Genomic DNA, 53,556 nt, shown 5'->3' on the forward strand with positions numbered 1-53,556 from the left:
ACGGTCGATATCCCCCCGCTCACCGGCAGCAGCACCCCCGTCACCCACGCCCCCGCGCGCGACGACAGGTAAATCACCGCACCCGCGATATCGTCCATCTCGCCCGCGCGCGCGCCGAGCGGCGAGACGAAGGCCTTGGGCACTTTGTCCTTCTCCCCCATGCCGAGGAACTGCTCGGTGAGCCGCGAGGGAAAAAGCCCCGGCGCGATCGCGTTGCAGCTGATGTTGCGCTTGGCGAGATGGCGCCCGAGGTGGCGCGACATCATCGCGACCCCCGACTTGCTCGACGCATAGGCGAAATTTTCGAGATGCCCGGGATTGAGCGCGGCGATCGACGCGATGTTGATCACCCGCGCCGGATCGCCCGCACTCGCGGTACGCTCGAGCTGCGGCAGCAACGCGCGCGTCAGCAGGAAGGGCGCGGTGAGGTTGAGCCCGAGCACCGCGTCGAAATCCTCGCGCCCCTCGGCATCGAGCGGCGTCGGGCGGTCGGTCCCCGCATTGTTGACCAGGATATGCAGCGGGCGCACGCCCAGCGCCGCGGCGATGCGCGCGATCCCCTCCTCGGTCGCGACGTCGGCCGCGACGCCCTGCGCACTGCCGCCGAGTTCGGCGACGATCGCCGCGACGTCATCCGCGCCGCGCGCGACGGCCCAGACCTCGACCCCGGCCTGCGCCAGCCCGCGCGCGATCATCCGGCCGATGCCCGAGGTCGCGCCGGTGACCAGCGCGCGCTTGCCCGCGACGTCGAACAGGCCGGCGGTGTAGGCGGCGCTCATGCGAGCGCGCCGGGCGCCTGCGGCAGGAAGACGGTCTTCACTTCGGTGAAAGGCTCGATCCCCTCGGGTCCGCCCTCGCGGCCGACGCCCGATTTCTTGAAGCCGCCGAAGGGATTGGTCAGGTCGAAATCGCGGCCGTTCTGGGTGAAATGGCCGGTCCGGATGCGCCGTGCGACGCCATAGGCGCGGTCGGTGTCGTGGGTGTAGACGCCGCCCGACAGGCCGAACGGACTGTCGTTGGCGATCGCGATCGCTTCCTCGACGCTGTCATAGGGAATGACCGCGGTCACCGGGCCGAAGATTTCCTCCTGCGCGATGCTCATGTCGTTGGTCGCATCGGCGAACACCGTCGGCTCGACATAATAGCCGCTGTTCAGCGCCGGCGGGCGGCGGCCGCCGGTCGCGATGCGCGCGCCCTCTGCGAGGCCCTTGTCGAAATAGCTCGACACCTTCGCATGGTGCCGCGCCATCGCGAGCGGACCCATCATCGTCGCCTGATCGAGCGGGTCGCCGATGCTGGTCGCCGCCATCGCCGCGGCGAGGCTTTCGACATAGGCGTCCTTGCGCGCGCGCGGGACGAGGACGCGGCTGAAATTGATGCACACCTGGCCGCAAAGCAAAGTGATCATCGGCGCGAGCGCGGGGCCCATCGCCTCGGGTTCGAAGTCGTCGAGCACGATCGCCGCCGACTTGCCGCCGAGTTCCATGGTGAAGCGCGCCATGCGTCCGGCGCACACCTGCGCGATGTGCAGCCCGACCTCGGTCGAGCCGGTGAAGGCGACCTTGTCGACGCCGGGGTGGCGGACGAGCAGGTCCGACGCCTCGCGGTCGGCGGGCAGCAGGTTGATCACGCCTTCGGGGAATCCCGCTTCCTCGGCGGCCTCGGCGAGCATGAACGCCTCGAGCGGGGTCTCGGGCGCGGGCTTCAGGATCACCGTGCAGCCCGTCGCGAGCGCGGGCGCCAGCTTGATCAGCAGCGAAGCGAGCGGCCCGTTCCACGGCGCGATCGCCGCGACGACGCCGACGGGTTCGCGCACCACCACCGCGACCTTCGACATCATGCCGTTCGACGGCCGGACATCCTCGAACGGATAGGATTCGGCGAGCCCGGCATAATAGTCGAGCAGCCCCGCGGTGCCCGCACCCGATCCCTGCGCCATCCAGATCGGCACCCCGACCTGCGAAATCCACGCGCTGTCGAGCGCCGCGCCGCGGCGTTGCAGCGCCTGCGACAAGGCACGCATATAGGTCGCGCGTTCGGCAGCCGGCATGCGCGGCCACGGCCCCTCGTCGAACGCCTTGCGCGCCGCGGCGACCGCACGCCCGACCTCGGGTGCGCCCGCCGCGACGACCTCGCCGAACGCCTCTTCGGTCGCGGGGTTGGTGACCGTGAAGCGCCCGCTGCCCTCGACGGGAATCCAGCGCCCGCCGATGAACAATTTGTCGGGATGCGCCACCTGCGCCTGGGCTTGGCCGATCATGTCTGTCTCCTGATTCTGATAGTCAGCGTTTGTGGTGGTCGTGGTCCGACAGGAATTTGCCGAAGGTCTCGTCGCCGCCGGGGGCGCCCACCATGCTCGCGATCATCCAGTCATATTCGGCCTGCCAGCCCTCGACCGGCGAGCGCGTCAGACTGCCGTCGACGAGCGTCTTGATGCCCTTGATCCCCTGCGGCGGATGCGCCGCGATGGCCGAGGCGAGCGCGACGGCGCGCGCGTCGAGCTCCGACGCTTCGACGATGGCGTTGACCAGCCCGATGCGCTCGGCCTCCTCCGCTTCGACGACCTGCCCGGTCATCAGGATCGCCTTGGCGCGCGGCGCACCGACGGCGCGCGGCAGCGACCAGGTCGCATTGGCGCACCCATAGCCCACCGCGGTGACCTTGAAGCGAAAGCCCGGGGTCGCGATGCGCATGTCGCAGGCGAGCGCGAGCAAGGCGCCGGCGCCAAAGCAAATGCCGTCGATCGCGGCGATGATCGGCAAGGGATGCGCGGCGACGCGCCCGAACACCGGATCGCGCGTCTCGAACGCGCGGCGCATCGTGTCGGCGTCGAAGCCCGCCATTTCGTGGATGTCGAACCCCGCGCTGAACGCCCTGCCCCCGCGCGCGCTGATCACGATCGCGCGGATGTCGGGGTCGGTCGCGGCGCGGTCGAGCTGCTCGGCAAAGGCCGCAAAGGTCGGCACGTCATAGGCATTGTGTACGTCGGGCCGGTTGAAGATCAGGTGCAGCACCCCCGGCGCGGGGGTCGCGACGATCAGCGTCGGTTCGGTGGTCATCGGCATATCCTCAGCTCTTGGACGGCATATGGGCGGTCTGATCGGGGTCGAAGGCGGTCACCATCTCGTAACCGAGCGACGCCTCGAAAATCGGCATGGCGGTGCGGAACCAATGGTTGAGCGCGCGCTTGCTGAGTTCGACCGCGAGCGGCGAGCGCTCGGCCAGCGTCGCGGCATAGCGCAGCGCAAGCGGCAGCACCTCGGCAGGGGGCACGGCATCGGAGACGAGCCCGATGCGCTCGGCTTCGCGCCCGCCGAGCTTGTCGCCGGTGAGCAGGTAGCGCTTCGCCTTCGCCATCGAGCAGAGCAAGGGCCACACCATCGCGGCATGATCGCCCGCGGCGAGCCCGATGCGCAGATGCCCGTCGGAGAGGTTCGCGTCCTCGTTCACCACCGAAATATCGGCGAGCAGCCCGAGCGCGAGCCCGATGCCCGCGGCCGGGCCGTTGATCGCCGAGACGAGCGGTTTGCGCATCTCGACCAGCGCGGTCAGGATCTGCGACGTCTCGCGCATCATCCGGATCTTGTTGGCATGGTCATTGCCGTCGCTCGCGATATCGGCCCAGTCGCCGCCGACGCAAAAGGCCCGCCCCGCCCCCGTGACCACCGCCGCACGCGCCTCGGGATCGGCATCGATCAGCGCGGGCAGCCGCACCAATTCGTAATGGAGCCTATCATTCGTCGCGTTCATCCGCTCGGGCCGGTTCAGCGTCAGCAGCACGATGCCGGGGGCCGGCCGCTCGACCGCTATATGCTCGAAGTCATAGGCCGCGGCGCTGCTCATGCGGTGGTGCGGATCATCTCGGCCGCCTTCTCGCCGATCATGATTGTCGCGGCATTGGTGTTGCCGCTGGTGATCTGCGGCATGATCGACGCGTCGGCGACGCGCAGCCGCCCGACCCCGCGCACGCGGCACTGCGGATCGACCACCGACGCCGCATCGGACCCCATGCGGCAGCTGCCGACCGGATGGTATGTGATCATCGTCTTGGCGCGGACATACGCCTCCCAGCCCGCATCGTCGGTCGGCACCGGGTCGGGCGAGCGGTCGCCGAGCGTGATCGCGTTCAGCGCCGGCATCGCGAACAGCCGGTCGACCAGCTTCATCGCGCCGATCAGCGTGTCGACGTCGGCGCGCTCGCCGAGCAATTGGTGGTTGATCACCGGCTCCAATGCATCGCCCAGCTCGATCCGCCCGCGCGACTTGGGGCGGGTGAGCGAGACGTTGATGCTGATGCACGGCTCCTTGGGCATCACCGCCTCGGCCGACGACACCGTCTCGGGCTCGACATTGTAAGCGAGCGGCATGAAGTGGAGCTGCACATCGGGTTCGTCGAGCCCGTCGCGCGTCCGCGCGAGCCCCATCGCCTGCACCGCAGGCGCGCCCATCGGCCCGCGCTTGTTCCAGAAGAATTTGGTCAGATGCCGGATCATGTCCAGCGGACCGACCTGACTGTTGAGCGTCGGCACGCTGACGAACTTGTTCTGCGTGATGCCCGGATGCTCTTGCAGATTATGACCGACCTCGGCCCGGTCGGCGTGCACCGCGATGCCGCGCGATTGCAGATAGGCGCCGGCGCCGATCCCCGAGCGCAGCAGCAGCGCGGGCGAGCCCATCGATCCCGACGCGACGATCACCTCGCGCCGCGCGCGCAGGATCTTGGCGTCGCCGCCCTGGCGATAACGGATGCCGACCGCCTCGCCCTGTTCGATCAGGATCGTTTCGACATGCGCGTCGGTGATCGTCATCAAATTGGGCCGCTTCCGCGCATCGCGCAGATAGGCCTTTTCGGTGCTGCACCGCCAACCGTCGCGCTGCGTCGCCTGCGTGAGGTAGGCGCCCTCCATCTGCCCGCCGTTATAATCGTCGAGCCGCGCGAGCCCATATTGCTCGCACGCGCGCAGGAACAGGTCGCACAAGGGATGCGGGTCGCGCATCGGCGACACCGACAGCGGCCCCTGCGACCCGTGATTCTGGTTCGGCGCCCCCGCCCAGCTTTCGCTGCGCAAAAAATAAGGAAAGACCCCGTCGAAATTCCACCCCGTCGCGCCGAGCCGCTCCCAGGCGTCGAAATCGGCGCGCGTGCCGCGGATATAGACCTGGCCGTTGATCGAACTGCCGCCGCCGAGCATACGCCCGCCCGACCAGATGAAGCGCCGCCCGTTGATCGATGGATCGGGCAGCTGCCAATATTTCCAGTCGTAGCGGTCGTCGACGAGCATCTTGGCGAAGCCGACGGGCATCTGGACCATCAGCCCGGTCGATTCGCCGCCCGCCTCGACCAGCGCGACGCGGACCGACGGATCCTCGCTCAGCCGCGCCGCGAGGACGCAGCCCGCGCTGCCGCCGCCCACGACGATATAGTCCGCTTCCTCGCCCGCCATGACCTCTCCATCAATCGACTAATTAATTTTGCGCTGCATAACCGCCTTCGTTGACACCGTCACCATGGAATATTAATTGATCGATTGAAAGTGGATTGAACCACGGTGGCCGGGACAGGGAAAAACATATGCCGAGCGTCAATTTCCATGCAGCCGACGGCAGCGTCGAGACGATCGAGGTCGCGGTCGGCGATTCGGTGATGCGCGGCGCGCGCGACAATATGGTCGACGGGATCGAGGCCGATTGCGGCGGCGTCTGCGCCTGCGCGACCTGCCACATCTATGTCGCCCCCGAATGGGTCGAGCGCGTCGGACCCGCCGGCGCCGACGAAAGCGAGATGCTCGACTGCGCCAACGACCCGCGCCCGAACAGCCGCCTGTCGTGCCAGATCGCGATGACCGCGGAACTGGAGGGCTTGACAGTCTTCCTGCCCGAGTCCCAACGATAGGCGGGGCGAAGATAACGGACATCGACATGGACCAGGAAAGCGGCTCGACGATCAAGGCAGCCCGGCGCGAGGAACGATCGGCGTCGGCCGAAGCGCTTTTGAACGCGACCGCGCAGCTTCTGTCCGAGGCGACGACGATCGACGTGTCGCTCAACGAGATTTCGCAGCGCGCGTCGGTGAACAGCGCGATGATCAAATATTATTTCGGCAACAAGGAAGGGCTGCTGCTCGCGGTGCTCGAACGCGATGCCGAGACCGCGATGACCGCGCTCAAGGCGCTGAGCGAAATGGATATTCCCGCGCAGAAGAAGCTGAAGATCCACATCAACGGCATCATCAACGCCTATTATCGCTCGCCCTACATCAACCGGCTGATCCACTATATGGTCGAATCGGGCAGCCCCGCGGCGAGCAAGCGCGTTGCGCAGATCTTCATCGAGCCGATGATCGACGTCTATCGCGACATCGTCGCGCAGGGGGTGCGCGAGGGCGTGCTCAAGGACGTCGACCCCGGACTGCTCTATTATTGCCTCGTCGGCGCCGCCGACCACATCTTCCACGCGGGCTATTCGGTGCCCTCGACTTTGGGCGTCGCGAAGCTCGACGACGGCATCAAGCAGAAATATGCCGAAATGGTCTGCGACATCTACCTGCGCGGCCTCGCCCCCTGACCCTGCCCTGCTCACGCCGGTTGTAGCGCGGTCACCTCGACCGCGATCCCGTCCATCAGCGTCGTCCCCGACACCGCCTCGACGACATCGGGGCCATGGCCGAGCAGGATGTTGACGTTCGCGCCGCCCGCCCGGTTGGCGCGCTGCCAGCCGCCGGTGCTGTGCCCGAAGCAGTGCGGATAGGACACCGTCCCGCGCCGGTGATCGTCGTTCAATTCGACCTCGACCTCTATCGCACCGAAGCGGTTCGACAGCGTCGCGCGGTCGCCATCGGCCAGCCTGCGCTCGGCGGCATCGTCGGGGTGGATGTGCAGCGTCGGCTTCTGCGAGCGGATCAGCCGGTCGACATTGTGGAGCCAGCCGTTGTGCGAGCGCATGTCGCGCCGCGAGAGCAGTTTCAGCCCCTCGACGGGCGCCGCCGCGAACAGCCGGTCGAGTTCGGCGGCGACCATATCGTCCCACAGGTGGATTTTGCCGTCGGCGTGCGCGATCTTTTCCTGATTGCCCCAGGGGATCGGGATGTCGAGCATCACCCCGTGCGGATGCTGACGCAATTTGTCGATCGACCAGTCGCCGTGCTGACCCGCAGGCCCCTGCCGGATCGCGCCGTCGAGCACTTCGAGCGGGCGCATCTGCCTGCCCGCCGCCTGCGCCGCGACCTCATCGGGCGACGAGGCCGGCATACGCAACCCCATCCGCGCCAATATCTCGCAGAAGGTGTCGAACTCGCTGCGCGCCTCGCCGACGGGCGGGATCACCGGCTCGGCATATTGCAGGAACGGCTGCACCATGCTCATGAAGGGCACCATCGGCAGGTCGGCGCGCTCGTAGAAGGTCAGCCCGGGCAGCACATAATCGGCGTAGGAGCCCGCCTCGTTGATATAGAGGTCGAACGACACCGACAGCTCGAGCTGTTCGAGCCCGCGCCGCAGCCGATCGCCGCCTGGCGCCGCGAGCAGCACATTGCCGCCGAGCGACAGCAGCGCGCGGACCTTGCCCGGCCCGGGTTCGAGGATGTCGTCGGGCATCACCGCCGAGGGCAGGAATTGCGTCACGCTGGGGAAATTGCCGACGCGGCTGCGCACCTCGTCATAACCGCCCGTGGTCGCGCGGTCGCTACCCGCCAAAACCGGGGTCGCGAAGGTGCTGCCGCCCTCGTGCCCGAAAGTCCCGCCGACCATGTTGAGCGCCGAGAGCAGGAAATTCGCAAGCGTCGCATGCGGCCCGCGGCAGATACCGACGCGGCCATAGCACACCGACTTGGGACTCGCGGTCAGGCGGCGCGCAAGCCCCTTGATCGTCGCGACGTCGATCCCGGTGCGCCGCGCCGCATCGTCATGATCGATGCCCGCGAGCGCCGCTCGCAATTCGGGCCAACCCGCGCACCGCTCCGCCAGGAACGCCTCATCGGCCAGCCCTTCGTCGGCGAGCGTCTTGAGCATCGCGAGCATCAGCCAGCAGTCCGAATTGGGCTCGATCGCGACATGCTCGTAGCGCGCCGCGGTCTCGCTGCGCCGCGGATCGACGACGACGACCCCGCCGCGCGCCGCAACCGCGTCGAGCTGGTGCCGCACGCGCGGCGTGAAGATCAGCGAGCCGTGCGAGATCAGCGGATTGGCGCCGAAGATCAGCATGAAATCAGCATTGTTGACGTCGGGCACGTCGATCGTCAGCGGGCTGCCATAGAGGATCCAGTTGGCGGTGAAGCGCGCATTGGTGTCCTGCGACCCCGCGCCGTAAATCTTCGTCGTGCCCAGCGCCTTCAGGAACATGCGGAACCCCGTCATGCCGTCGGTCGCATAGGCGGGCGGATTGCCCTGGTAGCTCGCCACCGCATCGGGGCCGTGCTCGGCGATGATCGCCGACAGCCGCGCCGCGATATCGTCCAGCGCCTCGTCCCAGCTCACCGGCTCGAAGCGGCCGGGCGCAACGCGCTTCATCGGCCGCGTCACCCGGTCGGGGTCGTGCGTCACGCCGTGATAGGCGATGCCCTTGACGCAGGCATGGCCCTGCGACGACGGATTGTCGGGATCGGGCCGCGCGCGCACGACCTTGCCGTCCTCGACCGTCGCCACCAGCCCGCACACCGCCGTGCAGATGCGGCAGAAGGTGACATGATCGCCGTCCTCACCCGTGGCTGGTCGCATTGGAGTCGCTCCAGTTAGTCGTTCGATTGGAACCTTTCATCTTTTCCACCGACTGTCCAGATTCTTCAAAATGTAAAGTCGGTTTTCGATGCCACAAATCGCCGAAAAGCGCCTATTTCCCGACGATCGGCGCACAAAACAATTAATCGATTGGTTGACACGGCTTGTCATTTGATCGAAATTGCATCGCGAAGTGGCCCGAAGGCGGCCCAGCGAGAGGATCGAGCGATGGCGGACGTCAAAGACTATGCGGTGGAAGAGTTCAGCCAGCACGACCGCACGCTGATGCAGCGTCCCTACGACTTCTACGACAAGGTCCGCGACACCGGCTGCCCCGTCGCCCGCTCGGAACAGCTCGGCGGCTTCTGGTACACGACCAACTACGCCGCGACGCGACGCGTCTACGACGATTTCCGCACCTTCAGCTCGGCCGACGGCACCGCCCTGCCCAAGCAGCCGCTGCCGCTCTATCCGATCGACCTCGACCCGCCGCAGCAGACGCGGATGCGCAAATTGCTCAACCCGATCTTCCTGCCCGACGCGATCCAGAAATATCGCCCGCGCTTCGAGGCGATCATCACCGAATTGCTCGACGCGATCGCCCCCACGGGCGGGGCCGAGTTGCAGGAACAGCTCGTCCGCCCGACGCTCGCAACGGTGATCATGCCCTTCCTCGGCGTGCCGCGCGCCGATTGGGACACGCTGGCACACAAGATCGACTTCCTGACCCGCATGCGCGTCGAGGACCCCGAAACCTGCGGCCAGTACGGCCTCGAGCTCAGCCAATATCTCTACGACTTCGCCGCGCGCCGCCGCCAGTCGCCGCCCGAGGACGATCTGATGCAGACGCTGATCGACGCCCGGATCAACGGCGAGGCGCTGACCGACGACGAAATCGTCGGCATCGCGACGCTCGTGCTGTTCGGCGGGCTCGACACGACGAGCGCGGTCGCGGGCATGTCGCTCTGGTATCTGATCGAGCACCCCGACGAGCGCGCGAAGCTGCTCGGCGGCGAGATCGATTTCCCGACCGCGCTGCAGGAATTCGTGCGCTACGCCTCGCCGATCCAGGGGCTGCGCCGCACGGTCACGCGCGACACCGAGCTCGAGGGCTGTCCGCTCAAGGCCGGCGATTACATCATGGCGATGAACGGCGCCGCGAACCACGACCCCGGCCATTTCGTCGATCCGAACGAGGTCCGCTTCGACCGCGCGGTGCGCACCGAGCACGACCATCTGGGTTTCGGCGGCGGCGCGCATATCTGCATCGGCCAGCATTTCGCCAAGGCGCTGCTCGAAATGATGATCCGCTCGATCTTCGAGCGCCTGCCCGACCTCCGGATCCGCGCCGATTTCAAGCCCGACTTCGCCGTCGGGGAATCGCGGGTGCTCAAGACGCTGCCGGTCACCTTCCGCGCATCCTGACCATGGTCTAGGGTCGGGCTCCCACCCTGCCGACGGGATCAAGATGTGCTGAAACTGACCGCCGACGAAGCCGCTTTCCAGGACGAGGTGCGGGCATTTTTCGCCCGCGACTATCCCGCGCACGTCGTCGCCAAGAACAAGGCGGGGCAGCGACTCACCAAGGCGGACCATATCGACGCGCAGCGAGCGCTGAACGCGCGCGGCTGGCTCGGCGTCGGCTGGCCGCGCGAGGTCGGCGGCACCGGCTGGACCCCGATCGAGCGCTATATCTTCGACCAGGAACTCGAATATGCGCACGCCGCGGGGGTCATCCCGATGGCGGTCATCTATATCGGGCCGATCATCGCGGCCTTCGGGTCCGACGCGCAAAAGGCCGAATGGCTCCCCGCCATCCTCGAATCGCGCGCCTTCTGGGCGCAGGGCTATTCGGAGCCCGAAGCGGGTTCCGACCTCGCCTCGCTGCGCTTTTCCGCCGTGCGCGACGGCGACGACTATATCCTGAACGGCACCAAGATCTGGACCTCGGGCGCGCGCTGGGCGGACTGGATCTTCTGCCTCGCGCGCACCAGCCGCGAGGAGCGCAAGCAGCAGGGCATTTCGCTGATCTGCGCGCCGCTGGGCCTGCCGGGCATCCGCGTCCACCCGATCCGCCTGATCGACGGGTCGGACGAACTCGCCCGCATCGAATTCGACGATGTCCGCGTGCCCGTCACCAACCGCATCGGCGACGAAGGGCAGGCCTGGCACTATGCCAATGTCCTGCTCAAGACCGAGCGGCTGTCCTACGCGCATATCGGCTCGAAGAAGCGCGACCTTGCCGCATTGCTCGAACAAGCCGCAAAGCTGCCCGCACGCGGCGGCGGCACGATGGACCGAGACCCGGTCTTCCGCCTCGCCCATGCCCGCGTCGAAGCCCGGCTCGCGGCGATCGAAGCGTCGATCCTGCGCGCGCTGCGCGGCGAGATTTCGATGGCCACCGCGGCGGCGCTCAAGATCGCCTGCACCGAATGCGCGCAGGCGATCACCGAGCTCGCCATCGACCTCGCGGGGCGCAACCGCCTGCCGATGCTCGACCGGACCGGCGCCGACTGGGCCGATGCCGCGCCGGCGGCCGCGCCCTTCGGCCCGGTCGCAGTCCAGTCCTATCTCTTCGAGCGCGCGCAGACGATCTACGGCGGATCGACCGAGGTGCAGAAGAACATCATCTGGCGCGCGCTCGCGGGGATGGCGCGATGAGCGGCGCGCTGGCCGACGCCGAGCAGGCGATGCTGCGCGATACGGTCCGCGCGTATCTGGCCAAGGGCGGCGCGCCTCGCTGGTCCGACTTCGCCGATCGGCTGGGTCTTGGCACCACGCTGCTCGACGTGCAGCCGGGCGTCATCATTGCCGAAGAGATCGGCCGCGCGCGGGCGCGCCTGCCCTTCGCCGAGGTCGCAACCACGGCGTGGCTGCTCGATCGCTGCCACGCCCCTGCCCTGCCACCTACGGCCATCGCGACCGTCGCCTGGGCCGAGCCGGGTGTGCGCTTCGACTTTGCGGACATCGCGGCGCAGGCACGGCGCGAAGGTGACGGCTGGCGCCTCGACGGAACCAAGGCGGTCGTCGGCTGGGCCGCCGAGGCCGAGGCCATCATCGTCGCCGCGCACGCCGACGGCGACGGACTGTCGCTCTTCCGGATCGACCCCGCCCGGACCGACGGCCTCCGCCTGTCGCCCTACCCGACGATCGACGGCCACCCCGCCGCCGACCTGGTCTTCGAGAACCACGCGCTCCCCGCCGATGCGCTGATCGGCCGCGAAGGCGGCGCGCTCGCCCTGCTCGAGCAAGCCCGCGACCGCGCGCTCGCGCTGCTCGCCGCCGAGGCGGTGGGCCTGCTCGACAGCCTGCTCGAACAGACGATCGCCTACACCGGCCAGCGCCGCCAGTTCGGTCAGCCGATCGCCGCGTTCCAGGCGCTCCAGCACCGCATGGTCGACATGTATCTCGAATGCGAACTCGCGCACTCGTCGGCGTGGCTCGCGGTCGAGGCGATGTCCGAGGCGCCAGCGACGCGCGCCCGCGCGGTGTCGAGCGCGATGGTCAATATCGCCCGCGCCAGCCGTTTCGTCGGGCAGCAGGCGATCCAGCTCCACGGCGGCATGGGCATGACCGACGAACTGCCGGTCGGCCATTATGTCAAACGTGCGATGGCGATCGAGGTGCTGTGGGCCGACAGCGACTGGCATCTCGCCCGGATCGCCGGGCTCTAGGATCGAGGACGCGATGGCCGAGTCCCCCGCAGCAAGGCTCCAACCGGGCGAGGACGGGGTGCATGTCACCTTCTGCCGGCTGTGCGAGGCCCATTGCGGGCTTACGGCGAAGGTCGAAGACGGGCGGATCGCCGACGTCCAACCCGACAGGGAAAATCCGCATTCCTTGGGCCATGTCTGCCTGAAGGGCATCACCTTCCACAATGTCACCTACGACCCCGACCGCATCCTGATCCCGATGAAGCGCGTCGGCGGGCCGGGCGAGTTCGCGCCCGTCGGCTGGGACGAAGCGCTCGACGACATCGCCGACCGGATGGGCCGCGTGATCGACACGCATGGCCCCGACGCGGTCGCCTCGTACAAGGGCAATCCGATCGCCTTCGGCATCGACGTGTCGTTCAGCCTCAAGGCTTTCCTCAAGACGCTGGGCATCACCAAATATTATGGCGCGGGGTCGCAGGATACCAATGCGCGGCTGACCGCCTGCTACCTCGCCTTCGGGTCTGCGGTGACCTACGAGATTCCGGATCTGCCGCATAACGACATGCTGCTCATGTTCGGCGCCAACCCGCTGGTTTCGAACGGATCGATGGTCTGGTCGCCGCGCGTGCGCCACGACCTCGACGCGATCGCCGAACGCGGGCGCGTCGTCGTCGTCGACCCGCGGCGCACCGAGACCGCGCGCCGCTACCAGCATGTCGCGGTCCGCGCCAATGGCGATATCTGGCTGCTGCTCGGGCTGCTCGGCGTGCTGATCGACGAACGGCTCTACGACGCCGACTATGTCGCCGCGCATACCGAAGGTTTCACCGACCTCGCGACCGCCATCGAGCAATATGAACTGACAGACTGCGCCGAGCGGGCAGGCGTCGATACCGACACGATCCGCGATCTCGCGCGCAGCTTCGCCGCTACCCCGCGCGCGGTCGCCTATGGCCGGCTCGGCGTGTGCCGCGGCCCGCATGCGACGCTCGAGAATTTCCTGCTGATCGCGCTCAACCTGCTCTGCGGCAAGCTGGGGCGGCGGGGCGGCGCGATCTTCAGCCGCACGATCCTCGGCGGATCGCAGAAGGTGCTGACCGGCGGCTATGGCGATACGCGCAGCCGTGTCGGCGATTTCCCCAGCGTCGCACAATTCCTCGCCTCGGCGATGCTGCCCGCCGACATATTGGAGCCCGGCGAGGGACGGGTGCGCGCGATGATCCTGACCGGCGGCAATATGGTGATGTCGGCGCCCGGCGGGCAGGCGCTGGTCGACGCGCTCCAGCAGCTCGACCTGATCGTCGCGCTCGACCTCTACCAGACCGAGAGCAATCGCTACGCCGATTATATCCTGCCCGTGCCGACCTTTTTCGAGCGCGACGATTATCCGATGGCGGGGCTCGGATCGATGATCCGGCCCTTCGTGCAGGTCACCGACGCGGTGATCCCGCCGGTCGGCGAGACCCGCTCCGAATGGGAAATCTTCAACGGCCTGCTGGCGCGCATGGGCAAGCCCACGCACGGCCGGCCGATGGACGATCTCGACAAGGCCTTCCGCCTCGGCCCCGCCGGCGACGACATGGGCGCGCGCGAGGGGTGGAGTTTCGACAAGCTCCGCGACGTGCCGCACGGCGTGATGGTCGACCTGCCCGACCCCTATGATCCCTGGCCGCGCATCGCCGATGGGCGCGCCAGGCTCTGGCACGCCATGATCGCCGACGAGTTCGCCCGCCTGACGCCCGCCCCGGCCGACACGCTGCGCCTGATTACCCACCGCGACATCCGCTCGCTCAACAGCTGGCTGCACAATGTCCCGCGCCTCGTCCGCAGCCAGCATCCCGAACTGCTGATGCATCCCGAAGACGCCGCGCGGCTCGATCTGGCCGATGGCGAGACCGTCGACCTGTCGACCGGTGCCGCGACCGTCACCGTCTGCATCGCGGTGACCCAGGATATGCGCCCCGGCACCGTCAGCTATCCGCACGGCTGGGGCCATCATGGCGGCTGGCAGCACGCCAATGCGCAGGGCGGCAGCAACATCAACTGGCTGCTGCCGGTGGGCTCAGAGGCGGTCGAGGCGATCTCGGGCACGACGATCATGGACGGGCTGGAAGTATCGATCCGCAAGATCGCCGCTGCGGCGTGAGAAATTTGCGACTTGTTCGCGATACCGGCCTTGCTAACGACGGTGCGATACAGCATTCCCCGTGCGGGGCAGGAGAATAGTTCATGGACAGCGGCCCGGCGGCAGCCCGGACGGACGATAATTCGACGCAGGAGCGCATCCTGCGCGCCGCCTATGATTGTTTCGAACAATATGGGATCGGCAAGACGACGATCGAGAATATCGCGAGCCGCGCCAAGGTGTCGCGCCCGACCGTCTATAAATATTATCCGAGCAAGGACGCCATCCTCGACGAGATTTCGGTGCGCGAGACCTGGCGCGTCAACAGCGAGGTGCGGCGGCGGCTCGTCCGCTCGGACGACTTCGCCGATTTCCTGTCGGACACCTTGCTGCTCGTCATCCGGCTGGCGAACGAGAATGTCTATATCCGCCGCATGGTCGAGAGCATCGAATATCAGGAATCGGTGATTTCGCCGGGCAGCCTGATGCAGCAGTTGCAGCGAACCTGGTGGTCGAACCTGTTCGAACAGGCGCGCGCGCGCGGCGAGATCGCCGCCGACCTCGAGAATGACGAGATCATCTATTGGCTGGGCCGCGCGCAGTCGATGCTGATGCTCCAGGTCGCGTCGCCCGCGATCGACGACGCCGAAAAGCGCCGCTTCATCCGGCGCTTCATCGTCCAGCCCCTGCTCGCGGGCAGCGAAATCCGCTGACGCCGCCACAGGCGGCTTGACGCCCCTCCCACAAGCTGACACAGATATTTAATCAATCGATTAAGTAGCCGTGTTCGCGGCGACGGAGCATGGGAGGCCCGATCGAGCGATGACCGACGATCCGGCGCTCCTGAGGCCCGCCAACCCCGCCTATGGCGACGGCTATTTCGTCCGCACGACGCGCTTCCGCCGGCTGGGGCCCGAGCGCGTCGAGGCGATCATGGAAGACGCCTTTCACGCGCTCGCGCTGATGATCCGTCATGACGAGCACAGGCTGACCGAGGTCGAGGCGCGCTGGGAGCGCCATCCGTTGACCAGCTGTGCCGGCGCGGGCGGTGCCCTGCCGGTTCTCGCGGGCCTGCCGCTGATCGACGATTTGCGGACGCGCTGGCTGCAGGCCGAGGCCACGCTGCATTGCACGCATATGTTCGATACGCTGCGCCTCGCCGCGCTTCACATCGCGGATGTGCGCAACGATCGACAATATGAGGTCGTCCTGCCCGATGCCGACGAGAATGCGCAGCCGGTGCAGCTGTTCCAAGATAGTGCGCTCATACTCGAAATCCAGATCGACGCCGATTTCTTTATCACCGCGCCGCGCGCCTATGCCGGCGCGCCGCTCCTCAATGGCTTCGCGCGCTGGGCGACCGAGCGGCTTTCGGCCGAGGAGTTCGAACGCCTGTTCCTGATCCAGCGCGGTACCTTCGTCGGGCGTGGCCAGCGCATGGACATCACCCAATATTATGGCCGCGACGGCGCGCTGTCGGGTCCGCTGCCCGCGACCTGCTTCGGCTCGCAGCCCGAACGCTACGCCACCTCGCTCCGCCTCGCCAACGCGCGCCCCGGCCTCCGCCGCGAGGATGCTGCAAATTTCCCCTTCGCCCGTGCAGAACAGGAATGACGCCGATGTCCGAGATGCCCTTCCCCACTCCCGAACAGGCCGTCACCCGCTACCTGCTCGAACGTCAGGCGCGCGAGCATCCGGACGATCTCTACATGCGCTTCCAGGACGGCAGCGAATGGAGTTTCGCCGAAGCGCTCGATCAGGCGCACCGCGCGGCGGCGGCGCTGAAGAAGCTCGGCGTGCAGCAGGGCGACCATGTCTTCAACTGGCTCCCCAACGGCAAGGCCGCGGTGCGCGCCTGGCTCGGCACGCATATGCTGGGTGCGGTCTTCGTCCCCGCGAACCTCGCCTATCGCGGCAGCCTGCTCCGTCACGTGCTGTGGCTTGCCGACGCCAAGGTCGGGCTGGTCCATCGCGACCTGCTGCCGCGCCTCGCCGAGGTCGAGCGCTTCCTGCTCGAAAAGGTCATCGTCGTCGGCGGCGATGCCGAGCCTCTCGACGGCCTCGAACTCCATGGCGAGGCGATGCTCGAGGAGGCCGGCACGGCCGGCGACCTCGCTCGCCCGCTCGCGCCGTGGGACAATATGACGATCATCTTCACCTCGGGCACCACCGGCCCGTCGAAGGCGGTGATGTGTTCCTATGCCCATATGTGGACCTTCTACCACGCCGCGATGCCCGCGCTGATCGGGCGCGAGTTTCGCACCCTCGCGCATCTGCCGATCTTCCATTCGGGCGGCTTCGGCTGCCTCTATGGCCAGCTCTCGAACGCGGGCGCGGTGGTGCTGGTCGAATCCTTCAAGACCGACCAGTTCTGGCAGATCGTGCGCGAGCATGGCGTCAGCACCACGACGCTGATCGGCGCGATGATCCCCTTCCTGATGAGCGCGCCGCCGTCGGACGACGACCGTAATCACAGCCTCATATCGGTGAGCGCGGTGCCTTATACCGCCGATGTGAAGGCCTTTTCGGCCCGCTTCGGGGTCGGCGCCTTCGCCGCCTACAGCATGACCGAACTCGCCAATCCGGTGCAGAGCCCGCTCAATCCCGAGAAGATCGGTGTCGCGGGGCGGCTGCGCGCCGGGCAGCATCTGCGGCTGGTCGACGAACATGACATGGAGGTGCCCGAGGGCGCGGTCGGCGAGGCGATCCTGCGCTGCGACCAGCCCTGGACGATGTTCACCGAATATTACAAGAACCCCGAAGCGACCGCCGAGACCTGGCGCAACGGCTGGCTGCACACCGGCGACCTGCTGCGCCGCGACGCCGACGGCGATTATTTCTTCGTCGACCGCCGCAAGGACGCGATCCGCCGCCGCGGCGAGAATATCTCGGCCTATGAAGTCGAGCAGGAAATCCGCGCCTTCGACGGGGTGCGCGAAGCCGCGGTGATCGGGGTCGCGAGCGACAAGACCGAGGACGAGGTGATGGCGTGCATCATGCCGTCCGAAGGCGCCGACATCGACCTGCTCGCCCTCACCGGCTTCCTCGCGACGCGGCTTCCGCATTATATGGTGCCGCGCTATTTCCGCCTGATGCCCGACCTGCCGCGCACTCCCACGCAGAAGATCCAGAAATATGCGCTGCGCGACGACGGCGTGACCGCCGACACCTGGGACCGCGAGGCGGCAGGGATCAGGTTGCGGCGGGAACGGATCGGCTGAGCCGGTCCCAGGTCGCGGCGTTGACCGGCGCCTCGCGCAGCCCCGCTTTGCGGATCTTGCCCGTCGGCGTGCGCGGCAGCTCGGCGACGAATTCGACGAAGCGCGGCACCATATAGCGCGGCAACCGCTCGGCGAGATAGTCGACGAGGTCGCCTTCGCCGAGCGGCGCCGAGCCGTTCAGCTGCACCGCAATCTTGATCTCGTCCTCGCTCGCGCGCGCATTGCCGGGCAGCGCCGGAACGTCGGCGGCCTTGACCGCGATCGCCGCGGCTTCGGCGACCGCCGGATGCGCGCGCACCTCGCCCTCGAGCTCGAGCGACGAGACATTGTTGCCGCGCACGCGCAGATAATCATTGGCGCGGTCGAGGAAGTAGAAATAGCCGTCGGGATCGCGGCGCAGGATATCGCCCGTGGCATACCAACCGCTGCGCCACGCCTTGGCATTCGCCTCGGGCTTGTTGAGATAGCCCTGCGTGATCAGGAAGGGCGCCTTGCCGCGGATCCACAACTCGCCCGCTTCCCCGTCGGGCAGGTCGCGGCCCTCACTGTCGACGATGCGCACCTCATAGAGCGGCGACAATTTGCCGCAGGTTTGGGCGTTGGGCAGGTTCGACGCGTTGAGCGGAAAGCCGATCTCGGTCATCCCCCAGCCCGTGCAGATCTGCACCCCGAAACGTGCCTCGAATTCGCGATAGTCAGGCAGCACCGGGTTCATCAGCACCCATTGCAACGGATTGTCGGCGTCTTCGGCCCGCGGCTCGACGTTCATCAGGAAACCCGCGATGCCCATCAGCTGCGTATGCGTGCAGCCATGCGTCCGCACATCGTCCCAATAGTGGGCTCACCGAAAAACGGCTGCGGAACACCATATGCCCGCCGCGCACCGCCGCGAAGACGAAGCCGACGCGCCCCGACGAATGAAAGGTCGGCCAGGGCGAATAATAGATGGGTACCTGATCGGGATCGATGACCTCGCCGCTGAAATTATGCTGGATCTGCTGGATCGAACCCCACGCCTGCAACACGCCTTTCGACGGCCCGGTGGTGCCCGAGGTGTAGATGACGGCATTGGTATCGGCGAGCGTGGGCTCGGCATGATCGATCGGCGGCGCCCCCATCTCGACCGACGCGAGCGTCGCGACGGGAATGGCGCTGCGGCACACCGCATCGTCGATCGTGACGATGCGCTCGAGCGTCTCCAGCCGATCGCGGATTGCGTTGACCTGATCGACGCAGGCATTGCTGGTGACCAGCACCCGCGCGCGGCAGTCGTTCAGCGCATAGGCGAGCAGATTGCCCTTATATTCGGGGTTGATCGGCACTTCGAGCGCGCCGCGCCAGCTGAGCCCGATCCACGCCGCATAGGCCGTCAGGCACGGGTCGAGCATCGTCGCAACACAGTCGCCCGGCGCCACTCCGATCGCCGCCATCGCATCGGCAACACGCAGCGCGGCGGTGTGAAATTCGCCGCCGCTCATCGTCCCGCCCGCGACGTCGGTGAGGAATGGCGCATCGGGATCGAGTGCCGCACGCGTGCGGATCAACACCGGGACCGAGGGCATCTTCAGCGTATCGACCATATCTCTCCCCGCGCTTCGCCTTGCCGTTTGACGGCTGCGTAAAGTCGCATTTTTCTGCAAAGCCCTTTTTATATAGGTTTTTGCCATTTACAATGCTACATATGTGTAAAGGAAACTGCTCGCGTCGCGTGCGCCTACGGAGAGACGAATGTATCTGAGCCCCGAACATAACCGGCAGGTCGCGGAAAAACTGTTCCGCCATATCCGCGACAACAGCACCGACATGATCGAGGAAAGCTACGAATATCCGCTGTCGGTCTATTCGGATCCCGACATCGCGGTCGCCGAGCGCGCGAAGATCTTCGAACATTATCCGATGATGGCGCTGCACGGCAGCCAGCTTCCCGAATCGGGGAGCTATGTCACCGTAAAACTCAACCGCAGCGAAGCGCTCGTCACGCGCGGCAAGGACGGGCAGGTCCGTGCCTTCCTCAACATGTGCCGCCACCGCGGCGCGACCTTGGTGACGCAGGCCGAGGGCAAGCAGGGGCGCTTCTCCTGCCCCTATCACGGCTGGACCTACACCAATGAGGGCGAGTTGATCGGGCTGACCTTCAAGCAGACGCTGGGGATCAGCCTGCCGTGCCGCGAGCGCAATCTGATCGCGCTACCCTGCGAGGAGCGCCACGGCTTTATCTGGATCGTCGAGAACCCCGAAGGATCGATCGACGTCGCCGCGCATCTCGGCCCGGTGATGGACGGCGTGCTCGCCAATTACGGGCTCGACCGCCAACATTTCTATCGCGAGGCCTTTTTCACCTTCGACCAGAATTGGAAGATCATGGTCGACGGGCTGACCGACGGCTATCATGTCCAGTGGGTCCACGGTCCGACGATCCGCCCCTATTTCTACATGAACATGATGGCGCGCGTCGAAGGCACCGGCGACCATGCGGTGACCACGACGCCGCGGCGCAAGATCGACGAGATTTTGGGCAGCAAGCCGGGCGAGCACGACCTCGATCCCTATGTCGTCTACGGCAATATGGTCTTCCCGAACGTCAGCATCCAGCTGCATCCGCACCATGCCGAATTCTGGACCATGTACCAGGACGTCGACAGTCCGGGCCGCTCGCGCGTCCACCTGCGCTTCCTGACCCCCAAGGCGCCCGCCGACTATGACGAAAAGGGGCAGAGCATCCTCGCCAAGAATTGGGACATCGCCGAGGCGGCGATCCTCAACGAGGATGTCCCGATCGGCGACAGCATCCAGCGCTCGGCGAACATGCCGAACACCGGCACCATGCTGCTCGCGCACAATGAGGTCATCAACCAGCAGTTCCACCGCAGCTACGACCGGGTGATGGCGGGCCCCAGCGTGGTGCCGATGCAGGCCCGCGCCGCGCGGGGCTGAGACGTCAGCCCCCGCCCAACCCGAATTCGGCGCGGATCGCGGCGTCGTCCTCGCCGACTTCGGGCGCCAGCGGCATGCCGAAATGCTGTCCCGCGACATGGATCGCGGTCGAGGTCAAAGTCAGCTTGCGCCCGTCGGGCAGCGACGCTTGGTACGTGTTGTCGCGCGCGCGGAAATGCGGGTCGGCGATCACGTCCTCGAAGCTGTTCACCGGCATCGCTGCGACATTGTCGCGCTCGAAATCGGCGAGCCAGTCTGCGCGCGGGCGCGAGGCGAAGATCGGGATCAGCGCGGCATTGACCTCGGCGTCCTCGGTCCCCGTCTGCGGCTCGCGCGTATAGATCGCGTCGAGATCGGGGCGCCCGACGAGCCCCAGCAACGCCTGCCAGCTCTTCGGCGTGAAGGTCATCAGGAAGATCAGCTTGCCGTCGGCGCAGCGGTAATTTTCCATCCGAGCCCAGAAACGCATCTTGCCGCTCGCGTCGAGGAAACCCGGCCGTGCAAAGGTCGTATCGGGATTGAGCAGCGGATCGAGCGCCTCGGGCAGCCAATGCGCCGAGCAATCGGCCGCAGCGACCTCGATCGCCGCCCCCTCGCCCGTCCGCCGCGCGCGGTGCACCGCCGCGACGACCGCGAAGGCCGCCTCCAGCCCATAGGCATACATACCGATCGACGGCGCCTGCGGCCCGTCGTAGCGCGAAATGCTCTCCCCCACCGGCGTGCCGAGCCCGCCATAGGCGTCGAACGACGGCCCGTGCGAGGCGAGCTTGGCATAGGGCCCGGTCTCCCCCAGCCCCGACAGCGAGCAGAAGATGATCGCGGGGTTGACCCCCTTGAGCACCTCGTAGCCGAGCCCCAGCCGCGCCATCACGCCCGCGCGCATGCCCTCGATCACGACATCGGCCTTCGCCGCCAGCACCAGGAAATCGGCGCGGCCCGCCTCGGTCGCAAGGTCGATGATCACGCTCTCCTTGCCGCGGTTCCAGCGCAGATGCATGTAGGAAAAACCCGTCTCGTCGCCCACCGACCAGGGGCCGGCACGGCGCAGCGGATCGCCGCCTTCGGGATCCTCGACCTTGATCACCCGCGCCCCCATGTCGGCGAGGCGACCGCCGAGCGCGTCGGGGCCGAAATGCGAAACTTCGAGCACCAGCAGATCGGTCAGGAAATCATAGGGCATCGCTGAAAGTCTCCATCGCCGCCACGGCATCGGCGGCGGTTACGATCTCGGCGAGATAATTGCCGATCAGCCGTTCGGCATCCTCCTGGTCGCGCGCCGACAAGGTGCCGGTGCAATCGGCAACCAGATATTGCCGGTATCCAAGGTCGAACCCCGCGGCAATGCTGAGCAACACGCAAGCGGTGGTCACCACCCCGGCATAGAGGATCGTGTCGACGCCTTCGCGCCGCAGCAGGAAGTCGAGTTCGGTCCCGCCGAACGCTCCCGCCCCCGATTTGACCACCGACAGGTCGCCGGGTGCGTCGCCGACCTCGGCGATCGGCGCCGCGGCAGGCGACCCGTCGAGGGCCGCCGCCGCCTTCACATAGGGCCGCAGCGCCGGGACGATATCGGCATAGTCCGGATGCCGGCTCGCGAGCCGCGCATGGACGATACGCACCCCGGCGCGGCGCGCAGCCGGCAGCAGCAGTTTGAGATTGGGCGCGATGATATCGGCGAAGCGCCCCAGCAGATAATCGGCCCGCTCGTCATGCCCAGCCGCGCGCATCGCGGCGATCGACGGACCGTCGGGATCGACCTGCCAGTTGATGAGGTCGACGAGGACGAGCGCGGCGCGAGTGGCGTTGAAATCGCGCCACGGATCGCCGGGCGCGAAGTCGGCGGCATTATACCAATGCGCGGAAAGGTCGGGCGGCAGCATGTCGCCGGCGGCGCCTGCGGAGCTCGTCACATCGCTCTCCTGCCGAAAAATGCGGCCGCCGGCCGTGCCCGGGCCGGCGGCCGACCCCCTTTTAGCGCTGCGATCCGAACTTCGTCCCGATCGTCACGCCGCCGGTGATCCCGCGCGACAGCACCGAATAATAGCCGAAGGAGGTGGTCGACACATTGCGGAAGACATCGTTCTGGTTGAACAGATCCTTGCCCCACACCGACACATAGAAGCGATTGTCAGGGGCGCGGAAGGTCGCCGACAGGTTCAGCGTTTCGGTCGCCTTCTGCACCGGCGCGCGGCCGATGCCCTCGGGATAGGCGCCGGCGCCCGTCCCGCCCGCGGGATAATAGCCGTAGGTCGCATGGTCGAACGAGTCGACATAGCTGAACAGGCCGCTCAGCTCGAACGTCCCGCCGTTGGCCAGCGGGATGTCGTAATTGGCCTGGAGGCTGACGGTGACATCGGGCGTCGCGGGCAGGTCGAAGCCCGAGCAATCGGCGTTCGGCGGGATCGCCAGACCCGAGGCGCGGCGGCGATAGATGACGCAATTCTTGAACTCGTCATATTCCGACTTGAAGAAGGTCGAGAAGCCCGCCGACAGCGAGAAGCGGTCGTTGGGGCGATAGCTGGTCTCGATTTCGAGACCCGAGATCGTCGCCTTCGCCGCATTGATCGACTGCTGCGTGTTGGTCACCGGGTTGACCACCGGCACCTGCAGATTGTCGTATTTATAATAATAAGCCGCGGCGTTGAAGGTCACCTTGCGGTCGAACAGGCTGGTCTTCAGGCCGACCTCGAACGCGTCGATCGTCTCGGGCTCGGTCGGGATGACGTTCGGGATCGACGAGATATTATAGACGCCGCTCTTGAAGCCGCGGTTGTAGCTCAGATAGCCGAGGACATCGTCGCTGAACTTGTAATCGAACACCGCGCGATAGGTCAGCTCCGAGAAGGGCGCGCTGAGGCCATCGCAATCGGGGTTGGCCGCACAGATCGCCGCCGAGTTGCTGGCGATCGCAATAACCCCGCCGGTGCCGTTGGGCACATAGGTCGTGCCGGCATTGTCCTTGTCCAGCGTGTGCTTCTCGTCGGTATAGCGCAGGCCGAGCGTCAGCTTGGCGGCGTCGCTGAACTCGTAGGAGACTTCGCCGAAGATGCCGAGCGACTTGACCGTCACGAAAGCACTCTGGTCGATATAGGCGAGGCCCGAGGCCGGACCCGCGCCCGCCGCCGAGCGATCGAGCAGCGCCTGCGGAATCGTGTTCGGCGTCAAGGTCGCCGGAACCGGCAGCCCGACATATTGATCGAGCCCCGCATAGCCATCGCGATAGTTCAGATAAAAGCCGCCGAGAATCCACTGGAACGGCCCGTCGTTCATCGACGTGATGTCGATTTCCTGCTGATAGCTGCGCCCCTTGAGCGCGGTATCGAACCAGAAGACGTTCGCGGGCGAGCCATCGAGGTCATATTCGACCCCCGAGGTGCTGTGGCTGTACGCCGAGATCGACTTGATATTGACCGGCCCGACATCGGCATCGAGCGTCAGCGAGGCGCCATAGCCCTGGAAGCGGACTTCGGGATCGATCTGGCCATAATAGGAGCGTTCGGGCCGCGAGATGTCGATCCCCGACGCGACCTGGCCGGTGGTCGTGGTTTCGCCCAGGACCGGCTGCAGCGCGACGACGGCGTTGGTCTCGCCCTTCGAATAATAACCCGCGAGCGTCGCGGTGAAATCGGGCGTCGCCTCCCATAGCAGCGCACCGCGGAAGCCGAAGCTCTTGTCGCCGCCGACATATTTGCCCGCGCCGTTCAGCGACTGCGTCAGGTTGCGCACATAAGGCCGCTCGTTGCGATAGAAGCCGCTGACGCTGAGCGCCAGCGTGTCCGAGAACCCGCCGGTCACGAAGCCGCGCGCGCCCTCTTCGTCGGTGCCATAGGTGCCCTCGAGCATCGCGCCGAATTCGGTGTCGGGCTTCTGCGTGGTGACGAGGATCGCGCCCGAAGTCGCGTTGCGCCCGAACAGCGTCCCCTGCGGCCCGCGCAGCACCTGAACCGACTGCACGTCGGGGAAGCCCTGAAGCAGGATGCCGGTCTTGTCGGTCTGATAGACGCCGTCGACATAGACCGCGGTCGTCGCTTCGTTGCCCGGGGTGATGTTGCGCCCGCCGACGCCGCGAATATAGGGCTGCGCCGCGCTCGACCCTTCTGTGATCAGCAGCGACGGCGTGACCGCCGCGAGTTCGAGCACGTCGGAGATACCACTTTGCGTCAGCTGGTCGGGGGTGAAGGCGGTCACCGCGATCGGCACGTCCTGCAGCCGCTCGTCGCGCTTCTGCGCGGTCACCACGATTTCATTGGCGCCCGAATTGTCGTCGACGGCATCCCCGGCATCCTGCGCCAGCGCCGCCGTCGAGATCGTCGAAACCGCGATCGCCAGCGTGCAGGTAGCGAGCTTGTAAGAAAAGCGCATAGCATCCTCCCATATACGGCGCCCGCCCGTCGTTGGGGCAGTGCCGCGCAGTCCATAACTGTGGGAGGCGCGCTGCTCGCACGATCAGGGCAGATCGTGTCGGCCGGTCCTGTTGCCGTGCATCACTCCCGCAAGTTACAGACAACAGATTCGATAAAATGTCAACTCTGTTGCCGGGCGCAAGCCCCCTGTTGCGGTGCACAATCTATACTGTGTAGTTTAATGCGCAGAAATGCTTGGGATTCTTTGCATCCGCTAAGCTTCGACGCCGAATTTTTCGGCGAAGAACCTGCTTGGGATTCGCGCGTGCAAGTCGCGAATCGCGCGAAACGCGCGGCAACCGTTCAGCTTGACGGACCGGACCGATTGGCAAGCAGGGGCTCGACCACGAAGCGGCGGACCATATGGCGCAGCTTGGCCTCGTCGCCGCCGAACTGGTCGAGCACGCGGAGCAGCATCACCTGGTTGCGCGACAGCCAGCTGACGACGTCGGCTGGGTCAAGGTCGGCGGCGAGTTCGCCGCTCGCCTGCGCGCGCTGCATCACCGATTCCCAGCGATGCCGCGCCTGCTCCTGATAGGGGCTGGTCGGCAGCTGGCTCTGCGCCGACACTTCGAGGTCCTCGACGAAACGGCGGATATAGGGATTGCCGCTCGCCACCTGCACCGACGCGACGATCGCCTCGGTCGTGGTATCGGCGAAACCCTGGTGCCGCTGCACGCGCGCGCGCACGACCTCCTGGATCTTGTCGAGTTCGGCGAAGCCGATGCAGTCGACGATATCCATCTTGCCGCCGAAAAATTTATAGACGGTCGGACGCGACACGCCCGCGGCGCGCGCGATATCCTCGATCGTCGTCTTCTCGATCCCGTAACGTTCGAAACAACGTCGCGCCCCGTCGACGATCCTTGCGCCGGTCTTGCCGATATCGGGCATCGCCTTCTGTGCCGGATCGTCCAATGCCTGTTCCACCCTTCCCCGGCCGGCTTCGCACCGGACCTTGTAACCGCCGGCGGCCGGTAAAACCGGCTAGCCGACTCCGCAGCATCGCGTCACCATAGCAGCAATATTTACATTTTCCATTTTTTGTTATTTGATGCCTTACCGGATTCGCGGATCCGGCAAAATCACAATGGGTGGAGGACAGACCGATGCGGTATCGCGCGGCATTGATGTTAGCCGGCATGATCTGGGCCACGCCGACCATAGCGGCGCAGGGCGATCGCCCTGTCGCGATCCCCGGCACCGCACCCGCCGCCTGTGTGCGCGATGCGATCGCGTGGGCCGGCAAGGATGTTGAAATCCGCTCGGTCCAATGGCTATCCGACCCCGCGCCCTATTGCCGCATCGACGGCATCGTCCGCACCGACAATCCCGGTCCGAACAGCGTCGGCTTCATGATTGCACTGCCGCAGAGCTGGAACGGCCGCTACCTGATGGTCATCCCCGGCGGATCGGCGGGCTATATCGTCGACCCGTCGCGCGAGCATATCACCGCGGGCTATGCCGTGGCGTCGACCGACAAGGGGTCGCATTCGGCGGGCGCGCTCGACATGTCGTTCCGCGCCGACCCTGGCAAGTCGGAGGATTATGCCCATCGCGGCGCGCATGTCGCGGCGCTCGCCACGCAGGCGATCGCACGCGGCTTCTACGACCGCCCGCGCATGCCGCGCTATATCATGGGCTGCTCGGGCGGCGGGGTCAGCGCGCTGATGGAGGCCGAGCGCTACCCGGACGATGCCGACGGCTTCATCGTCGGCGGCGCGCCGACCAGCGCCTATGTCCAGACCTTTTGGGTCTATATTGCGCAGCATGTCGCGCGCGACCCGAAGCGATGGATCTCGCCCGCCGAGATGGCGCGCGTCGGCCAGGTCATCATGGCGCGTTTCGACGACAGCGACGGCGCGCGCGACGGCCTCATCTGGGACCCGACGCGGATCAAGCTTGCGCGAGGCCTCTTCCCCTTCCTCAGCGACGCGCAATATTCGACGCTCGGACTGCTCGCCGGCGGGCTCCCCGCGATCAAGGGGTCGGAGCTGTCGGCGCCCGGCTATTGGCTCGCCAACCCGGCGCTGCTCGGCCCGATCGGGCTCGGCACGGCCGCGCCGCCCTGGACCGACGCGACGCGGCCGCCGCTGTTCGGCTCGACCGTGCTCAGCATGAAGGCGCTGCGCGGCGACAATTTCGACGCGCTGACCCAGATGGATTTCGCCGACGCGCGCCAGCGCAATGCCGAGGCCGCGATCTGGGACAGGGTCGGCGGCTATGGTTATGCGCCCGAAAGGCTCGAAGGCATGACCCGCACGGGCGGCAAGATGATCATGTGGACCGGCGCCTCCGACGAGGCGGTGCCGCCCGCCTACACCGCCCATTACAGCGCCGGCGTCCGCGAGCGCTACGGCGCCGCGAGCGAGGATTTTTTCCAGGGCTTCTTCGTCCCCGGCATGTACCATTGCCGCGGCGGCGAAGGTACGCCGACCGACAGCTCGCGCGCCTTGCTCGAGGCGATGCAGCGCTGGGTCGAAGGCGGCGAGCGCCCCACCGAAATCCTGATGACCAACGCGCCGCGCGAGCTCGAGCTCAACTCGACATCGAACACCGCGATGTATGTGTCGGGGATGAGCAAGGAAAAGGCGGTGATGACCGAGGCCCCGCCCGAGCGCACCTACCGCATCTGCGCCTTTCCGAAGGTGGCGCGGTTTACGGGCGCAGCGGGCAGCGACATCAACGATGCGCGCAACTGGAGCTGTACGGCGACGATGGCGCCGTAGAACGTCTACCACGGCGCAGCGAATGCCGGCTTTGGGCCGGGGAACGGCAAGGTTCACCCGAAACCCGCCCCCTATTTCCCGAACAATGCCGTCGCCCCCTCGGGCACCGCCGGGAACAACCCCCGCAACGTCGGCTTCGAGATCTTCCCCGACAGCGTCCGCGGCAGCGGTTCGTCGATGAACACCACGCGGCGCGGGCGCTTGAACGGCGCGAGTTGCGCCGATCCGTCGCTTTCGATTGCCGACACCGCCGCGCTTTCGTCCTTCACCCCGCTCGCGACGATCATCGGCACTTCACCCCAGTCGCGGTCGGGGACGCCGATCACCGCCAGTTCGGCGATATGCGGGTTCGCCGAAAGAATCTTCTCGATCTCGGCGGGATAGACGTTGATGCCGCCCGAAATGATCATGTCCTTCGAGCGGTCGACGACCTTCACGAAGCCTTCGTCGTTCATCATCCCCGTATCGCCGGTGCGCAGCCAGTCGCCGGCAAAGGTCGCCGCGGTCGCCTCGGGGTTGCGCCAATATTCGCGCATCACATGCGGGCCCCGCACCATGATCTCGCCCACCTCGCCATTGGCGAGCGCGTTGCCGTCGGCGTCGCCGATCTTCATCTCGCTGCCGACGATCGGGCGCCCCGCCCAGCCGATATGCTTGATCGCATCCTCACCATGCATCGTCGCGGCGAGCCCCGATGCCTCGGTCAGGCCATAGGACTGGATCAGCGAAATGCCCTTGGCGCGGTACGCCTCGATCAGGTCGACGCTCACCGGCGCGCCGCCCGCAGCGGCCGAAATCATGCTCGACAGATCGGCCTTTTCGAACCCCGGCGAGCGCATCAGCCGTTCCCACACGACCGGCACCGTCGTCGCGGCGCTCACCCGGTGGCGCTGGATCACATCGAGGTAGCGGTCGATGTCGAAATCGGATTCGAGCACCATCGTGCCCCCCGCGTTGACCGCGAACTGGATGAAGCAGGAGACGATCGCGCCGGTGAAGACGAAGGGCACCGCGACCATGATCGAATCGCGCCAGGTCAGCCCCTCGGCGATATTCTTGGCAAGCCCCGGATACATGGCGCTGCCGTGCGTCAGCAGCGCGCCCTTCTGCCGCCCCGTGGTGCCCGAGGTGTAGCAGAGGAACCCGGCATCGTTGAGCCCGATCGCCTCGACCGGCGCCGGACCGCTGTCGATCAGCAGCGAGGAAAAGCGGGGCACATCGCTGCCGTCGAGGCTATAGATCTTGAACGACAGCTTCGCCGCCGCCCGTTCGAGCCGGTCGAGATGCTTGGCCTGCGTGACGACCAGCTTGCAGTCGGCATCCTCGAGCAGCGGCAATATCTCGCTCGCCGTCAGCTTGAAATTGAGCGGCACGATCATCGCGCCGAGCTTGAGGCTTGCGACGGTGAGCAGCGGTGCCTCGATCCGGTTGTCGAGGTGCATGCCGACGCGGTCGCCCTTGACCACCCCCGCGGCGCGCAAGCCCCGCGCGATCGCGTCGCTGCGCGCGTCGAACTCGGCCCAGCTGGTGCGGACGTCGTCGGCGATCACCGCGCTGTGATCCGGCCTCCAGCGCGCCCAGTAACGAACGAGTTCGGCGATATTCATGCAGTCTCTCCCGAGGGGGTTTTCGCGGGGTCCGGCTCTGCGTCCGGTAGTCTCTTATGTCAGGCCAGCGCCTCGAACTCGCGCGCCATCTGCAGGTGCAGATGCTGCGTCGGCACTTCGTTGGCGCCATAGAGGAAATCGGTCGTCGGCAGCGCCGCGGCATTGGCCTGGATCATTTCCTCCATCGGGAAATCCTCCTCAGTCGCCGCCTGGCGCAGGATATCCCAGCTGCGGTTGATCCGCGCCGCGACCTCGTCGGTCAGCTTGGCGGGGTCGGTCAGGAAGCGGATATGGACATGGCATTTTCCGGGGTCGGTGAGGTGCGGCCACACCGTCCAATGCTCGATATGGTCGGGGGTCGGGATCACGCTCATGTTGGGGAAGATCATGAGGTTGCCGGTCAGGTAGCGCCAGCCGCCCTCGATCGGCTCGCCGGCCTTCAGCTTGCGCGCGAGCCGCTTGCGCGCCGAATAGGATTGGCCGTGCCGCCCGAGATCGAGCCACACTGCGGCGCCGGTCTGGATCAGCTTGCCGACGCCTTCGGCGTGCAGGAATTGCGGGTGCAGCACGTCGATCGCACCGTCCATCACCAGCTTCCAGTTGATATCGAGGTCGATCTTCTGGTCCATGAACACGACAAGCTGGTCGATGTCATAGGCCGCGAGCCGCTCGTCGGCCTCGTCCAGATAATCGCCGATGCTGAGGTCCTGCGGCGCCTGCGGCAGCTTGATCCAGATCAGGCCGTGGCGTTCCTCGGCCGCAACCGAGAAGAGGTTGCGGCAGCCCTTGTCGAGCGTGCCATATTGCTCCTCGAACGGCACGCCGCGCAGGCTCCCGTCGCCCTTGAAGCTCCAGCCATGATAGGCGCAGACGAAGAAGGGCTTTTTGCCCTTCTCGCTCTGTTCGACCTTGCCGCCGCGGTGGCGGCACATGTTGCGGAACACGGCGACGCTGCCGTCCTTCTGGCGCACGATCAGCAGCGGCACGCCCAGGATGTCGCGCGTCACGAAACTGCCCGGCTCGGGGATCTCCATGCTCGTTGCGGCGGCGAGCGGCTGGCGGCGAAACACCTCCAGCTCGCGCGCCAGATGGTCGGCATCGGTGAAATGCGCGGCGGGGACCTCGATCGAATCCTCGGCCATGTCGGTCGTGCCATTTTCCAGATGGTCGACGATACGGCGATAGATCGTATCCAGCTCGATTTTCATACCCTGTCCCTCGCCAATCTCGATGTTTACACTTTACGAAGAATGTAATTCATCTATAGTGCGTCGTCAAGCATCCGGCGATCGACAGGCACGAGGTGTATGGGAATGAGGAACTACCGCTTTTTCAACGTCGCGGCTGCCTGCCTGGGCGCCGCGGCGCTGGCGGGTCCGGCGTCGGCGGCCCCCGGCGACCAGCCGAAGATCGGCAAGACCTTCGCCGATTCGGCGCCCGGCAAGATCCAGCGCACGACCGCCCCCGCTGGTGCGCCGAATGTCCTCGTGTGGGTGATCGACGACATGGGCTTCGGCCAGCTCGGCAGCTATGGCGGCCTCGTCGAAACCCCGAACATCGACCGCGTCGCGCAGCAGGGCCTGCGCTACACCAATTACCACACCACCCCGATCTGCTCGGCGAGCCGCGCGGCGTTGCTCACCGGCCGCAATTCGCACCGCGTCCATATCGGCGGCCATTCGGCGATCGCCGTCGGCTTCCCCGGGCAGGACGCGCTCGTCCCGCGCAATGCCGGCACCGTTGCCGAGAACCTCCGCCAGTCGGGCTATCTCACTTTTGCGATCGGCAAATGGGACCATCTGCCGCAGGCCGACGCCTCGGCCGCGGGGCCCTTCACCTATTGGCCGAGCGGCCAGGGCTTCGACCGCTATTATGGGTTCCTCGCCTTCGACGCCGACAACTTCGACCCGACGCTCTGGTCCGACCACAATCCCGTCGCACTGTCGCCGCGCCCCGACTATCACCTGAGCGCCGACATGGCCGACAGGGCGATCGGCTGGATCGGTGCGCGCGATGCGACCGACCCGAAGCGGCCCTTCATGATGTACTGGGCGACCGGTGCGGTCCATGCGCCGCACCACGCGCCGCAGCGCTGGCTCGACCACTATAAGGGCCGCTTCGACGCGGGCTGGGACGTCGCGATGCAGCAGGTGCTCGACCGGCAGAAGAAGCTCGGCCTCGTCCCCGCCGACATGGCGCTGCCGCCGCTGCCCGCCGGGGTGAAGCCTTGGGCCGGGCTCAGCCGCGACGAACAGCGCATGTTCGCGCGCCAGATGGAGGCGTTCGCCGCCCAGCTCAGCCACGCCGACGAGCAGTTCGGGCGTATCCTCGATGCGCTCGAAACCCGCGGCGAGCTGGACAACACGGTCATCCTGATCACCGCCGACAATGGCGCCAGCGCCGAGGGCGCACCGCAGGGCACCTTCAGCGAGCATTATTTCGCCAACGCCTATTTCGCGACGCTCGCGGAAAATCTACGTCATTACGACGATTGGGGCGGCCCCTCGACCTATCCGCATTACGCCAATGGCTGGGCGGTCGCGGGCAACACGCCGTTCCGCTATTACAAGCAGACCGCCTATGAAGGCGGCACGCGCGTGCCGCTGATCCTGTCCTGGCCCGGCGGCATCGCCGCGCGCGGCGAGCTGCGCGACCAGTATCAGCATGTCACCGACATCACCCCGACGATCCTCGACGCGGCGGGCATCGCCCCCGCGGCGTCGGTCAACGGCCAGCGCCAGATGGCGTTCGACGGCGTCAGCATGAAATACAGCTTCGCCGCGCCGGCTGCGGCGACGCGGCACCCGACCCAATATTATGAGATGTACGGCAATCGCGCCATCTACGCGGGCGGCTGGAAAGCCGTCGTCCCGCACCGGCTCGACGTCTGGGATTTCATGAACCGGCCGGTGTTCAGCGACGACCAATGGGAACTCTACAACCTCGCGACGGACCCCGGCGAACAGCGCAATGTCGCCGCGTCGAACCCGCGCAAGCTCGCCGAGATGAAGGCGCTGTTCGACCGCGAGGCGAAGGCGAACAATGTCTATCCGCTGACCAACGCCAGCGACGCCTGGGGTTTCGTGCGCCAGACCGCCGCCGCCGCCATGGCGCGGCGCGGCTATCTCTGGACCTACGCCGGCGCCACGTCGCGCATCCCGGAGGCGCTCGCCCCGCCCCTCCCCTCGACCAGCTTCGCGATCGAGGCGAATGTCGACCTCGACGCCGACGCCAATGGCACCATCGCTGCGATCGGCGGGCGCCATGGCGGCTTCGCGCTGTACCTGCGCAAGGGCCGCCCGATGTTCAGCTACCGCAGTCTCGACCTGAAACTCAGCGAGATCGCCGCCGACCGCACCCTCCGCCGCGGCCCCGCGACGATCATGCTCCGCTTCGAGCGGCGCGGCGAGAGCGAGGCGGTCGTCCATATCCTCGCCGACGGCAGCGAGATCGCCAGCGGCCCGATCAAGGGCGCCCTGCCCCGCCTGTCCTTCTCGCCGACCGAGACCTTCGACCTCGGCCAGGACAACGGATCGGGCCCGCTCGAGGGCGGCAAGAGTGCGGGCGCGCTCGACGGCCGCATCCGCACCGTGAACGTCCGCATCACCCCGCCCGCGCGCTGACACAGGAAGGAAGTCGATCATGGCCTTCACCACCATCCCCGGCGCCGACGGCGACCACATCACCTATTGTCGCGTCTGCGAGGCTTTGTGCGGCATGGTCGCGACCGTCGCCGACGGCAAGATCGTCAAGGTCCGCCCCGACCGCGACAATCCGCATTCGCGCGGCCATATCTGCGTCAAGGGACCCGCGCTCGCCGAGGTCACCTACGATCTCGACCGCGTCACCACCCCACTCAAGCGCGTCGGCGGCCCGGGCGAGTTCGCACCCGTCGGCTGGGACGAGGCGCTGGACGACATCGCCGCGCGCCTGTCGGCCTCGATCGACAAGCACGGCAGCCAGAGCTTCGCGATGAACACCGGCAACCCGCCGAGCATGGGCTGGCCGAGCTCGATGGGCAATTACCTGTTCAGCCGTGCGATGGACTGCACCAAGCTGTTCACCCCGTCGTCGGAGGACATCACCTCGGTCGTGCTCGCGACCGAATTGATCTTCGGCACCCACGGTTTTGTCTTCCCCGACCTCGCAGCGTGCGACCATCTGCTGATCTTCGGCTCGAACCCGCTGGTCAGCCATGGCTCGCTGCTCATCGCGCCGCGCTTCAAGGAGGATCTGGCCGAGATCGCCGAGCGCGGCCGCGTCATCGTCGTCGACCCGCGCCGCACCGAAACCGCGCGCAAGTTCGAACATGTCTCGATCATCCCCGCCGGCGACGTCTGGCTGCTCGGCGCGATGGTGCGGACCGTCATCGCCGAGGGGCTGAGCGACACGGATTTCGTCGAGCGCCACTGCACCGGCTTTGCCGAACTGGCGGCGGCGGTCGACGGGATCACCCCCGAACTGGCCGCGCCGCGTTGCGGTATCGAGGCCGACGAAATCCGCACCCTCGCGCGCGATTTCGTCGCCGCACCGCGCGCCGCCGCGATGGGTCGCATCGGCATCTGCCGCGCGAGCTATTCGACGCTCACAAACTATTTCCTCCACCTGCTCAACCTGCTCGGCGGCAAGTTCCACCAGCCGGGCGGCGTCGGCTGGGGCCACGGCGGCACCGCGACCGAGGCGCAGTCGACCGGCCCCGGCCAGGCGCGCCACAAACGCCACAGCTCGCGCGTCAGCGGCCAGGCCTCGGTCTGGGGCACCCAGTCGAGCCTGACCTTCCTCGAGGAAATGACGACGCCCGGCGAGGGCCAGATCAGGACGCTGCTCACCGTCGGCGCCAATCCGGTGCTGTCGATGCCCGGCGGCCCGCGCCTGCCCGAGGGTTTCGCCTTGCTCGACCTGATGGTCTCGGTCGATCTCTACATGACCGAAACCTCAAGCCACGCGCATTATATCCTGCCCGCGACCACCGCGCTCGAGCGTGAGGATATCAACCAGTTCTTCATGAACCACATGGTCCGCCCCTTCGCCCAATATGTCCCCGCGGTGGTTCCGCCGACCGGCCAGGCCCGCGGCGAGTATGAAATCTTACGCGACCTCGCCGCACGCATGGGCCGCAACGGCGCCTTCGGCAACATGACCCCGTTCGAAATGGCCGACGGTGCGCTGCAGGCCGGGATCGAGGGACAGGACGGACTGTCGCTCGCCAAGCTCAAAGCCAATCCCCACGGCGTGATGATCGAACGCGGCCGCTGGGCCTTCGATTTCGAAAAGCGCATCGGCCACCCCGACGGCAAAATCCATCTGTGGGACGAGATCGCGGGCGAGGAAGTCACGCGGCTCCGCGCCGAACCCGAGCCCGACCCCAATGCGCTGCGCCTGATCAACCTGCGCAAATTGCGATCGATCAACAGCTGGATGCACAATGTCGACAAGCTGGTGCGCTCGGACTCGCCCGCGCTGCTGATCAACCCGGCCGACGCCGCGGCGCGCGGCATCGACGACGGCATGGCGGTGAAGATATCGACCCAATGGGGCGCGATCGAAGTCGTCGCTGAAGTCACCGACGAGGTGCGCCCGGGCTGCGTCGCATATCCGCACGGCTGGGGCCATCGCGGCGGCTGGCAGGGCGCCAATGCCCAGCCCGGCCGCAACCTCAACGAAATCACCCCCGCCACCCCCGATCAGGCCGAGCAGGTGTCGGGGATGAGCTGGCTCGAAGGCTTCCCGGTGGAGATTTGCGCGGCATGACCGCGACCGGATGGCCGCCACTCGGCCGCGCCTGGTATGTCGCCGGGCTGCTCTGTCTAATCGCGGCCCTGTCCTATCTCGACCGCTATATCATCGCGCTGCTCGCCGACCCGATCATCCGGGACATGGGGATCGATGCGACCGCGATCGGCCTGCTCATCGGCCTCGGTTTCGGGCTGCTCTATGCGCTGTCGGGCGTCCCCGTCGCGTACCTCATCGACCGCGGCACGCGCGTGCAAATCGTCGGCATCGGGGTGATCGTCTGGAGCCTGTCGACCGTCGCCTCGGGCTTCGCGCCCAATTTCGAGACCCTGCTCGCGACGCGCGCCGGGGTCGCGATCGGCGAGGCCGTGCTGGTCCCTGCGACGGTGTCGATCGTCGCCGACCTCTTCCCGCCCGAAAAACGCGCGCTGCCGATCGGACTGTTCATGGCGGTATCGACCCTGATGGCGTCGGGCGCCTTCCTGATCGGCGCCTGGGCCTTCGAACTCGCGACGTTCCTGTCGCCCGACCTCGGGCTCAGCCCCTGGCGGCTGACGCTCGTCATTGTCGGCGTGCCGGGCCTGCTGCTCGGCCCGCTCTGGTTGCTGACCGTCGCCGAGCCCGCCCGCATCGAGGAACCCGGCCAGGCCGACCAGAGCAGCATCGCGGTCGCCTTCGCCTATCTGCGCCGCCACTGGCGTTTCTACCTACCCTTCTATCTGAGCTTCGGGGTGTCGGCGCTCGCCAGCTACAGCTTCATCGCCTGGACCGCGACGATGCTGACGCGCAGCTATGGCCAGAGCGTCGCCGGGGCCGGCGCGATCTTCGGCCTCGTCGGCGTCATCGCCGCCGCCATCGCGGCCTTCTTCTGGCCCGCGGTCAGCGCCTGGGTGATGAAGCGCGACCGCGCCGAACTCGCCGTCCTCGCGCTCGCCGTCGGCCTCGGCATCGGTCATGCCGCCGTCGCCGCCTTCCTGCTCGCCAGCGACATCGACGGCGCCATCGCGATCATCGCCATCGCCACCTTCGGCTATGGCGCCGCGGGCGGGCTCGCGGTGCTGATCGTCCAGCATATCGCCCCGCCGCGCATGCGCGCCAAGATCACCTCGCTCTATGTCCTCGTCGGCAACCTCGTCGGCCTCACATGCGGCCCGGCACTGTCGGCGTGGATGTCCGACGCGGTCTTCGCCGGCCCCGACGCGCTGCGCCAGAGCCTGTCGCTGCTCGCGCTCGCCATGCTGCCGCTCACCGTCGGCCTGATCCTGCTCGCGATGACCGCGCACCGGCGCACCGCTGACGCAGGCTGAGTATCAGGGCCTGCAGGTCGCCGCGACCGGCGTTCCTGCAATCGCCGCCCTCGCAAAGGCGATGGCATCGGCCGCGGCAGCGTTGACTACACCGGAATGATCCTTGTCCCTGTAGATACGCGCCTCGACGACATTCCCCCGGCTGCACAGGTCGTTGACCAGGGTCAGCGTCGTCATCGGCAGTGCTGCAGTATCGGCAGCGCCGATGCCGAAAAAGACCGGCGATTTGAGGTCGAGTGTGGGGAACGACCGCAGTTCGATATCGGTATCCCACAGCCGCTTGAGCATGCCCGGCCGAAACGCCTTCGACGGATCGAGATTGCGTGCGGCGGCGGCTTTCATCAGCTCGGGCAGGCACGCCGATCCGACCATCGCCTCGATCTCGCGCCCCGCTTCGGTGAACACCGCATCGGCATCGAGACCCGCATGGGTGCGCGTCAGTTCGTAACCGATCATCGCATAGGCGCCGGTGACCATGACATCGGTCGCGCTCGACGCGAGCCCGCTCTCGATCGCCGCGCGCGACAGGTTTGGCGCACCGGTCGCGACGATGCCGCGAACCTGCAGGTCGGGCGCATAGCGTGGAGCGTAGCCAGCCGCGGCAACGACGGTCCCGGCCCCCTGCGATTGCCCGACAAGGACGACATTGTTCGCCGCGCCATAACGCTCGCCGATGATCGCCCGCGCGCTGTCGAGCAGGCTGTACGAACTCGCGCGATAGTTGGAATAGGGATGGATGCCCGGCGTGCCGAGCCCCTGATAGTCGCTCGCCACCACCGCGAAACCGGCGTCGAGCCAGCTGGCGATATAGCGGCTGTCGCGTTCGCCGCGCGGGCGCGCCGAGGGTGCGCAGATATCGGCGATGCCGGTCGTGCCATGCGCCCACGCCATCACCGGCCAGCCGCCCTTCGGCGGCGCCCCGCGCGGGAGGAAGACCGCCGCCGACACCGCCACCACGCCCCTGTCGGTGATCCCGTCGCGCGCGGTGTAGAGGATACGGACCGCCTTCCCCGCCGCGACCGAAAACTCGGCCGGCAGGGTTTCCTCGGCCAGCACCACGCCCGCTTTGCCCGGCACGGCGCCCGACCAGTCGTAGAAAGCCGGCACCCCGCCGTCGCCAACATCGGACGGCTTGGCCGGTGCCGGAATCGCCGAACCCAGCAGCGCGAACAGCATGAACCCGGCCCGCTTGCGCGGCGCCGGGTGCAGCGTTGCAACCCGCAAAACGCGGCGGCGCATCAGAATTTCACGGAGGCTTCGATGTAGAATTCGCGCGGATTGTCGACGAAGGCCGACAGGTCGCTCAGCACGCCCGGCCCGGCCGTGCCCGTGCCCGTGCCGCCGGTGAACGGAATTTCCGACCCGCCGGTGACGACGAACTTGTTGCTGAGGTTGCGGCCGATCAGCGCCAGCGTCCAGCGGTCGTCGGGGCCCTTCAGCCGCAGCGAGGCGTCGAACTTGGTGAAGCTCGGCTGGATCGCGTCGGGGCGCAGCGTGTCGGAGAAATTATATTTGGACGAATAGCTCATGTCGCCGCTCGCCTCGAGCGTCATGCCCGAGTCCGACAGTTCGACCTCGTAGCTCGCCCCGAGGCGCCCCGCGAAGCGCGGTGCCTTGGGCGGGGTCAGCCCGTCATAGTCCTGGCTGGTGAAGGCCGCAGCCGGCGACGGGCGGAGTAGGTTGCAGCCCTGCGCGATCGTCTGACCGCCATAGCATTGCCCGACATAATCCTTGTAGGTCGCATTGTTGTACGCCGCCGCGCCGCGCAGTGAGAAGCCGCCCGAGCGCCAGTTGAAATCGCCCTCGATGCCCTTGACGCGCAGCGTACCAGCGTTGGCCACGACCTGCCCGATCGTTACCGGGTCGAAATTCTGCACCTGCAGGTCGAGATAGTCGTAATAATAGGCCGTGGCATTGAGCGACAGCGCGCCGCCCATCAGGATCGCACGCGCGCCGACCTCGCCGCCACGCGCCCGCTCGGCACCGAACTGGCCCGCCGCGACGGTCGCGGCCGGGGTCAGCGTCTGCGAGATGTTGAACCCGCCCGATTTGAAGCCTTCCTTATAGGCCGCATAGAAGGTCAGGTCGCGCGAGGGCTTGTAGCGCAAGGTCACCTGCGGCGAGACGTCGGATTCGCGGTAGCGGTCATCGAGCCGCAGCCCGCCCGGGAAGGCCGCGCCGAACGCAGGGTTGGCCGCGAGCGACTGCTGGAAGCTGTCGCGCGATTCATAGCTGTAGCGCGCACCCGCCGCGAGCTCGATCGCGTCGGACAGGTTCGCGGTGACTTCGCCGAACGCCGACATCGAGCTGCCGGTAAAGCCATTGTCGCGCTTGAAGGTGACATAGGTCGTGCTCGCCGCGACCGCGGGAAGCGGGAAGATATAGGCGTCGGTGTTGAAGATGAACTTGTTGCTCGACGCGAACAGCCCGAACAGCACATTGACCGGCCCGTCCCATTTCGACTGGAAGCGCAGTTCCTCGGCCGTCTGGCGATAGTCGGCGAGCTGCGAGAAGGTCGCGGGATAGGCCTCGCCCGACACATTGTTAAGGTCGGTCTGCTTGAAGCGGTAGTAAGAGGTGATCGAGGTGACGTCGAACACATCGCTTTCGAGCTTCGCAGTCAAAATGCCGAAGCCCGATTTCAGCCGCGAGTACATGCGCCCGTCGCCGGCATAGCGATAGTTGAGGTTCGCGACCTCGACCGGGATCGTCGAACTGTCCGACCGCCCGTTGATGAAACAATCGGCGTTGGGGCTCGGCGGGATGCCGTTGGCGGCGAAAGGCACCGTGCGACCGCCGCCGCAGATACGCTCGATGATGTCGGTCGGGCCGCCGTCCTTCTGGTCGGTGTAGCCGCTCTTGACCTGGAAACTGAGATTGTCGGTCGCGTCCCATTCGATCGTCGCGCGGCCGCTGTAGGTCCGGCCATAGCCGCGATTCTTGCTGTTGCGATGGCGCTGCAGTCCGAAAGGATCCGTGTAGGTTTCGGCGGCGGTGTTGGTGAAGGCGCCCTCGCTGTCCGAAACGCGGAACGCCAGGCGCGCGCGCAGCCCCTCGGCGAGCGGACCCGAAACATAGCCCTCGCCATATTTCTCCTGCGCCTCGAAGCCGTAACCCGCCTTGAATCCGGCCTCGAACACGTCGCGCGGATTGTTGGTGGTGACCGCGATCAGGCCCGCTGTGGCATTCTTGCCGAAGAACAGCGCCTGCGGCCCCTTGAGCACCTCGACGCGCTGGACGTCATATTGGCTGAGCCCGATCTCGCGCCCGCGGCTCATCGGCATGCCGTCGACGACGAAGGAGACCGACTGGTCGAAGCCCGCGCTGAGCGCGGTCGACCCGACGCCGCGCAGGAAGATGCTGGCCGACGAGCCCGACGCCGCCTTGCCCGCGACCATCGTCGGGACGAGCTGCGCGATATCGTTGAAGTCGGTGACCGCATAATTGTCGAGGGCGGCACCGCCAAGCGCGGTGATTGCGACCGGCGCGTCGATCAGCCGCTCGTCGCGGCGGCGCGCGGTGACGATGATTTCGGCGTCGCTGCCGCTATCGGCTTCGTCGGCGGGAGGCGGCGCGGCGGGCGTGTCCTGCGCAGAAGCGGGCGCAGCCAGCGCCGCGAGCGCGATAACCGATGCCAGGCAAGCATAGCGAATTGCAGGACGCGAAAGCGTGCGATCCATGACCGTCTCCTCCCAAAGATCGGGCCGTCATCTGCGGCCCTGTGGGATTTAACCTACAGTCATTAGATTTAAAGTCAATCGCAAATTTAACGCCATAAGGTTTTCGCCAACCTTATGTAATCGTGATTGAAATAGTGGGTTCAGGACAGGTGCGCCGTCACGGCACCGGCATCAGCAGCCGTTTGGCGAAGGCGATCACGCCGTCGTTGAACGCGTCGTTGCGGTCGCCCGCGACCATATGGCCCGCGCCCGCCACGTCGAGGATTTCGAGCCGCGGCACCTGCCGCCGGAACGCCCCGATTCCCGCCTCGCTCACCACATCGCTCGAAAGCCCGCGGACCAGCAGCACCGGCATGTCGACGAGATCGCCGAGCGTCGCAGTCGCGTGCTCGACGACGATATGATGCGTCGTCGGCGCGGTATCGAGGATGCGCGGGTCCCAATGCCAATAGAGCCGCCCGTCATCGCGCGGGCGGAGGTTCTTCATCAGCCCGCTGGTATCGCTCGGTCGCGCGCGCTGCGGATTATAGGCCGCGACCGCCGCCGCGGCGTCGTCGACGCTCGCAAAGCCGTCCTTGTGCCCGTGCATGAAGCCGACGATGCGCTCGATCCCGCGCGGATCGGGCTCGGGTACGATATCGACGAGCACGACGCCCGCGGGGCGCAGCCCTTCGTGCACCGCCTGGATCGCGGTCGCCCCGCCCAGCGAGGCCCCGACGAGCACGAAAGGCACCCGCAAATCGGCCAACACCGCACGCAAATCGGCGGCGCGGTCGCTCAGCGCATAGGCGCCCGCCGGCGACCAGTCGCTGTCGCCATGCCCGCGCGCGTCGAAATTGATCACCTGCAGTCCGGCATCGATCAGGCTGTCGACCGCGCGGCTCCAGCTATGGCGCGTTTGCCCGCCGCCGTGGAGCAGTATCACGCAGGGCGCGTCGGGCGAACCACCACGATCGCCGACCAGCTCGACGCCGTCCGAAGACGTAAAAACACAGCTGTGCAAGCGATCCGTCATCGACCAGTTCTCCTCATACTCGACAATGACTCCGCGCTTATCTAACGTCAATAGATTGAACTAGCCGTCCAATGCGGCGGCAAATTTGCACTGGCACGCGTGGCGCCGCGCTGCCATGAGCAATTTGGGCAAGGGGATCATTTCATTGGCACGGCCATCCAAACCACTGATATCGCGCGCCAATGCGGCCGAGGCGGCGCTCGAGGTCATCGACGAGGCCGGGCTCGAGGAACTCAGCCTCAACCTCGTCGCGCAAAAGCTCGGCGTGCGCCCGCCCTCGCTCTACCATCATTTCAAGGACAAGTCGGAGCTGCTGCAGGAGGTCGCGCGCATGATGTTCGTGCGCATCCCGACGGTGAACGACCCCGCGCTGTCCTTCGAGGAACAGATCATCGCGCGCTGCGTCGTCACCCGCCGCGCCCTGCTCAAGCACCCCAATGCCGCGCCGCTGATGCTGCGCTATTTCCCGCGTCACCTGCTGCTCGCCGCCTATGAACGCGCCGCGTCCGAAGAACCCTACCCGCCCTCGATCCACCTGACCGTGATCGACGCGATCGAAAAATATACCTTCGGCACCGCGCTGTTCGAGGCGTCGGCGCAGGTGCGCGGCATCCCGGTGATCCCGCCGGTCGACGCCGCCAAATATCCGAACTTCGCCAAGGCCGTCGACGACAATCCCTTCGGCGACGAGGAGATGTTCGTCGAGGCGCTGCGCATGTTCCTCGTCGGGGTGAGGCGCCGGCTCGGCACCGACACGATCGGCGCCCCGCTCGGCGACACCGACTAGTTCAGGCGTCCCATTCGATCGGGAGGGCCTCGAGCGCCATCACCGTGCCGATGCGGAAGGCATGGCGTTCGCCCGGCGTCGCGCGGAAGGCGGGGATGCGTTTGACCCATTCCTCGGTCAGGATGCGCAGCTCGGCGCGGCCGAGCACATGGCCGACGCACAGATGCGGGCCCGACGAAAAGGTCAGATGCGCCGTCTTCCGGCGGTCGAGATCGAAAACATTCGGCCGCTCGAATTTCGCGGGATCGCGGCTGCCGAGGCAGAGGACGTTGAGCACCATCTCCCCCGCGCGGAACTGCGCTTCGCCGATTTTCTGGTCCTGCACCACCAGCCGCGGGGTGTTGACGACGCCATAGAGCCGAACTGCCTCGTCGGCGAAGGCCGGGATCAGCGACGGGTCGGCGGCGAGCCGCGCCTGCACCTCGGGCATCTGCGCAAGCTGCTGGAAGGCGAAACCGGTGACGTTGGTGACGGTGTCCATGCCGCCGAGGAAAAGCACGAAGCTCATCGCGAGGATTTCGTCGTCGCTCATCGTCCGACCGTCGATATCGACAGTGATGAAATGCGACATCAGCTTGCCGTCGGGCGCGGCGCGCTTTTCGGCGATCAGGCCCTTGAGCTCGCCGAGGATAAGCGCGCTCAGCCGCCCGAGCTCGGCTTCGTCATTCTGCGCCGAGAAAAAATCCTCGGCGAGGTGGCGGAAGTCCTGCAGCCGCGACAGGTCCATCCCCATCAGTTCCATGAACACGCTGACCGGAAAGACCTTCGACACATCGGCCTGGAAGTCGCATGCGCCCTTGTCGGCAACCGCTTCGACGAACTTGGCTGCCCACTCGCGGATGCGCGGTTCGAGCGCCTTGATCGCGGCGGGGCCGAACATCGGCATCATCGCGCGGCGATAGGGCAGGTTCTCGGGTGGATCGAGGCTGAGCGGAATCATGAAAGGCGGGTTCTTGACGCGCGGGATCTGCATCTCGCGCACCGAGAAATGTTCGGGATCAAGCACCACCTGGCTGATCGCGTCGAAGCTCTTGACGATCCAGTGCCCGCCGTTGAGCCGGCTCCAGAAAATGTCCGGCGCATCCGAGAGCGCCGCGGCATAAGTGCCCTGCACATCCTCGCCGATGCGCGGGTCGGCATAGATGTCGAAATCGAACACCAGATGCGCCGGGATATGCGGCGGCACCGGCGCGGTGGCGAGCTGGGCGGCGGTCATGTCAGGCTCCTCATCTGACGCGCTCCATGGTTTCATGCGCGCCGGCATAGGCCTCGCGCACCGCGGGCTTAGACAGCTTGCCGGTCGCGAGCCGCGGCAGCGGATCGGCCGAGAAGGCGACGTAGCGCGGCACCTTGTAGTTGGAGAGATTGGCGTTGCAGTGGGTGATCAGCGCCGCGACATCGACCTCGGCGGGCCCATGATAGACGACGAAGGGCGTCTCGCCGAACTTCGGGTCGGGGGCAGCGATCGCCAGCGCCTCGATCACGCCCGGAAATTCGCACACCACCCGCTCGACCTCGGCCGCCGAAATGTTGAGCCCGCCCGAGATGATCAGATCCTTCATCCGGTCGACGAAGGTCAGCAGCCCGCGCTCGTCGAGCGTGCCGATGTCGCCCGAATAGAGCCATCCGCCCCGGATCGCCTTCGCCGTCTCTTCCGGATTACGCCAATAGCCCTGCATCATGCCGGGCGAGCGCATCAAAATCTCGCCGGGCTCGCCGGGGTCGCAATCGCTGCCGTCGGCACGCACGACGCGCAGGTCCATGAAGACCCCGCCCCAGCCGCATTTCTCGGGCTCTTCGATTGCCAGATGCTCGGGCATCATCGTCGCATTGCCGCCGACCTCGGTCTGGCCATAGATTTGCCGGATCGTGATGCCCTTCGCCTTCCAGGTGTCGAGCAACTGCCGGCTGACCCGCGCCCCGCCCGCGGTCGCGAGGCGGATCGACGAGAGGTCGGCGCCGGCGAAACCGGGGCAGCGCGTGATCGCCTCGAAGAAGGTCGGGACACCGCCGAAACAGCTGATCTTCTCGTCCTGGATCAGTTGCAGGATCGCGTCGGGGACGAAGGCCGGCTCCATATAAACGGTGCAGCCCTGCACGGTATAATGGACGAGCTGGACGAAGCCCGCCGAAGTGTTGAGCGGCGCGAGCGTGATCACGCGCGATCCCGGCGAGGACGACGTCTCCTCGACCGCCCAGCAGGCGGCGTAGGCGGTCATCGAGCGGTTGGTGAAGACCACCCCCTTGGGCTTGGCGGTCGATCCGCTCGTCGCGATGATCACCACCGGTGCATCGGGCAGAGGATCGTGTTTGGGCAGGGCGGGCGCGGCATGGCGCAACGCCTCGATCTCGGCCATCGCACGTGGGACCAGCCCCGCCGCCTCGACATTGGCCGCGAATTCGGGCGCGGCAAAGGCGAAGCGCGGCTCGGTGGTCTCGCACAGCTCGCGGATTTCGCGCGGGGTGAAACGGAAATTGACCGGATTGACGATCCCGCCCGCACGGATGATCCCCATGATCAGCGCGCAATAGGCCAGGCTGTTGGTCGAGCAGATCGCGACGCGGTCGCCGGGCTGCAGCCCGTCGGCCTCCAGCATCGCCGCCACCCGGTCGGACCAGTTCTTGTAGTCGGCATAGCTCAGCCGGTCACCGCCGAGCACCACTGCGGGCTGCCCCGGCCGCATCCGCGCCCACCAATCCATCGCGCCCGGCAAAGTCTGCGCCATTCAGTCCCTCTCCATCCGGTCTCGTGCCGGTTCGTCAATTACAGCAGTGCTTCGATCGCTTCATAATAGCGGATGATATTGGTCTCGAGCCCGCAATAGATGGTCTCTTCGGGCACCCCCGCGTTCAGTCCCTGCTGGCTGATCTCGGCCGCCCGGAAATCCTCGCCGCCGAAGACGCTGAGGATCAGTTCGTAGGAGCGCGCGAACACCTCCTCGGCCTTGGGCGTCGCCGCCGCCTCGGGGGTCAGCATGAAATATTCGACCGTCGTGCGATCGGGCCCGCGCGGCATGAGGAGCATGACGCTGGTGTAATATTGGCTGGTCACCACGACGCAGTTGGGGAACGCCGTATAGGCGTGCGTCACCAGCTTGTGGACGTTCGCCGCCGGGTCCTCGTCGAGCATTTCGGGGACATAGCCGATGCGCCCCGACACCTGCCGGATGTTCGGCCCGAACATGTCGACGATGTTCGGCGCATCCTGGAACCGGTCGCCGATCGACGCGGCGTGGAGCCGCTGGACATGGTAGCCTTCGAGGAAAGGTTCGAGCACGACCTTCCAGTTGGCGGCGAGGTCGAAGGTCTTGCGGCCATAGACATGCGCCGATCCGATCCCGAGCGCGTCGAAATCGTCGGCGACCTGCTGCGACAGGTTCGACCAGTCGGCGACGATGTTGCGATCGAGCTGGACATAGACGATGCCGCCCCATTCGCGTGCCTCGAGCTCGATCAGCCCGCGCTGGCTCTTGTCGAGCCCCTGGAAGGCTTCGCTGCGGGACACGCCGATCAGCTTGCCGTCGATGCCATAAGTCCAGGCGTGATAGGGACAGGTCATGCGGCCCTGCTTGTGGACCGCGCAATCCTCGATGATCTTCGATCCCTTGTGTTGGCACGCGTTGACAAAGGCCTTGATCGTGCCGTCGCGGGTGCGCGAGACGAGCATCGGAAAACCATAGCTGTCGTTGGCGACGATGCTGCCGGGCTCGAGCAGCGCCGAACAGGTCACGGGCACCGGGAAACGGCGGAAGATCCGCTCCTGCTCGCGGTCGTAGCGCTCTTGGCCCGTGAAAATCGCATTGGGGCGCGTCGAGCCGAAGGGGGTGACCACCGCGTCCTTTTCGGCGGGGATTTTGCGGATGGCCTCGATCTGGCTGGGCGTCAGGTCGGCGAGCGTGGTCAGCTTGCGGGCGGGGCGTGCAACTTCTGCAACGTCACTCATATCGCAATCCTCTCCTTTTCGTTGGCTTCAGCCTATTCGACCCTTTACCTAATGACAATAGTTTTTTATGAAGCGGGTGAGAGCGCTGCAAAAGCGCCGGAATCGAGGGGATAAGGCTATGGACTTCGACTATGTCATCTGCGGAGCGGGCGCGGCGGGATGCGTGCTCGCCTATCGCCTGTCGGAGAATCCGCGGCTGAAGATCGCGCTGATCGAAGCCGGTCCGCGCGACCGCCACCCCTTCATCTCGATGCCCAAGGGACTCGCCAAGGTGATGCAGGACCCGAAGCATCTGTGGGTCCATATGAGCGACCCCGAGGCGTCGACCGCGGGCCAGTCCGAGGCCTGGGTGCGCGGGCGCGTGCTCGGCGGATCGTCGTCGGTCAACGGCATGATGTACGTCCGCGGCCAGCCCGCCGATTTCGACGCGATCGCCGAGCAGTCGAGCGACGACTGGAGCTGGGAGCATATCGGCGCGGCCTATCGCGCGTTCGAGAATCACGAACTGGGCGGTGACGAGACGCGCGGCGACGCGGGGCCGATGAAGATTTCGATGCCGACGCAGCGCCTGCCGATTTCGGACGCGCAAGTCGCGGCGGGCGAGGCGATGGGCTGGGCGAACAAGCGCGACATCAACGCCCCCGACGACCAGGTGGCGATCGGCTATGCGCCGCGCACCATCTTCAAGGGCAAGCGCCAGAGCGCCGCGCAGGCCTTCCTGCGACCAGCCGAGAAGCGCGCCAACCTCACCGTCCTGACCGAACGCACCGTCGACCGGGTGATCTTCGACGGCACGCGCGCGGTGGGCGTGGAAGTCGTCCATAACGGCGCGCGCGAGACGATCGCTGCGGCGCACGAAGTGATCCTCTGCGGCGGCGCGATGGCGAGCCCCGCGATCCTCGAACGCTCGGGCGTCGGCGATGCGAGCCGCCTCGCCGCGCTCGGCATCCCGCTCGTCCATCATAACAGCCAGGTCGGCGAAGGGCTGATCGAGCATCGCGGCATCATCATGCAGTGGAAGCTGACCAAGGCAGCGCTGTCGCAGAACCGCGTTTTCGGCGGCTGGCGCCTGCTGCTCGCGACGCTCCAATATTATCTGACCGGCGACGGGCCGATGTCGGCCGCGGCCTATGAGATCGGCGGCTGGTTCAAGTCGCGCCCCGGGCTCAACCGCCCCGACGTCCAGATGCTGATCGCCCCTTTCAGCTTCGACATGGCGACCCAGCGCACCAAGCTGGAAAAGCACCCCGGCATCAACGCGGTGATCTATCCGCTGCGCCCGACGTCGCGCGGCAGCATCCATATCGCGACGCGCGATCCCGACGCCGCGGCGAGCTTCAAGCCCAATTACCGCGACACCGAAGAGGATCGCGCCGCGATGGCCGGCGCGGTGCGCGTGATGCGCGACTATGCACGGCAAGAACCGCTGGCGGGCATGATCGCCGAGGAGACGCTGCCCGGCCCGGCGTTCGCCAGCGACGCCGAAATCCTCGACGCCTATGACCGCTTCGGCACCTGCGGCTATCATGCGGTGGGCAGCTGCCGCATGGGCAAGGACGCCGCCTCGGTCGTCGACCCCGCGCTCCGCGTGCGCGGTGTCGAGGGGCTGCGCATCATCGACACCTCGATCATGCCTGCGATCCCCTCGGGCAACACCAACGGCCCGACGATGGCAATGGCGTGGCGCGGCGCGGATATCATCCTGCGCGATGCACCTGCGGCCTGACGACTAAGGCGGCGGGACGGCCGGCGGTGCCCTTACCGCCTTTTCGCCGCCCCACCGCCTCGTCACGCCGTCACGAACCGAATTTGAAGCCGATCGTGACGCCCCCGGTGATCCCGCGGCCGAGCGCCGTCGAATAGCCGAATGTCGTCGTCTGCATGTTGCGGAACACGCGGTCGCCCTGGTTGAGCAGGTCGCGGCCCCAGACGGTGACATAAAGATTGTCCTTCAGCGGCCGGAAGGTCGCCGACAGGTTGAGCGTCGTCAGCGACCGCTGGATCGGCGCCCGCCCCTCGCCCGCCGGATAGGGATTGCCGCCGGCATCGATCCCCGCGGGATAGAAGCCGTGCGTCGCATGGTCGAACGCGTCGGTGTAGCTGAGCAGCCCCGCGAGTTCGAGTTCGCCGTCGCGGCCGAGCGGCAGCCTGTAGTTCGCCGACAGGCTGGCCATGATGTTCGGCGTGACGGGCAGATCCTCGCCCGAGCAATCGGCATTGGTCGCCAGCGCCAGCCCGACCCCCGCGGGACGATAGATTTCGCAGTTCGGGAAGCTGTCATATTCCGACTGGAAATAGGTCGAAAAGCTGGTGTTCAGCGTCAGCCGGTCGTCGGGGCGGAACGACATTTCGGCCTCCATCCCCGAAATCGTCGCCTTCGCCGCGTTGATCGAAATCTGCGTGTTGGTCGCGGGATCGACCACCGGCACCTGCAGATTGTCGTATTTATAATAATAGCCCGCGAGGTTGAGCGTCAGCTTGCGGTCGAACAATTGCGACTTCAGCCCGACCTCGAAGGCGTCGATCGTCTCGGGCTCGGTCGCGCGCGCCGACAGCGACGAGATGTTGTACACCCCGCTCTTGAAGCCGCGATTGTAGCTCGCATAGACGAGCAGATCGTCCGAGAATTTATGATCGAGCACGACGCGGTAGGTGAGCTCCGAGAAGCCCGTGCTGAGCCCGTCGCACTGCGGATCGGCGGTGCACACATCGCCGATCGTCTGCGGGATCGCGATGACGCCGCCGGTGCCGTCGGGCACATAGGTGACCTTGCCATTATCCGCGTCGAGCGTCGCGGTCTCGTCGGTGTAGCGGAGGCCCGCGGTGATCTTCGTCCCCTGCCCGAACTCGTAGGACGCCTCGCCGAAAAGTCCGACCGATTCGATCGTCACGAAGGTGCTCAGATCGATATAGGCCAGCCCCGACGTCGGCCCGAGACCGAGCGCCGACAGCTCGAGCAGCCGCCGCGGGACGGTCAGCGGTTCGAGCGGATCGGGCACCGGCAGCCCGACATATTGGTCGAGCTGCGAATAGCCGTCGCGGTAGTTGATGTAGAAGCCGCCGACGAGCCACTGGAACGGCGAACTGCCCTCCGACGAGACCAGCAATTCCTGCTGCCAGGTGTGGCCGTTGAGATCGGTGTCGAACCAGAAGACCGACGCCGGCGAGAGGTCGAGGTCGAGCTGCACCCCCGATCCGCTGCGCGTATAGGCGCTGGTCGAGCTGATCGCGACATCGCCCAGATCATAGTCGAGATGGAGCGACGCGCCCCAGCTGTCGTAGCGCACCTCGGGCGGCACCTCGCCATAATAGGCGCGCTTGGGATTGCGGATATCGACCCCCGACACCGCCTCGCCGATCGAGAAGGGCGATCCCGGCGCGGGCTGCATCGCCATGATCGGGGTCGTATAGCCCTTGATATAATTGCCCTGCAGCTGCGCCGAGAAATCGCCGCTCTCGAACAGCAGATTGGCGCGGAAACCATAGGTTTCCTCCTCGCCCGTGCGCTTTCCGATGCCGTTCTCGGGGTTGCGGTTGACGATGTACGGCGTCTCGTAGCGGTAGAAGCCGCTGACGCTGAACGCGAGGTTTTCGCCGAGACCGCTGGTCAGATAGGCGCGCGCGCCGCGGTCGTCGGTTCCGAAGGTCCCTTCGACCATGCCGCCGAAATCCTGGCTCGGCTTCTTGGTCGAGATCAGGATTGCGCCCGAGGTCGCGTTGCGCCCGAACAGCGTCCCCTGCGGCCCGCGCAGCACCTGGATCGATTCGACCTCGGGAAAGGTCTGGAGCAGGATGCCCGTCTTGTCGGTCTGATAGACGCCGTCGACATAGACCGCGGCGGTCGATTCGTTGCCCGGGGTGATGTTGCGGCCGCCGACGCCGCGGATATAGGGCACCGACTGGCTGCCCCCCTCGGGCACCACCAGCGACGGTGCCATCTGCGACAATTGCCGAAGGCCATCGATGCCGGTCGACTGGAGCTGCTCGCCTTGGAAGGCCGACACCGCGATCGGCACATCCTGCAGCGCCTCCTCGCGCCGCTGTGCGGTGACGACGATGATGCCGTCGCCGCCGTCATTTTCCTCGGCAGCGGGCGCGGCCGGATCGGTCTGCGCCGCGGCGGGCACCGCGGCCATCGCCATCAGCATCGCGGTCGAGCCATATAAGATTTTGTGCGAAACAATCATCTTCTCTCTCCCCATATCTGTCTGTTATCCATCGACATTCTACGGTCCGGGCGCAGCCCCCCGGCGGCCCTTCAGAAATAGCGGCGGTCGGCGGCAAGCCGGCGGAGGCGCGACGTCGCGCGCCGCTCCTCGGGCGTCACGCGCGGTTCGTCGCCGGGAAATTCGCCCTTCACCGCGGCCAGCGGTACGAGCTTCGTCAGCGGCTTCTGCGGCGGCACGCCCGAGGCGAGCTGCTGGAAACGCATGAAGATGAAGCCCGATTCCACCCCCGTGGTGTCGAGCCAGTTCCACACCCCCGGGTCCTCGCCCGCGAGCACGTAGCGAAAGCGCCCGTCGCTCGACACGCGCGACTGCGCGCCGGTGATGCTCGACTGGACCGAGCGCGGGATGAAGCTGTTGAACCAGCGCGGATGCGCGAGCGCGAGGCTCTGATATTTGGCGTCGCACGGCTCGATCGTGATCACCAGCGCCTGCCCCGCGGGCACCTGCCAACGGCCCTTGGTGTTGAACTGCCCCGGGAAATAGCCGGCATCGGCGGGGCCGACGGTCGGCGCCGGATAATCGTTAAGCGGCAGCACCTTGGTCCAGTTGCGCGCGAAATCGTCGAGGAACTTGACCTGGTCGACCATGTTGCGCGCGGCGATGCTGTAGAGCTGCTGGATATCGGCGAGCGCGGGGCGGCGCGGCACGGGAACCGGCTGGTCCATGCGCTCGATCAGCATCGGGGTCGGCTGTTCGGTCAGCCAGTCGTTCACCGTCTGGCGCACGAACAGGCAGCGCGCGCGGTCGTCGCTCTTCATCCAGTTGCCGGGGCGCTCGGGGCCGCCGATCCACAATTCGAAACGCCCGTCGGCCTCGATCGTCAGCCGGCGCGATTCGAGCGCGCCGATGCGGTCGCCGACCACCCCGTCGTCGCCCGCGAGGCCCGAGACCAGCTCGAAACAATAATCGACCGTGTTCCCGCGATGCCCGAGCACGCGATAGACACCGCCGCCGTCGATCTGCGCGCTGTAATAATGATGGTCGGGTGTCGGCAGGCCCCAGGTGCGGACATTGTCCATGTCGCGCACGAAGGCGGGACGGTCGAGATCATAGCTTTTGAACGCGCGCTCGAGGTGGAAAATCCACATGCCGGCGAGATACTGATAGCCCTCGGCGAGATCGGCGTCGGTGGTGCCGGGGTGCGCGCGGATGATCGCCTCGACCTCGCGCGCGGCCTCGATGAACTGGGCGTAGCCGGAGGCGGGTTCAGACATGGGCTTGGGTCTCCTGGCTGGGTGCTGCGCCCAAGAAGCCGAAAGCGTCGTCGACCATCGCCTCGGTCAGTTCGTAGCGGTCGAGCGAATATTGGTTGACGCCGTGCTTGCCGGCGGGGTTGTCGGCGATCCACGCGCGGATCGCGGCCTCGCCCTCGTCCGACAGCCGCGTCCCGGCCTGCAGGTAGAAGGCGCGGATATGCGGGACCGGGTCGGACAGCAGGTCGCGGTAATCGACCTCGATCATCTTGAGCCGTGCGCCCAGCCGCGCGCGCGCCTGTTGGAAGCGGTGCATCTCGGGCACCCAATATTCGAGCGCGATACGCCCGATCGCCGCGGGCGAGCGCGCAAGATAAGGCTGCTGCGCCGCTTCGAGGGCGTTGCAGAAGGAGGCGACGACGGTTTTGAAATCGCGGCGCGGATAGACGAAGGTTGCGCCGGGATGAAAGGCGAGCATCTCCTCGAGATGACCGACGTGCACCGGGCTCTTGAGGATCCATTTGCGCCCGCGGCGCCCGCCGTCCTGCCACTGCAGATAACGCAGCAGGTCGGCGACATAGCGATAGCTCGGGCGGCGCGGCAGGCTGCGCAGATAGTCGAGATAATCGGCATCGGGGACGCCGGTGTAGATGTGGCCGACATGCTGGAAGCTCAGATGATGGAGGTTCCAGTCCTCGTCGGCGTCGTCGGCGACCGCGGGGTGCGCCGCGTGCAGCGCGGGGTTATGGATGCGGATCGCTTCGGCGACCGCCTCGGCATAGGCCAGCCGCCCGCCGGGCATATGCGCTGCCTCCCCCGGGAAAGGCGCGGGGTTGAGCAGACGCCAGAATTTGAGCGACTGCATCGCGGGGTCGGCCGACATCATCCGCTGCAGCACGGTGGTGCCGCTGCGCGGGAAGCCGAGCACGACGATCGGGTCGGCGACATTTTCGGTCAGGATTTCCGGATGGCGCGCAACATCCTCGGCGAAGCGCAGCCGGTTGATCAGCAGCCGCTGGACCATCGTATCGAGCTGCGCGAAGCCTTCGTCGGTCGGGGTATTGCGGCGCGCGAAATGATAGAAGGCGTCGAGCGCGGCACGGAAATCCTCCGGCTCCTCGCGGTCGATGCCGCTCTCCGCGCGCGCCGCGGCCAGCGCGCGCGCACCGTCCGCCGTGTCGAAACCCGTCATGCGTCTTTTCCCCTGTTCGATGATGTCCGGCACGCCGCGAGCAGGCTCTCGGCCATCTCCCTGCGGCAGATCAGCAGGTCGGGCATCGCGACGTCGCGCTGATTGTAGACGAGCGGCGCGCCGTCGATCCGCGAGGCGTGGAGCCCGTGCGCGAGCGCCACCGCGGCGGGCGCGGCGCTGTCCCATTCGTACTGGCCGCCGCTGTGGAGATAGATGTCGACTTCGCCGCGCACCACCGCCATCGCCTTGGCGCCCGCCGAGCCCATCGGCACGAGCTCGGCGCCGAGTTGCTCGGCCACGGCGAGCGCTTCGGCGGCGGGGCGCGTGCGGCTGACCGCGAGGCGCGGGCGCGCGGCGACAGCGGGGAGCGGGCCGGCGCGGTCGGTCGCAAGCACGATGCCGCCGTCGAGGCCGGGCAAGGCCACGGCGCCGGCGACGGGCGCGCCGTCGATCGCGAGCGCGACATGCACCGCCCAGTCGCTCCGCCCCTCGCCATATTCGCGCGTGCCGTCGAGCGGGTCGATAATCCACACGCGGCTTTTGCCGAGCCGATCTGGCGTATCCTTGCTTTCCTCCGACAGGATGCCGTCGTCGGGGCGCTGTTCGGTGAGCGCGTGGATCAGGAACTGGTTCGCGACCTGATCGCCCGCCTTGCCGAGCGCCTTGCCCGCGAACAGCCCGGAGTCGCGCACCGCCAGCAGGATGCGCCCCGCGGTCTCGGCGAGATGCGCCGCGAGCGCGGCGTCGTCGAGGCCGGCGTTCATCCGATGAGCCTGTCGACGATGATCTCGGCCGCCGCGTCCGGGGTCAAGGCCGTGGTATCGATGCGGACCTCGGGTACTTCGGGCGCCTCATAAGGACTATCGATGCCGGTGAAGTTCTTGAGCTGCCCGCTGCGGGCCTTCTTGTAGAGGCCCTTGACGTCGCGCTTCTCAGCCTCGGCCAGGGGCGTGTCGACGAAGATCTCGATAAATTCGCCGTCTGGCAGCATGGCGCGGACCATGTCGCGTTCGGCCTTGAACGGGCTGATGAACGCGGTGATCACGATCAGCCCGGCGTCGGTCATCAGCTTGGCGACCTCGCCGACGCGG

General features: G+C 66.6%; 41 protein-coding genes. 16 read left to right on the plus strand and 25 right to left on the minus strand.

The genetic code is table 11. The annotated features are described in order from the left end of the window. From ATE62_RS16610 to ATE62_RS16630, 5 genes are all read right to left on the minus strand, one after another. A partial coding sequence (locus tag ATE62_RS16610) for an SDR family NAD(P)-dependent oxidoreductase (RefSeq protein WP_058818560.1) occupies positions 1 to 779 on the minus strand: 779 nt, incomplete at its 3' end. Continuing rightward, a complete protein-coding gene (locus ATE62_RS16615) occupies positions 776 to 2,260 on the minus strand; it encodes an aldehyde dehydrogenase (RefSeq protein ID WP_058808554.1) in 1,485 nt (494 codons plus the stop codon). The genes ATE62_RS16615 and ATE62_RS16610, both read right to left, overlap by 4 nt. Before the next feature lie 22 nt (positions 2,261 to 2,282). Continuing rightward, entirely contained in the window at positions 2,283 to 3,059 is a 777-nt protein-coding gene (locus tag ATE62_RS16620; RefSeq protein ID WP_058818561.1) for an enoyl-CoA hydratase/isomerase family protein, read from the minus strand. Between the two features lie 10 nt (positions 3,060 to 3,069). Next, positions 3,070 to 3,843 carry an enoyl-CoA hydratase-related protein gene (locus ATE62_RS16625; protein WP_058808556.1) on the minus strand — a complete coding sequence of 258 codons (774 nt, stop codon included), beginning with the start codon at positions 3,841 to 3,843 and terminating at the stop codon, positions 3,070 to 3,072. Beyond that, a complete protein-coding gene (locus ATE62_RS16630) occupies positions 3,840 to 5,444 on the minus strand; it encodes a GMC family oxidoreductase (RefSeq protein ID WP_058808557.1) in 1,605 nt (534 codons plus the stop codon). Before ATE62_RS16630 ends, ATE62_RS16625 begins: the two co-directional genes overlap by 4 nt. Positions 5,445 to 5,572: 128 nt before the next feature. Here ATE62_RS16630 and ATE62_RS16635 point away from each other — a divergent pair, with 128 nt between their 5' ends. After that, complete coding sequence (locus ATE62_RS16635) at positions 5,573 to 5,893, plus strand: 2Fe-2S iron-sulfur cluster-binding protein (RefSeq protein WP_058808558.1); 321 nt, start codon at positions 5,573 to 5,575, stop codon at positions 5,891 to 5,893. Positions 5,894 to 5,919: 26 nt separating this feature from the next. Beyond that, a complete protein-coding gene (locus tag ATE62_RS16640) occupies positions 5,920 to 6,564 on the plus strand; it encodes a TetR family transcriptional regulator (RefSeq protein WP_058808559.1) in 645 nt (214 codons plus the stop codon). A gap of 11 nt (positions 6,565 to 6,575) precedes the next feature. Here ATE62_RS16640 and ATE62_RS16645 read toward each other — a convergent pair whose 3' ends face one another. Next, entirely contained in the window at positions 6,576 to 8,711 is a 2,136-nt protein-coding gene (locus tag ATE62_RS16645) for a molybdopterin-containing oxidoreductase family protein (protein ID WP_058808560.1), read from the minus strand. 228 nt (positions 8,712 to 8,939) lie between these two features. On the opposite strand from ATE62_RS16645, the gene ATE62_RS16650 reads away from it, so the two are divergent. The 7 genes from ATE62_RS16650 (at position 8,940) to ATE62_RS16680 (ending at position 17,713) form a co-directional block, all read left to right on the plus strand. Then, positions 8,940 to 10,136 carry a cytochrome P450 gene (locus ATE62_RS16650; RefSeq protein WP_058808561.1) on the plus strand — a complete coding sequence of 399 codons (1,197 nt, stop codon included), beginning with the start codon at positions 8,940 to 8,942 and terminating at the stop codon, positions 10,134 to 10,136. 45 nt (positions 10,137 to 10,181) lie between these two features. Further along, entirely contained in the window at positions 10,182 to 11,372 is a 1,191-nt protein-coding gene (locus ATE62_RS16655) for an acyl-CoA dehydrogenase family protein (protein WP_058808562.1), read from the plus strand. Continuing rightward, positions 11,369 to 12,385: an acyl-CoA dehydrogenase family protein gene (locus ATE62_RS16660; RefSeq protein ID WP_058808563.1), complete on the plus strand. Its 1,017-nt coding sequence runs from the start codon at positions 11,369 to 11,371 to the stop codon at positions 12,383 to 12,385. The genes ATE62_RS16655 and ATE62_RS16660 overlap by 4 nt, the downstream gene beginning before the upstream one ends. A 13-nt stretch (positions 12,386 to 12,398) precedes the next feature. Beyond that, entirely contained in the window at positions 12,399 to 14,513 is a 2,115-nt protein-coding gene (locus ATE62_RS16665; RefSeq protein ID WP_058808564.1) for a molybdopterin-containing oxidoreductase family protein, read from the plus strand. An 83-nt stretch (positions 14,514 to 14,596) separates the two neighbouring features. Next, entirely contained in the window at positions 14,597 to 15,205 is a 609-nt protein-coding gene (locus ATE62_RS16670; protein WP_058808565.1) for a TetR/AcrR family transcriptional regulator, read from the plus strand. A 109-nt stretch (positions 15,206 to 15,314) separates the two neighbouring features. Next, positions 15,315 to 16,106: a DUF2889 domain-containing protein gene (locus ATE62_RS16675; RefSeq protein WP_058808566.1), complete on the plus strand. Its 792-nt coding sequence runs from the start codon at positions 15,315 to 15,317 to the stop codon at positions 16,104 to 16,106. 5 nt (positions 16,107 to 16,111) lie between these two features. After that, on the plus strand, positions 16,112 to 17,713 hold the full coding sequence (locus ATE62_RS16680; protein ID WP_058818562.1) for an AMP-binding protein: 1,602 nt from the start codon (positions 16,112 to 16,114) through the stop codon (positions 17,711 to 17,713). On the opposite strand, the gene ATE62_RS24050 is transcribed toward ATE62_RS16680, so the two are convergent. Both ATE62_RS24050 and ATE62_RS23940 read right to left on the minus strand, forming a co-directional pair. After that, on the minus strand, positions 17,685 to 18,503 hold the full coding sequence (locus ATE62_RS24050) for an AMP-binding protein (RefSeq protein ID WP_058818563.1): 819 nt from the start codon (positions 18,501 to 18,503) through the stop codon (positions 17,685 to 17,687). The genes ATE62_RS16680 and ATE62_RS24050 overlap by 29 nt on opposite strands. After that, positions 18,409 to 19,293 (minus strand): AMP-binding protein, encoded by an 885-nt coding sequence (locus ATE62_RS23940; RefSeq protein WP_058818564.1) that lies wholly within the window; start codon positions 19,291 to 19,293, stop codon positions 18,409 to 18,411. Before ATE62_RS23940 ends, ATE62_RS24050 begins: the two co-directional genes overlap by 95 nt. Before the next feature lie 148 nt (positions 19,294 to 19,441). On the opposite strand from ATE62_RS23940, the gene ATE62_RS16695 reads away from it, so the two are divergent. Continuing rightward, a complete protein-coding gene (locus tag ATE62_RS16695) occupies positions 19,442 to 20,647 on the plus strand; it encodes an aromatic ring-hydroxylating oxygenase subunit alpha (RefSeq protein ID WP_058808569.1) in 1,206 nt (401 codons plus the stop codon). 4 nt (positions 20,648 to 20,651) lie between these two features. Here the strand turns inward: ATE62_RS16695 and ATE62_RS16700 are convergent, their stop codons facing one another. The 4 genes from ATE62_RS16700 to ATE62_RS16715 form a co-directional block, all read right to left on the minus strand. Continuing rightward, a complete protein-coding gene (locus ATE62_RS16700) occupies positions 20,652 to 21,827 on the minus strand; it encodes a CaiB/BaiF CoA transferase family protein (RefSeq protein ID WP_058808570.1) in 1,176 nt (391 codons plus the stop codon). Then, positions 21,817 to 22,557, minus strand: coding sequence for a cysteine hydrolase (locus ATE62_RS16705; protein WP_058808571.1), 741 nt, complete (start codon positions 22,555 to 22,557; stop codon positions 21,817 to 21,819). The genes ATE62_RS16700 and ATE62_RS16705 overlap by 11 nt, the downstream gene beginning before the upstream one ends. Positions 22,558 to 22,618: 61 nt before the next feature. Then, positions 22,619 to 25,009, minus strand: coding sequence for a TonB-dependent receptor (locus tag ATE62_RS16710; protein ID WP_058808572.1), 2,391 nt, complete (start codon positions 25,007 to 25,009; stop codon positions 22,619 to 22,621). Positions 25,010 to 25,353: 344 nt separating this feature from the next. After that, positions 25,354 to 25,980, minus strand: a complete 627-nt coding sequence (locus ATE62_RS16715) for a TetR/AcrR family transcriptional regulator (RefSeq protein ID WP_156420571.1) — start codon at positions 25,978 to 25,980, stop codon at positions 25,354 to 25,356. A gap of 212 nt (positions 25,981 to 26,192) precedes the next feature. Here ATE62_RS16715 and ATE62_RS16720 point away from each other — a divergent pair, with 212 nt between their 5' ends. Further along, complete coding sequence (locus ATE62_RS16720; RefSeq protein WP_058808574.1) at positions 26,193 to 27,779, plus strand: tannase/feruloyl esterase family alpha/beta hydrolase; 1,587 nt, start codon at positions 26,193 to 26,195, stop codon at positions 27,777 to 27,779. Positions 27,780 to 27,850: 71 nt separating this feature from the next. On the opposite strand, the gene ATE62_RS16725 is transcribed toward ATE62_RS16720, so the two are convergent. Together ATE62_RS16725 and ATE62_RS16730 are read right to left on the minus strand one after the other, a co-directional pair. Beyond that, the gene (locus ATE62_RS16725; protein ID WP_058808575.1) at positions 27,851 to 29,386 is read right to left on the minus strand and encodes a class I adenylate-forming enzyme family protein; all 1,536 of its coding nucleotides are present in this window, start codon (positions 29,384 to 29,386) and stop codon (positions 27,851 to 27,853) included. A gap of 59 nt (positions 29,387 to 29,445) precedes the next feature. Next, positions 29,446 to 30,594: an aromatic ring-hydroxylating oxygenase subunit alpha gene (locus ATE62_RS16730; protein WP_058808576.1), complete on the minus strand. Its 1,149-nt coding sequence runs from the start codon at positions 30,592 to 30,594 to the stop codon at positions 29,446 to 29,448. Between the two features lie 105 nt (positions 30,595 to 30,699). On the opposite strand from ATE62_RS16730, the gene ATE62_RS16735 reads away from it, so the two are divergent. The 3 genes from ATE62_RS16735 to ATE62_RS16745 are packed head-to-tail and all read left to right on the plus strand — an operon-like array spanning position 30,700 to position 36,426. Then, on the plus strand, positions 30,700 to 33,009 hold the full coding sequence (locus ATE62_RS16735; RefSeq protein ID WP_058808577.1) for an arylsulfatase: 2,310 nt from the start codon (positions 30,700 to 30,702) through the stop codon (positions 33,007 to 33,009). Positions 33,010 to 33,028: 19 nt separating this feature from the next. Next, positions 33,029 to 35,137: a molybdopterin-containing oxidoreductase family protein gene (locus ATE62_RS16740; RefSeq protein WP_058808578.1), complete on the plus strand. Its 2,109-nt coding sequence runs from the start codon at positions 33,029 to 33,031 to the stop codon at positions 35,135 to 35,137. After that, positions 35,134 to 36,426, plus strand: a complete 1,293-nt coding sequence (locus ATE62_RS16745; RefSeq protein WP_058808579.1) for an MFS transporter — start codon at positions 35,134 to 35,136, stop codon at positions 36,424 to 36,426. Before ATE62_RS16740 ends, ATE62_RS16745 begins: the two co-directional genes overlap by 4 nt. 3 nt (positions 36,427 to 36,429) lie before the next feature. Here ATE62_RS16745 and ATE62_RS16750 read toward each other — a convergent pair whose 3' ends face one another. The 3 genes from ATE62_RS16750 to ATE62_RS16760 form a co-directional block, all read right to left on the minus strand. Then, positions 36,430 to 37,602: a lipase family protein gene (locus ATE62_RS16750; RefSeq protein ID WP_197411690.1), complete on the minus strand. Its 1,173-nt coding sequence runs from the start codon at positions 37,600 to 37,602 to the stop codon at positions 36,430 to 36,432. A gap of 62 nt (positions 37,603 to 37,664) precedes the next feature. After that, on the minus strand, positions 37,665 to 40,106 hold the full coding sequence (locus ATE62_RS16755) for a TonB-dependent receptor (RefSeq protein ID WP_082662865.1): 2,442 nt from the start codon (positions 40,104 to 40,106) through the stop codon (positions 37,665 to 37,667). 157 nt (positions 40,107 to 40,263) lie between these two features. Then, complete coding sequence (locus tag ATE62_RS16760) at positions 40,264 to 41,121, minus strand: alpha/beta fold hydrolase (RefSeq protein WP_058808581.1); 858 nt, start codon at positions 41,119 to 41,121, stop codon at positions 40,264 to 40,266. A gap of 115 nt (positions 41,122 to 41,236) precedes the next feature. Between ATE62_RS16760 and ATE62_RS16765 the strand changes: the two genes are divergently transcribed. After that, positions 41,237 to 41,908, plus strand: coding sequence for a TetR/AcrR family transcriptional regulator (locus ATE62_RS16765; RefSeq protein WP_058808582.1), 672 nt, complete (start codon positions 41,237 to 41,239; stop codon positions 41,906 to 41,908). A 1-nt stretch (position 41,909) separates the two neighbouring features. Here the strand turns inward: ATE62_RS16765 and ATE62_RS16770 are convergent, their stop codons facing one another. From ATE62_RS16770 to ATE62_RS16780, 3 genes are read right to left on the minus strand one after another with little or no spacing between them, the layout of a single operon-like run. Then, positions 41,910 to 43,124 carry a cytochrome P450 gene (locus ATE62_RS16770; protein ID WP_058808583.1) on the minus strand — a complete coding sequence of 405 codons (1,215 nt, stop codon included), beginning with the start codon at positions 43,122 to 43,124 and terminating at the stop codon, positions 41,910 to 41,912. 10 nt (positions 43,125 to 43,134) lie between these two features. Beyond that, positions 43,135 to 44,634 (minus strand): class I adenylate-forming enzyme family protein, encoded by a 1,500-nt coding sequence (locus ATE62_RS16775; protein WP_058808584.1) that lies wholly within the window; start codon positions 44,632 to 44,634, stop codon positions 43,135 to 43,137. 38 nt (positions 44,635 to 44,672) lie between these two features. After that, positions 44,673 to 45,851: an aromatic ring-hydroxylating oxygenase subunit alpha gene (locus ATE62_RS16780; RefSeq protein WP_058808585.1), complete on the minus strand. Its 1,179-nt coding sequence runs from the start codon at positions 45,849 to 45,851 to the stop codon at positions 44,673 to 44,675. A 118-nt stretch (positions 45,852 to 45,969) separates the two neighbouring features. Between ATE62_RS16780 and ATE62_RS16785 the strand changes: the two genes are divergently transcribed. After that, complete coding sequence (locus ATE62_RS16785) at positions 45,970 to 47,577, plus strand: GMC family oxidoreductase (protein ID WP_058808586.1); 1,608 nt, start codon at positions 45,970 to 45,972, stop codon at positions 47,575 to 47,577. Between the two features lie 70 nt (positions 47,578 to 47,647). Here ATE62_RS16785 and ATE62_RS16790 read toward each other — a convergent pair whose 3' ends face one another. The 5 genes from ATE62_RS16790 to cysC form a co-directional block, all read right to left on the minus strand. Next, positions 47,648 to 50,038 (minus strand): TonB-dependent receptor, encoded by a 2,391-nt coding sequence (locus tag ATE62_RS16790; RefSeq protein ID WP_058808587.1) that lies wholly within the window; start codon positions 50,036 to 50,038, stop codon positions 47,648 to 47,650. Between the two features lie 71 nt (positions 50,039 to 50,109). Further along, positions 50,110 to 51,294 (minus strand): hypothetical protein, encoded by a 1,185-nt coding sequence (locus ATE62_RS16795; protein ID WP_058808588.1) that lies wholly within the window; start codon positions 51,292 to 51,294, stop codon positions 50,110 to 50,112. Continuing rightward, complete coding sequence (locus tag ATE62_RS16800; RefSeq protein ID WP_058808589.1) at positions 51,287 to 52,465, minus strand: sulfotransferase family protein; 1,179 nt, start codon at positions 52,463 to 52,465, stop codon at positions 51,287 to 51,289. The genes ATE62_RS16795 and ATE62_RS16800 overlap by 8 nt, the downstream gene beginning before the upstream one ends. Continuing rightward, the gene (locus tag ATE62_RS16805) at positions 52,462 to 53,229 is read right to left on the minus strand and encodes a 3'(2'),5'-bisphosphate nucleotidase CysQ (protein WP_058808590.1); all 768 of its coding nucleotides are present in this window, start codon (positions 53,227 to 53,229) and stop codon (positions 52,462 to 52,464) included. The genes ATE62_RS16800 and ATE62_RS16805 overlap by 4 nt, the downstream gene beginning before the upstream one ends. Beyond that, on the minus strand, positions 53,226 to 53,556 hold a 331-nt coding region (gene cysC, locus ATE62_RS16810; RefSeq protein ID WP_058818566.1), incomplete at its 5' end, for an adenylyl-sulfate kinase. The genes ATE62_RS16805 and cysC, both read right to left, overlap by 4 nt.

This window comes from Sphingopyxis sp. HIX (assembly GCF_001468285.1).
GTDB lineage: Bacteria > Pseudomonadota > Alphaproteobacteria > Sphingomonadales > Sphingomonadaceae > Sphingopyxis.

Bases quoted from the DNA above. Each gene is read 5' to 3' on its own strand.
- ATE62_RS16615 (WP_058808554.1), bottom strand. From the start codon at position 2,260: ATGATCGGCCAAGCCCAGGCGCAGGTGGCGCATCCCGACAAATTGTTC.
- ATE62_RS16620 (WP_058818561.1), bottom strand. From the start codon at position 3,059: ATGACCACCGAACCGACGCTGATCGTCGCGACCCCCGCGCCGGGGGTG.
- ATE62_RS16625 (WP_058808556.1), bottom strand. From the start codon at position 3,843: ATGAGCAGCGCCGCGGCCTATGACTTCGAGCATATAGCGGTCGAGCGG.
- ATE62_RS16630 (WP_058808557.1), bottom strand. From the start codon at position 5,444: ATGGCGGGCGAGGAAGCGGACTATATCGTCGTGGGCGGCGGCAGCGCG.
- ATE62_RS16635 (WP_058808558.1), top strand. From the start codon at position 5,573: ATGCCGAGCGTCAATTTCCATGCAGCCGACGGCAGCGTCGAGACGATC.
- ATE62_RS16640 (WP_058808559.1), top strand. From the start codon at position 5,920: ATGGACCAGGAAAGCGGCTCGACGATCAAGGCAGCCCGGCGCGAGGAA.
- ATE62_RS16645 (WP_058808560.1), bottom strand. From the start codon at position 8,711: ATGCGACCAGCCACGGGTGAGGACGGCGATCATGTCACCTTCTGCCGC.
- ATE62_RS16650 (WP_058808561.1), top strand. From the start codon at position 8,940: ATGGCGGACGTCAAAGACTATGCGGTGGAAGAGTTCAGCCAGCACGAC.
- ATE62_RS16660 (WP_058808563.1), top strand. From the start codon at position 11,369: ATGAGCGGCGCGCTGGCCGACGCCGAGCAGGCGATGCTGCGCGATACG.
- ATE62_RS16665 (WP_058808564.1), top strand. From the start codon at position 12,399: ATGGCCGAGTCCCCCGCAGCAAGGCTCCAACCGGGCGAGGACGGGGTG.
- ATE62_RS16670 (WP_058808565.1), top strand. From the start codon at position 14,597: ATGGACAGCGGCCCGGCGGCAGCCCGGACGGACGATAATTCGACGCAG.
- ATE62_RS16675 (WP_058808566.1), top strand. From the start codon at position 15,315: ATGACCGACGATCCGGCGCTCCTGAGGCCCGCCAACCCCGCCTATGGC.
- ATE62_RS16680 (WP_058818562.1), top strand. From the start codon at position 16,112: ATGTCCGAGATGCCCTTCCCCACTCCCGAACAGGCCGTCACCCGCTAC.
- ATE62_RS24050 (WP_058818563.1), bottom strand. From the start codon at position 18,503: ATGGGCATCGCGGGTTTCCTGATGAACGTCGAGCCGCGGGCCGAAGAC.
- ATE62_RS23940 (WP_058818564.1), bottom strand. From the start codon at position 19,293: ATGGTCGATACGCTGAAGATGCCCTCGGTCCCGGTGTTGATCCGCACG.
- ATE62_RS16695 (WP_058808569.1), top strand. From the start codon at position 19,442: ATGTATCTGAGCCCCGAACATAACCGGCAGGTCGCGGAAAAACTGTTC.
- ATE62_RS16700 (WP_058808570.1), bottom strand. From the start codon at position 21,827: ATGCCCTATGATTTCCTGACCGATCTGCTGGTGCTCGAAGTTTCGCAT.
- ATE62_RS16710 (WP_058808572.1), bottom strand. From the start codon at position 25,009: ATGCGCTTTTCTTACAAGCTCGCTACCTGCACGCTGGCGATCGCGGTT.
- ATE62_RS16720 (WP_058808574.1), top strand. From the start codon at position 26,193: ATGATCTGGGCCACGCCGACCATAGCGGCGCAGGGCGATCGCCCTGTC.
- ATE62_RS16725 (WP_058808575.1), bottom strand. From the start codon at position 29,386: ATGAATATCGCCGAACTCGTTCGTTACTGGGCGCGCTGGAGGCCGGAT.
- ATE62_RS16730 (WP_058808576.1), bottom strand. From the start codon at position 30,594: ATGAAAATCGAGCTGGATACGATCTATCGCCGTATCGTCGACCATCTG.
- ATE62_RS16735 (WP_058808577.1), top strand. From the start codon at position 30,700: ATGAGGAACTACCGCTTTTTCAACGTCGCGGCTGCCTGCCTGGGCGCC.
- ATE62_RS16740 (WP_058808578.1), top strand. From the start codon at position 33,029: ATGGCCTTCACCACCATCCCCGGCGCCGACGGCGACCACATCACCTAT.
- ATE62_RS16745 (WP_058808579.1), top strand. From the start codon at position 35,134: ATGACCGCGACCGGATGGCCGCCACTCGGCCGCGCCTGGTATGTCGCC.
- ATE62_RS16750 (WP_197411690.1), bottom strand. From the start codon at position 37,602: ATGCTGTTCGCGCTGCTGGGTTCGGCGATTCCGGCACCGGCCAAGCCG.
- ATE62_RS16755 (WP_082662865.1), bottom strand. From the start codon at position 40,106: ATGGATCGCACGCTTTCGCGTCCTGCAATTCGCTATGCTTGCCTGGCA.
- ATE62_RS16760 (WP_058808581.1), bottom strand. From the start codon at position 41,121: ATGACGGATCGCTTGCACAGCTGTGTTTTTACGTCTTCGGACGGCGTC.
- ATE62_RS16765 (WP_058808582.1), top strand. From the start codon at position 41,237: ATGAGCAATTTGGGCAAGGGGATCATTTCATTGGCACGGCCATCCAAA.
- ATE62_RS16770 (WP_058808583.1), bottom strand. From the start codon at position 43,124: ATGACCGCCGCCCAGCTCGCCACCGCGCCGGTGCCGCCGCATATCCCG.
- ATE62_RS16775 (WP_058808584.1), bottom strand. From the start codon at position 44,634: ATGGCGCAGACTTTGCCGGGCGCGATGGATTGGTGGGCGCGGATGCGG.
- ATE62_RS16780 (WP_058808585.1), bottom strand. From the start codon at position 45,851: ATGAGTGACGTTGCAGAAGTTGCACGCCCCGCCCGCAAGCTGACCACG.
- ATE62_RS16785 (WP_058808586.1), top strand. From the start codon at position 45,970: ATGGACTTCGACTATGTCATCTGCGGAGCGGGCGCGGCGGGATGCGTG.
- ATE62_RS16790 (WP_058808587.1), bottom strand. From the start codon at position 50,038: ATGATTGTTTCGCACAAAATCTTATATGGCTCGACCGCGATGCTGATG.
- ATE62_RS16795 (WP_058808588.1), bottom strand. From the start codon at position 51,294: ATGTCTGAACCCGCCTCCGGCTACGCCCAGTTCATCGAGGCCGCGCGC.
- ATE62_RS16800 (WP_058808589.1), bottom strand. From the start codon at position 52,465: ATGACGGGTTTCGACACGGCGGACGGTGCGCGCGCGCTGGCCGCGGCG.
- ATE62_RS16805 (WP_058808590.1), bottom strand. From the start codon at position 53,229: ATGAACGCCGGCCTCGACGACGCCGCGCTCGCGGCGCATCTCGCCGAG.